The sequence below is a fragment of the Turicibacter sp. T129 genome, from assembly GCF_025594975.1.
Taxonomy (GTDB): Bacteria; Bacillota_I; Bacilli_A; order MOL361; family Turicibacteraceae; genus Turicibacter; species Turicibacter bilis.
Genome location: NZ_JAMQUU010000068.1, coordinates 1 through 40,607 on the forward strand (window position 1 = coordinate 1; position 40,607 = coordinate 40,607).

General features: G+C 35.1%; 35 protein-coding genes and 1 other annotated feature. Of the genes, 33 read left to right on the top strand and 2 right to left on the bottom strand.

The window, feature by feature from the left end; translation table 11 throughout:
* The first annotated feature begins 106 nt into the window (after window positions 1-106).
* The 7 genes from NEH75_RS10940 to NEH75_RS10970 all read left to right on the top strand — a co-directional run bounded on the left by NEH75_RS10940 (window position 107) and on the right by NEH75_RS10970 (window position 10,493).
* Complete coding sequence (locus NEH75_RS10940; protein WP_055276544.1) at window positions 107-943, top strand: hypothetical protein; 837 nt, start codon at window positions 107-109, stop codon at window positions 941-943.
* Window positions 943-1,980: an aspartate-semialdehyde dehydrogenase gene (locus NEH75_RS10945; protein WP_055304689.1), complete on the top strand. Its 1,038-nt coding sequence runs from the start codon at window positions 943-945 to the stop codon at window positions 1,978-1,980. The genes NEH75_RS10940 and NEH75_RS10945 overlap by 1 nt, the downstream gene beginning before the upstream one ends.
* Before the next feature lies 1 nt (window position 1,981).
* Window positions 1,982-3,019 carry an aspartate kinase gene (locus tag NEH75_RS10950; protein WP_055304691.1) on the top strand — a complete coding sequence of 346 codons (1,038 nt, stop codon included), beginning with the start codon at window positions 1,982-1,984 and terminating at the stop codon, window positions 3,017-3,019.
* Between the two features lie 18 nt (window positions 3,020-3,037).
* Window positions 3,038-3,919: a 4-hydroxy-tetrahydrodipicolinate synthase gene (dapA, locus tag NEH75_RS10955; RefSeq protein ID WP_055304692.1), complete on the top strand. Its 882-nt coding sequence runs from the start codon at window positions 3,038-3,040 to the stop codon at window positions 3,917-3,919.
* Window positions 3,920-4,742: 823 nt separating this feature from the next.
* Entirely contained in the window at window positions 4,743-6,461 is a 1,719-nt protein-coding gene (locus NEH75_RS10960; RefSeq protein WP_237252384.1) for a ribonuclease J, read from the top strand.
* A 127-nt stretch (window positions 6,462-6,588) separates the two neighbouring features.
* Window positions 6,589-8,868, top strand: coding sequence for an FtsK/SpoIIIE family DNA translocase (locus NEH75_RS10965; RefSeq protein ID WP_055276537.1), 2,280 nt, complete (start codon window positions 6,589-6,591; stop codon window positions 8,866-8,868).
* A 503-nt stretch (window positions 8,869-9,371) separates the two neighbouring features.
* A complete protein-coding gene (locus tag NEH75_RS10970; protein WP_055276535.1) occupies window positions 9,372-10,493 on the top strand; it encodes a BMP family protein in 1,122 nt (373 codons plus the stop codon).
* Window positions 10,494-11,152: 659 nt separating this feature from the next.
* Here NEH75_RS10970 and NEH75_RS10975 read toward each other — a convergent pair.
* Window positions 11,153-12,256 (bottom strand): BMP family protein, encoded by a 1,104-nt coding sequence (locus NEH75_RS10975; protein ID WP_262948880.1) that lies wholly within the window; start codon window positions 12,254-12,256, stop codon window positions 11,153-11,155.
* A 1,205-nt stretch (window positions 12,257-13,461) separates the two neighbouring features.
* On the opposite strand from NEH75_RS10975, the gene NEH75_RS10980 reads away from it, so the two are divergent.
* From NEH75_RS10980 to NEH75_RS11075, 20 genes are all read left to right on the top strand, one after another.
* Window positions 13,462-14,589 carry a BMP family protein gene (locus NEH75_RS10980; protein ID WP_262948881.1) on the top strand — a complete coding sequence of 376 codons (1,128 nt, stop codon included), beginning with the start codon at window positions 13,462-13,464 and terminating at the stop codon, window positions 14,587-14,589.
* A gap of 304 nt (window positions 14,590-14,893) precedes the next feature.
* Window positions 14,894-16,423, top strand: a complete 1,530-nt coding sequence (locus NEH75_RS10985; RefSeq protein WP_055276529.1) for an ABC transporter ATP-binding protein — start codon at window positions 14,894-14,896, stop codon at window positions 16,421-16,423.
* Window positions 16,423-17,520 (top strand): ABC transporter permease, encoded by a 1,098-nt coding sequence (locus tag NEH75_RS10990; protein WP_055276527.1) that lies wholly within the window; start codon window positions 16,423-16,425, stop codon window positions 17,518-17,520. Before NEH75_RS10985 ends, NEH75_RS10990 begins: the two co-directional genes overlap by 1 nt.
* Window positions 17,520-18,470: an ABC transporter permease gene (locus NEH75_RS10995; RefSeq protein WP_055243233.1), complete on the top strand. Its 951-nt coding sequence runs from the start codon at window positions 17,520-17,522 to the stop codon at window positions 18,468-18,470. The genes NEH75_RS10990 and NEH75_RS10995 overlap by 1 nt, the downstream gene beginning before the upstream one ends.
* 202 nt (window positions 18,471-18,672) lie before the next feature.
* On the top strand, window positions 18,673-19,806 hold the full coding sequence (gene mnmA, locus NEH75_RS11000) for a tRNA 2-thiouridine(34) synthase MnmA (protein WP_055276526.1): 1,134 nt from the start codon (window positions 18,673-18,675) through the stop codon (window positions 19,804-19,806).
* Between the two features lie 15 nt (window positions 19,807-19,821).
* Window positions 19,822-22,248, top strand: a complete 2,427-nt coding sequence (locus NEH75_RS11005; protein ID WP_055276524.1) for an ATP-dependent RecD-like DNA helicase — start codon at window positions 19,822-19,824, stop codon at window positions 22,246-22,248.
* A gap of 86 nt (window positions 22,249-22,334) precedes the next feature.
* Complete coding sequence (locus NEH75_RS11010) at window positions 22,335-22,502, top strand: hypothetical protein (RefSeq protein WP_172676250.1); 168 nt, start codon at window positions 22,335-22,337, stop codon at window positions 22,500-22,502.
* Between the two features lie 122 nt (window positions 22,503-22,624).
* Window positions 22,625-22,831, top strand: a binding site (T-box leader).
* A gap of 47 nt (window positions 22,832-22,878) precedes the next feature.
* Entirely contained in the window at window positions 22,879-25,500 is a 2,622-nt protein-coding gene (gene alaS, locus NEH75_RS11015; protein WP_055276522.1) for an alanine--tRNA ligase, read from the top strand.
* Between the two features lie 83 nt (window positions 25,501-25,583).
* Window positions 25,584-25,832, top strand: a complete 249-nt coding sequence (locus NEH75_RS11020; protein ID WP_411039971.1) for an IreB family regulatory phosphoprotein — start codon at window positions 25,584-25,586, stop codon at window positions 25,830-25,832.
* On the top strand, window positions 25,829-26,260 hold the full coding sequence (ruvX, locus tag NEH75_RS11025; RefSeq protein ID WP_055243228.1) for a Holliday junction resolvase RuvX: 432 nt from the start codon (window positions 25,829-25,831) through the stop codon (window positions 26,258-26,260). The genes NEH75_RS11020 and ruvX overlap by 4 nt, the downstream gene beginning before the upstream one ends.
* Before the next feature lie 22 nt (window positions 26,261-26,282).
* Window positions 26,283-26,579 carry a DUF1292 domain-containing protein gene (locus tag NEH75_RS11030; protein ID WP_055276518.1) on the top strand — a complete coding sequence of 99 codons (297 nt, stop codon included), beginning with the start codon at window positions 26,283-26,285 and terminating at the stop codon, window positions 26,577-26,579.
* Window positions 26,580-26,650: 71 nt separating this feature from the next.
* On the top strand, window positions 26,651-27,742 hold the full coding sequence (gene mltG, locus NEH75_RS11035) for an endolytic transglycosylase MltG (protein WP_055304711.1): 1,092 nt from the start codon (window positions 26,651-26,653) through the stop codon (window positions 27,740-27,742).
* A gap of 18 nt (window positions 27,743-27,760) precedes the next feature.
* The gene (locus NEH75_RS11040; protein WP_055304713.1) at window positions 27,761-28,411 is read left to right on the top strand and encodes an O-methyltransferase; all 651 of its coding nucleotides are present in this window, start codon (window positions 27,761-27,763) and stop codon (window positions 28,409-28,411) included.
* Between the two features lie 196 nt (window positions 28,412-28,607).
* Window positions 28,608-29,543 carry a peptidase U32 family protein gene (locus NEH75_RS11045; protein WP_055304715.1) on the top strand — a complete coding sequence of 312 codons (936 nt, stop codon included), beginning with the start codon at window positions 28,608-28,610 and terminating at the stop codon, window positions 29,541-29,543.
* Between the two features lie 21 nt (window positions 29,544-29,564).
* The gene (locus NEH75_RS11050; RefSeq protein ID WP_055243223.1) at window positions 29,565-30,830 is read left to right on the top strand and encodes a peptidase U32 family protein; all 1,266 of its coding nucleotides are present in this window, start codon (window positions 29,565-29,567) and stop codon (window positions 30,828-30,830) included.
* Between the two features lie 246 nt (window positions 30,831-31,076).
* Complete coding sequence (gene udk / locus NEH75_RS11055) at window positions 31,077-31,697, top strand: uridine kinase (protein WP_055243222.1); 621 nt, start codon at window positions 31,077-31,079, stop codon at window positions 31,695-31,697.
* Between the two features lie 256 nt (window positions 31,698-31,953).
* A complete protein-coding gene (gene greA / locus NEH75_RS11060; protein ID WP_055243221.1) occupies window positions 31,954-32,424 on the top strand; it encodes a transcription elongation factor GreA in 471 nt (156 codons plus the stop codon).
* A gap of 63 nt (window positions 32,425-32,487) precedes the next feature.
* The gene (mtnN, locus tag NEH75_RS11065; protein WP_055276510.1) at window positions 32,488-33,177 is read left to right on the top strand and encodes a 5'-methylthioadenosine/S-adenosylhomocysteine nucleosidase; all 690 of its coding nucleotides are present in this window, start codon (window positions 32,488-32,490) and stop codon (window positions 33,175-33,177) included.
* A 116-nt stretch (window positions 33,178-33,293) separates the two neighbouring features.
* Window positions 33,294-33,875 (top strand): nicotinate (nicotinamide) nucleotide adenylyltransferase, encoded by a 582-nt coding sequence (gene nadD, locus NEH75_RS11070; protein ID WP_055304717.1) that lies wholly within the window; start codon window positions 33,294-33,296, stop codon window positions 33,873-33,875.
* A 3-nt stretch (window positions 33,876-33,878) separates the two neighbouring features.
* Window positions 33,879-35,801, top strand: a complete 1,923-nt coding sequence (locus NEH75_RS11075) for an NAD(+) synthase (RefSeq protein WP_262948883.1) — start codon at window positions 33,879-33,881, stop codon at window positions 35,799-35,801.
* 40 nt (window positions 35,802-35,841) lie between these two features.
* Here NEH75_RS11075 and sigK read toward each other — a convergent pair whose 3' ends face one another.
* Entirely contained in the window at window positions 35,842-36,531 is a 690-nt protein-coding gene (gene sigK / locus NEH75_RS11080; protein WP_212724186.1) for an RNA polymerase sporulation sigma factor SigK, read from the bottom strand.
* Window positions 36,532-36,690: 159 nt separating this feature from the next.
* On the opposite strand from sigK, the gene NEH75_RS11085 reads away from it, so the two are divergent.
* The 6 genes from NEH75_RS11085 to NEH75_RS11110 all read left to right on the top strand — a co-directional run bounded on the left by NEH75_RS11085 (window position 36,691) and on the right by NEH75_RS11110 (window position 40,469).
* Window positions 36,691-37,215 (top strand): YqeG family HAD IIIA-type phosphatase, encoded by a 525-nt coding sequence (locus NEH75_RS11085; RefSeq protein WP_238581261.1) that lies wholly within the window; start codon window positions 36,691-36,693, stop codon window positions 37,213-37,215.
* A gap of 16 nt (window positions 37,216-37,231) precedes the next feature.
* Window positions 37,232-38,341, top strand: coding sequence for a ribosome biogenesis GTPase YqeH (gene yqeH, locus NEH75_RS11090; RefSeq protein WP_262948884.1), 1,110 nt, complete (start codon window positions 37,232-37,234; stop codon window positions 38,339-38,341).
* 184 nt (window positions 38,342-38,525) lie between these two features.
* A complete protein-coding gene (gene yhbY / locus NEH75_RS11095) occupies window positions 38,526-38,819 on the top strand; it encodes a ribosome assembly RNA-binding protein YhbY (RefSeq protein WP_055243214.1) in 294 nt (97 codons plus the stop codon).
* A 5-nt stretch (window positions 38,820-38,824) separates the two neighbouring features.
* On the top strand, window positions 38,825-39,385 hold the full coding sequence (gene yqeK, locus NEH75_RS11100) for a bis(5'-nucleosyl)-tetraphosphatase (symmetrical) YqeK (RefSeq protein ID WP_055276500.1): 561 nt from the start codon (window positions 38,825-38,827) through the stop codon (window positions 39,383-39,385).
* Between the two features lie 14 nt (window positions 39,386-39,399).
* Window positions 39,400-39,744 carry a ribosome silencing factor gene (gene rsfS, locus NEH75_RS11105; RefSeq protein ID WP_055243212.1) on the top strand — a complete coding sequence of 115 codons (345 nt, stop codon included), beginning with the start codon at window positions 39,400-39,402 and terminating at the stop codon, window positions 39,742-39,744.
* A complete protein-coding gene (locus NEH75_RS11110; protein WP_055243211.1) occupies window positions 39,744-40,469 on the top strand; it encodes a class I SAM-dependent DNA methyltransferase in 726 nt (241 codons plus the stop codon). The genes rsfS and NEH75_RS11110 overlap by 1 nt, the downstream gene beginning before the upstream one ends.
* Window positions 40,470-40,607 lie beyond the last annotated feature (138 nt).

The window sequence follows — 40,607 nt, forward strand, 5'->3', positions numbered from 1 at the left end:
TAATTATCTCCTACTCGATTGCCGATGTATCACATCGATATATGTCACCAGACCTTTCTCGTTTTCATAAAATACTACGTAAGTAGATAGGAGGTAGGTGGTTATTATGATATTGATCATAAACAATGATAAGCGGATGAATTATTTGTCTGAGTACATCCGTGATAGTGGGTTAGATCTTGTTCAGTATTATCGTGATTCAGTGAGCTTTGATTTTCATATTTTAAAGGAAACGCATTATTTTATTTTGCCTTTTGGTGGAATTAGTGAAAGTGGACAAATTGCAAATACTCATTTACGTTTAACAGAAGAAGTTTTATTAAGTTTACCAGAAGATTGTGTGATTTTTACGCCGATTCGATATCCTAAATTAATGGCATTGTTAAAGTCTGTTCCAAGAAAATGTGAAGTTATTTTTGATTATGATGAAGTCGCAATTTATAACTCTATTCCTACAGCGGAAGGAGTGATTTATAACATCATTAAAAATACAGATATTACAATTCATCAAGCAGAGATTTTAGTGATTGGATCAGGTCGAACTTCATTAACGATTGCAAGAGATTTAAAAGCGTTAGGTGCATATGTGAGTGTAACCTTCAGAAAGAAAAAAGATGAAGCCCGATTATTTGAAATGGGATTGCATCCGATTCATATTGACTTGATGGTTGAAGATTTACATCATTATGATGTGATTGTAAATACTGTACCTGCGATGGTACTTGATGAAAAAGCCTTGAACCATGTGAGAAAAGATTGTTACATCATGGATGTGAGTAGTAAACCAGGTGGTGTTGATTTTGACTATGCGAAACAATTAGGGATTCAATCAGAATTAGCCGGTTCATTACCTAGTATTGTCGCTCCAAAAACAGCTGCTTATTATTTGTTTCGCTTTGTGAGAGATTACATCGCCTTAAATGAAAAAAAGGGGAGATTGTGATGAATCAACATGGATATGCGGTCGCAATCGTTGGGGCAAGTGGTGAGGTTGGCAGAAGTATGATTGAAACACTAGAGCGTTATCCTATTCCAGTCTCTTCCTTACGTTTACTCGCCTCCAAACGATCGGCAGGAAAAACTCTCTTGTTTAAAAAGGAACCAATTGTAATTGAGGAGTTATCAGAAGATTCATTCGAAGGCATTGATTTAGCGTTTTTTAGTGCGGGTGGGAGTGTATCATTAAAGTATGCTCCAATTGCCGTGTCAAAAGGTGCAGTTGTCATTGATAATACGAGTGCTTTCCGTATGGATCCAACGATTCCATTAGTCGTTCCTGAAGTAAATGCTCATGTCTTATCCAAAAATACGCCATTAATTGCGAACCCAAATTGTTCAACTATTCAATTAGTGGTGGCACTTAAACCATTAATTGAAGCCTATGGGATTGAATCGGTTAATGTTTCAACATATCAAGCGATTTCAGGAGCGGGAGCTAAAGCCTTATATGAGTATGAGCAAGAATTAAGTGACGAGTCTTATGAGCCACAGATTTTACCTACGCGTTCAGATAAAATTTATTATCAAATTGCCCATAATGTCATTCCACAAATTGATGTCTTCTTGTCATCAGGTTATACGAAAGAAGAAATCAAAATGATCAATGAAACACAAAAAATATTAGATGATTATGAGCTAAAAGTGAATGCGACTTGTGTTCGAGTTCCTGTTCGGTATGGTCATAGTGTCTCAGTGACAGTTAAGTTGAAAAAACCAGTTAACGATCGAGAAGAAATTATTGAGGTATTTAAGCAAAGTCCTGATGTCATCTTACGTGATAATATTTTACATCAAGAATATCCAATGCCTTCGTATTTAGCTCATCAAGATGAGGTGTTTGTTGGACGTGTTCGAAAAGATTTATTTGAGGAAAATGTTGTTCATTTTTGGGTCGTTGCTGATAATATCTTAAAAGGAGCCGCCTTAAATAGTGTGCAAATTGCTTATTATATGCATCGTCATGGATTGTTAGGTGATTAAAATGGATATTGTAGTTATGAAATTTGGTGGAACCTCAGTACGGGATCAAGCAACAAGATTTCAAGCATTTAAGCATATTCGGCGTGAGGTAAGTGCAGGGTACAAAGTTGTAGTTGTTGTATCAGCAATGGGTAGAAGCGGGGAGCCATACGCCACTGATACGTTAAAGGAACTTGTGACTTATCATGTGTCTAAGCGTGAAAATGATCGTCTACTTTCATGTGGAGAAATTATTTCGAGTATTGTGATGTCTGACTTTTTACAACAACAAGGGTTAAACGTCACTTCTTTAGCTCCAGATGAAGTAGGGATTAAAACTGATAATAATTATAGTAATGCTAATATTATTACCATTGAAACGAGTAAAATAGTTTCTTTATTTAATGAATATGATGTGTTAGTTGCCCCGGGATTTTTAGGCACAACATTAGAAGGGCATATTACCACACTCGGACGAGGAGGGAGTGACACGTCAGCTGTTGCCTTAGGGGGTGCCTTAAAGGCGAGTTATGTTGATATTTACTCCGATGTTGAAGGGGTCATGACCGCTGATCCGAAATTAGTGAAAAATGCACGTGTCTTAGAGAAAATTAGTTATGATAATTTGATTGCGCTTGCTGCAAGAGGAGCAAAAGTTATTCATTTAAAAGCCGTCGAGTTAGCTAAAAAAAATCATGTCAATTTACGTTTGCGTTCCACAACGGCTGATCATATTGGAACTTATGTCGTTGATGAGGAGGTGAATACCTTAAGCTTGACGTATAAATCAGGATATACTCGTTATGAAATTTTAGGGCTAAATTGCCCCATTAATTGTGAGTTATTAATTAAACAAGGGGCGTATTGGTATGCACAAGTTCATGATGAAGAAGCAGTTGAACATTACTTGAAAGAAAACGAATTAGAATTCATTAAAAATGAAAATTATGTTCGTGTGAGCTGGATGAATCAACAAAGAACACCGGTTGAACTAACCTTCTACGTCGATGCTTTGAAGCTTGAGGATACATTAAACTTTTTACATTATAATTTAATTTAAGTAAAGGATGTGAGAGTTATGAAAAGTTTTGGTCCGGTTATTACGGCGATGGTAACCCCATTTGATGAATATAATCAACTAAACATTAGTAGTTTACGAAAGTTGATTATTCATTTATTAAAACACGGATCAACGAGTTTAGTGATTACGGGAACAACGGGAGAGGCGCCTACTTTAACAGCGATTGAGCGCTTAAGAATTTGGGAAACAGCAGTTGATTTTGCGGGTGGAACTGTTCCGATTATTACAGGTGTAGGAACGAATAATACAAAAACAACGATTCATAATGTGAAATTAGCTGAAGAAATTGGTGCAGATGCGGTGTTGGTGGTGACTCCTTATTATAATAAGCCGAATCAGGTTGGATTGATGACACATTTTAAAGAAATTGCTAATTCAACTGATTTGCCGATTCTTTTATATAACATCCCTTCACGGACGGGCGTTAGCTTAACGTTAGAAAGTATTTTAGAATTAGCAGAAATCAAAAATATTGTTGGGATTAAAGATTCTAGTGGAGATTTAAACTTATTAAAAGCGTTAAAAGAACAAGCCCCTGATCACTTCTGTCTCTATAGTGGGGATGATTCTAATTATTTGGAAACAATCAAACTAGGAGGCGATGGCGTAATCTCAGTTGCTTCACATGTTGCTGGCTTACAAATGAATCAAATTTATCAGCTTTATCAAAAAGGTAAAGTTGAAGAAGCTGAAGCTTTGAATGAGAAGTTAAAGCCTCTTTATAAAGGATTGTTCTGTACAACCAACCCAATTCCAATTAAGGCGATATTAAATCAACTTGGAATGGAGGTTGGAGGACTTCGACTTCCGCTAGTTGAGATGGATCAATTTGAAACTCTAGAACTTTTTAATGAACTTAGAGGACTATTAGATGAATAAACATGTAAAAAACATCTGTTCTGTTGAATGGCAGATGTTTTTTTTATATGATGAAAAGATTTAAAGCCCTATCATCAGAGGATATATTTTCTTGGCAAATGCCAGGGAAGCCAGTATCCAATCGATTGACAAACTAAAATTGAATCTAAATTTTAAAATACATCTCTGTTTTTATATAGACTTTATTTTCGATAGTTTGTCTAAAAAAAAGACGGTAACACTTGTCAGTTACTGACGTGATGTACTATAATGATTGTAGAAGATAAACATTTTCCTTTTTATACGAATGAAGGTTAGGTTCTCTATCTTTTTTAGTTAGTTAAAGAGAACAATCCTTAAGTTGATAATTAACACATATTGAATGGTATCTTTTCCTGATTAGTTTAAGCTTTAGTTTTGCAAAACGAGGAACGTTTTGATAGATTAGTCGTCATTGTTTTTTAGAAAGTGAACATTAAGGACGTATGTAATAATGCGTGACGTCGAATGATAAATAGGACAACATAAATTTTATGTTTATTGACACTAACTCATGCTCATTTATTTTTAAAATCAAATTTGTATCCGTATCATTTAATAAATAAAACGATCAATTTGGAATGAGAAATCAAAGTTTAATGAAGAGAAGAACCGTTCAAAAAAAGGAAACCTATAAACTCATGATAAAAAGTAAGGGGTATCTTACCTTTTATATCATTGATATGAAAATGACATAGTGAGTCAGATTGTGACTAATTAGGTTACAGTGAGAAACTTTTAAGTTAAAAAATTAAATTAAAGGAGGTGAATCGTTGTCAACTGACGTAACCAGTGAAACGAAATTTTGTTTCATATCATTGACAACGATAAGAATGTGGCATCAGTAGTAGAACAAAAAATTAAAGTATTTGCTTTAGGTGGACTCGATGAAAATGGGAAAAACTTATATGTAGTAGAAGTTAATGATAAAATCTTTATTTTAGATGCAGGGTTAAAATATCCAACGGAAGATTTATTAGGGGTTGATGCCGTCATCCCAGATTTCACTTATTTAAAAGAGAACGCTTCTCGCATTCAAGGGGTCTTTTTATCACATGGTCATGAAGATCATATTGGCGCTATTCCTCAATTATTGAGTATTATTAATGTTCCAGTCTATGGAACACGCTTAACGATGTCTTTAGTAGAAGATTCATTAACGGAGAATGGACTAGATTTTAAACAATATAAACTTTATAAAATCCGTGAAAATAATGAATTATTCTTTGGAGAGATTAAAGTAACCTTCTTTAAAACCACTCATAGTATTCCAGATTCAGTAGCGATTTGTATTCATACAACTGACGGAGTGATTGTCTATACTTCTGATTTTACGTTTGATCAAAGTGCAAAGGGTCGCTATCAAACAAATTATGCACGTATTTCAGAAATTTCAAAAGAAGGTGTTCTTTGCTTATTGTCAGAAAGTATCAATGCTGAAAAAGCTGGACATACAAGTACGGGAACCTCACTTCAGTATGAGTTAGATGAAGTTTTCTCTCGTGCGAGTGGGCGTATTATTTGTTCATTATACTCTTCAGATTTACACCGAATTCAGTTAGTCATTGACTTAGCTGTTCAATATAAACGTAAGATTGCCATTATTGGACGTAAAATGCAACGTATTGTCGATATTGCAGTAAAATTAGGATACTTACGTATTCCAAAATCAATGTTAATGAACTTATTATATATTGATGAGAAAAATGATAATAACTTATCAAATTTAGTCGTATTAGCGACAGGTAATCGTTATGAGCCATTTAATTCATTAATTCGTATGGCTAAACATCAAGACCGTTTAATTCATATCGAAAAAACAGATACAGTCATTATAGCGACACCGCCAATTCCAGGGAATGAGATTAAAGCGGCACGTACGATTGATATGTTATATCGCACAGGAGCACAAGTTTGTGTGATTAATAAAAATCTATTACCATCGTCACATGCAAGTAGTGAAGATTTGAAGTTAATGATGAATTTATTAAAACCACAGTACGTTATGCCGGTTATTGGGGAATATCGCAATTTAGTGGCTCATGCGAAAGTAGCAGAGCAAATGGGATATCATTCAGAGAACATTATTTTATTAGATAATGGTGATGTCGTTGAGTTCCAACAAGGGGAACTAGTGAACCATACAGAACATATTCAAATTGATCAAGTATTAGTGGACGGATTAGGTGTTGGTGACATTGGAAGTGTTGTCTTACGTGATCGTCAACTCATGGCAAATGACGGAATTATCGTTGTGATTGCTAACTTAAATAAAAATACAAAAGAAATTGTAGCGGGACCACAAATCGTAAGTAAAGGATTTGTTTACGAAAAAGGAAATGAAGAATTATATAAATTATTAGATGAATTAGTTCGTAACATTATTGGTCAATTCGTGACAGAACAGTATGTTAACTGGCAAGGATTACGTCAAGAGTTACGTGATAAAGTTGGAAAATTATTATTTAATAAAACGAAACGCAAACCTATTATCATTCCTATTGTTGAAGAGTTTAATTTATAATATTTAGAAAACTATCTCTCAGATCGAGAGGTAGTTTTTTTGTGAGAAGAAGTCAGAATAATAATGGAAAAAAATGAATTTTATGAGATAATAGTTACATTAACATTGAAATGATAGAGGTATGAATATGGCAAGCAAAAAGAAAGTTAAACATAAAAAACAAACTATTTTAAATGATTTATATTTAGAGTTGATCGGAATTGTCTTAGTGTTACTAGCTATTTTGATGCTTGGTCAGCTTGGGTTAATTGGAACATTTTTTAAGCAAGTCGGATTATTTGTCTTTGGAGAATTTTTTTGGCTCATTGCCATTGCGATGCTTGTAAATGGGGGGCGTATGATCGTTAAACGTCAAATTCCAACTTTCTTTAGCGCAAAGCAGATTGGTTGGTATTTAGTGTTTATTTCACTAATTGTTTTTAGTCATCTTCCGGTATACCGAGAGTTTAATGCTCATGATATTGCATTACTTGGAGGGATGTGGAATTACTATTTTTCGAACGATCTTTTAAATTCGTCATTTACAGTCGGAGGTGGGTTGATTGGAGCTGTGATTTATGGGGTATTAGTTCCATTAATTACGTCCATTGGTTTGTATGCTGTAGCTTTATTAGTCCTTTGTTATGGAACTTTACTCATCTGTAATTTAACTTTTAAAGACTTATACGAGGGAATCAAAGATTATCAGATGAAGCAGCGTCAAGAGCAGGCCTCTAAAAAGAAAAGTGTTAAAGCTAAAAAAATTCGTCAACGCCAGGAAGTTCAGGAAGAGGAACCTGATCATGCGACAGTCGTGACCTTACTTAATGAAACAGTAGATGAGGAAGCAATTGAAATTGAAGAAGTAGAAGAACTCATAGATGAAGGAAATGAATTTAAAATTAAAGAGTTTGATAAGCAGCCTCCGCATGAAGTGAGTGAGCCTGTCATTGAGATGGATTCACCTGTTTTAAATGATGAAAACTATATTTTGCCACCACTTGACTTATTGGTTGATTATCAACAAACGAATAATTCACAACGATTGCTTGTTAGTGCAAAGGCCCAAGCTAGAAAATTAGAGGATACGTTCAAAAACTTTGATGTCAAGGCAAAGGTACAGGAGGTTCATATTGGCCCTGCCGTCACAAGGTTTGAAATCTTACCGAATGTCGGAGTTAAGGTCAGTAAAATCTTAAACTTAACGGATGATATCGCCTTAGCTTTAGCTGCAAAAGGAATTCGAATTGAAGCTCCGATTCCAGGGAAATCAGCGATTGGAATTGAGGTGCCAAATCCAAAGCAAACGCTGGTTACTTTTAAAGAGATTGTTAAAGAAGTCCCTCAAAAACAACAAAAAGAAAAATTATTAATGGTATTAGGGCGAGATATTTCAGGGAAAACGGTCTATTCTCCATTAAATAAAATGCCGCACTTACTCGTTGCTGGGGCAACAGGTTCAGGAAAGTCGGTTTGTATTAATACGATTATTTGTAGTATTTTAATGCGTTCGACACCAAATGAGGTAAAAATGTTAATGATTGATCCGAAAAAGGTAGAGTTAAATGGTTATAATGGCATTCCCCATCTACTCGCACCGGTTGTAACGGATCCACGTCTAGCTTCATTAGCTTTGAAGAAAGTTGTTTCTGAGATGGAGTATCGTTATGAGTTGTTTAGTGAAAGTGGAACACGTAATATCGAAGGTTATAATGAGTATGTGAAGCAATATAATGAAACGCAAGAGAGTACTAAACCGTTGCTTCCATTTATTGTGGTTATTATTGATGAGTTAGCGGATTTAATGATGGTGGCTTCAAAAGAAGTGGAAGAATGTATTATGCGTTTAACACAGATGGCGCGTGCCGCAGGGATTCATTTAATTATTGCGACGCAACGCCCTTCAGTAGATGTTATTACAGGAGTTATTAAAGCAAATATTCCATCACGTATTGCATTTGGGGTTTCATCGGCTGTTGATTCACGTACGATTATTGATATGCCAGGAGCTGAGAAATTACTCGGTAAAGGGGATATGCTATTTTTACCGATGGGAGCATCAAATCCAACTCGTGTTCAAGGAGCATTTATCTCAGATGATGAAGTCGTTCGAATCGTTGAATTTATTAAATCACAAGTTGAACCTGAAGAGGTGAAGCAAGACTTCTTAGAAAATATTGAGCAGGTACAAAATGAAGGACAAATGATGGAGGACCCGTTGATGAGAGAAGTACTGGCTTATATTATTGAAACGAAGAAAGTTTCCGCTTCTTTATTGCAGCGTCGATTTAGAATCGGGTATAATCGTGCAGCACGTATTGTGGATGATTTAGAATCAAGTGGATTAATTGGACCAAGTGAAGGAAGCAAACCGCGAGAGGTCTTAATGACCGAAAGTCAGTATCATGAGATGGTAGCGAATTTATAAAGATATCGATACAAGCACCTTCCTATTAAAAATTAACTTGTTCTAGATTAATCGGCAGAGATGTAGTTAGTGATTAGAATCATTAGAAATTGGGTGTTCTAAAAATAAAAGAAGGTCGTTGTCATTACAACGACCTTCTTTTAGATTTAAAGGCCAAAAGAAGAGGCACACGTCATCCTCTACTAAAAGCAGTAAGAAGTCATGAAGAGAAATGAAAGATTTGAGTGAGTAGATAGCAGGAGATGATTTCACTTATGGAGAAGGTTAAGACTAGTTGATAGAATTGCTTTTGTTAGGTGAATTCTTTAATGAAAGTGGTTTTTATGCTTATTTAATAATAGAAAGTGAAAAAAAACTCATATCGTTTTAAAAAGTTCAAATAATAAAATTAGTCAATGAATGTAGTGTTTTTGTAAAAAAATGTAAATTTAATATATATGTTTACAAAACCACCTCTTTCTGATAGACTTATTCAAGGAAATTTTAGAACTAGGAGGACAACTATGAGAAAATTCACATCAATGTTAATCGTAACGATGGTTGCTATGATCGCTTTAGTAGCATGTAGTAGTGACAAGGGGGAATCAGGTTCGACAACTGGAACTGATAATGTAAACTTCAAAGTAGGAATGATGATCGACTCAGGAACAATTGATGATAAATCATTTAACCAAGGAACTTGGGAAGGAATTTTAGCTTATACAAAAGATCATAAAGGAGTTAAAGGGCAACACGTTCAGCCAAATGGTGAAACGACAGCTGATTATTTAAGTGCTGCAGATAACTTAATGATGGCTGGAAATAATGTAATTATTGCTCCAGGATTTAAGTTTGAAGAAGCCATCACTGAACTTCAAACAGCGAATCCAGAAGTTTCATTTGTGATTTTAGATGGAGAACCAGCGACAATGGCTGAGAATACAACAGCTATTTATTTCGCAGAACATGAAGCTGGATTCTTAGCAGGTGTGGCTGCAGCATTACAATCACAAACAGGAAAAGTTGGATTTATTGGTGGTATGAAAATTCCAGCTGTTGAACGTTTTGGATGGGGTTACTTAGCAGGTGTCGCTTATGCAAACGAGGCTTATGCAACAAATGTAGAAGTAGTTGACTATCAATATCAAGGAACATTCAATGATGTTCAAGGTGGTCAAATGATGGCTGGTGGAATGTATGATAAAGGAATTGATATCATCTTCTCGGCAGCAGCAGCAGTTGGAAATGGAGTTATCAATGAAGCGAAGGCACGTACTGAAGCTGGAGAAAAAGTTTACGTCATCGGAGTTGATGTGGATCAATACGATGAAGGATTAATGAATGATGGAAGTTCTGTTGTTTTAACATCTGCTATTAAACGTATTGACGTTGCCGTTTATGATGCATTAAAAGCTTACGGTGAAGGAAACTTCCCAGGTGGACAAATTATTACAATGGATGCAAAAACTAACGGAGTTGGGTTACCAGAAACTAACCCTAACTTAACAACAGATACACAAGCGAAAGTTGATGATACTTTAGCTCAAATTCAATCAGGTGCATTAGTTGTCCCAGTAACAGGCGAAGAATTAGATACATTCTTAGCTGAAGTTGGATACCAAGCAAATACAATCAACTATAAATAATAATCAAAACTAACTATCATATGATAGTTAGTTTTTTTGTTTAATTGAAGTTTGTTAATAACTATCATTAAGATAGGTTTGTATGTTTATGAGAATAGCCATGGGGTTAGTTATTTAAATTTGATTTTTTCGCGAAAAAAGATGGGACGTGAATGTTAGAAAAGTTGAATTTCAAAAGTGATTGGAGACATGTCCTCTGATGAGTAGGGCCCATTATTATCAAACATCCTATGATTTATATTTTGTGAGTAAGAATTAACAAGTATTTCTAATTTAAAAGGACAATTGGTTGGCTTGATATTAAATAGATCAAGCATTCATTAGTCATAAAAATTCAATAACTATTCTAGTGAAGAGAGGGGATTAAAAGATTTTAGTGAGGCATAGTTATTGAATGAGTTGTGATAAGAGGGAGAATTTCTTTAAAATTAATCGGAAATAATCTAATCTTTAAGAAAAGCTTTGTTCTAAAATCATTAGATTTAATAGAATTCAGCTTTTTAATCCAGGGCTTGTACAAAATCTAGTGATAATTTTTATTCATACAGATAAAAGGAATTTTGTATGAAATCTTTTGACAAGAGAACTATGATTGGGATTAGATTTCAATACAAAAAAGAGTCGTCTTAGTGTTAAAGACGACTCTTTTTAATTAATAATTAAAAGTTAATTTTTGCTCCTTGGTATCCCATCTCACTTAAGAAAGATTGTACATCAGCCTCGGTTGAAGGAATAACTAAGTTTCCAGCTTTAATGTTTGCTAATAATTCATTGACTGTTTCTTGTGTCTCAGTTGTTAAATTCGGGTTTGTTTCTGGTAAACCAACTCCATCAACTTCAGCAGTCATTGTGATCACTTCTCCACCTGTGAATGTTCCGTTGATGAATTCATCAACTTTAGTGTAAGAGGCATTATCCACTCGTTTAAGTGCAGATGTTAAGATGACTGATTCGTTAGTTTCTTGGTTGTAGATTCCATCTTCGTATTGATCCACATCGACACCGATGACGTAAACTTTGTCTCCAGCTTCAGTACGTGTTTTTGCTTCTGTAATAACACCACTACCTACACGTCCAGCAGCTGTGAAGATGATATCGATTCCTTTATCGTACATACTACCTGCTTGTGCTTGTCCACCAGCAACATCTGTAAATGTTCCATTATATAAATAGTCTACGACTTCAGCATTTGTTCCAAAGTGTTTATTAGCATAGGCTACACCAGCAACATAGCCATATCCGAATTTTTCAATAGATTCACTTTTCATTCCACCGATGAATCCAACTTTACCAGTTTTTGTTTCTAAGGCTGCTGTAATTCCTGCTAAGAATCCGGCTTCATGCTCAGCGAAATAAATAGCAATTGTATTTTCAGCCACCTCTTCTGGTTGTCCATCAATCATTACAAATTTAATGTCTGGGTATTGTTCTTGTAATTTTGTAATGGCTTCGTCAAATTTGAATCCTGGGGCAATGATCATTTGATTTCCAGCTGTAATTAAGTCATCAGCTGCTTGCATATAATCAGCTGTTGTTTCTCCAATTGGTTTAATGTATTGAGCTACGATTGTCCCGTTTTCTGATTCGTAACGTTTGATTCCTTCCCAAGTTGCTTGGTTGAATGATTTATCATCAATTGTTCCTGAATCCGTCATCATCCCAATTTTAATGTTGTCTCCTGCTGATTCAGTTGTTCCTCCACACGCTACTAAGCCTAAACTTGCAGCGATCGCAATAGTTAACATTGAAAATTTATTTTTCATCGTTGTATGGCCTCCTCATTTGTGATGAATTTTCATTCTAACAAAATAATTTTAGCTTGTAAATTATTTTTTTTTAATTTTTTCAAAAAACTCAGTTTTTGTCGAATTTATTACAAAAATAGGTTTTAATGGTATTTTTATGGTTTTTAATTCGTTGAAAGTGCTAGATAACTAAGAATAAAAATCTAATTCTGATTTATCGTGTCCTAACGATTTCACCGATTCTAAAGCAGAAATTTTATGAAGGGATCACAGTTTTTATTTAATAGAATCATCTTTTAAGCTATAACTTGTCAAATAATTAAAGCATTATGACTCAAATATTTTAGGGGAAAAAGTGATTGAATAAGCAGGAGGAATAAAAACATTTCTTGGGCACTTATCTTTCCTGAAAAAAATGAGTTGATTGTCATAATGGAGTGTAAATGAAAATGGGGGATTACATTAAATGATTAAATATTCATTGGAAGGTGTTATTGCCTCAATATGACTTACGATGCTAAGGGGTGGATCACAAACTATTTGAACAACAGAGGGCTTTCATCAAAAGAAATAAACAAACGTTTAAAAGTCTTAAATGACTTCTTAGGTGGGATTTCTTTCGGATAAAAAAGTTGTCGAAAAAAATAGCTATATTAGACCATCTTGTTGATGACGAATCGTTTGATATAAATGGTTATTGAATATCGTTTTTAAAGAGTCTATCTCTTTCAAGTAGAAAAAGAGTTGATAACAACAGTTTTGTTTAATAGAGCTCAAAAAATCAATGTAGACACTTAAAAAATGCTATTCAAAAAGTAGTTCTAGTATAGAGCTTATCATGTAAATCAAGTTCAAATAAATCAAGCTTTTTCTGACTATATTTGGGTGAAACACGAATGAAAAATATAAAAGTGTAGGAATGCTTGAATTTGAGTTTTTTAATCGACAAAAGTTGAAGATCAATTGAGTTGCAAATCAAAGGGAGTGATAGTACGAAACTACGATGGCGATTTTATATGAATGACGGTAAATCAAAGGAGATTAGGTCATCGTTAAAATTATAGTTTAGTTACTATAAGGTATAAAATGTAATTTAATACAGAAAAAAGCAATAAATGAGGAAAAAAATATGAAAAAAGTAAAAAAATGACGAATAAAGATTTACATAATTTATGAAATTTGTTACACTATTGCTGTATTGATTATGAGGAGGCCATATAAATATGAAAAAGAAATTTTCAATGTTAACGATTGCCTTAGCTGCAAGTTTAGGATTAGTAGCTTGTGGAACAGGTGAGGGTGACAAAGGAACAACAACAAACGGAGAAGCCAAAATTAAAGTCGGAATGATGACAGATTCAGGAACAATTGATGATAAGTCATTTAACCAAGGAACTTGGGAAGGGATTAAACGTTACGAATCAGAAAATGGAACGATTGAAGCGCAATATATTAAGCCAGGTGGAGAAGCAACTCAAGATTATTTAGAAGCTGCTAGTAACTTATTAACAGCAGGAAATGAAATGATTATTGCACCAGGATTTAAATTTAAAGAAGCGATTGGAAAATTACAAGGAGAAAATCCAGAAACAAAATTTGTGATTCTTGATGGAGAACCTGAAGGTGGAGTAGCTGAAAATTCAGTTGCAATTTACTTTGCTGAGCAAGAAGCTGGATTCTTAGCAGGAATTGCGGCAGCTCTTGAAACAAAAACAGGTAAAGTTGGATTCATCGGTGGAATGGTTATTCCAGCCGTGCAAAAATTCGGATACGGATTTGTAACAGGGGTTGCATATGCTAATGCAAATTTAGGAACAAATGTTGAAGTGGCAGACTATTTATATAATGGAACATTCAGTGATGTTTCAGGTGGACAAGCTCAAGCTGGTGGAATGTATGATAAAGGAATCGATATCATCTTCGTAGCAGCAGGTGGAGTTGGAAACGGTGTTATTGCAGAAGGTAAAGTACGTGCTGAAGCTGGAGATGATGTTTACGTCATTGGTGTAGACGTTGACCAATATGAAGATGGAATCATTTCTGATGGAAGTTCAGTTATTTTAACATCAGCGATTAAACGTATTGATAATGCAGCATATGATAAAATTGATGAATTAGTAAATGGAACATTTACTGGTGGGCAAGTAATCACAATGGATGCTAAAAATGATGGAGTAGGATTACCAGCTGAAAATCCAAACTTATCTGAAGCGACACAACAAGCAGCTGATGAAGCATTCGAATTAATTAAAAATGGAACAATTGTAGTTCCAACTGAATTAGATGAAGTGACAGCAATGTTAGAAGACTTAGGATTTGATGCAAGTCATCTTAATTTATCAGGAAACTAATCATTGATTAAAGAGGATAAAAGTACGCGGACTCATGTTCGTGTACTTTTTTTATGACAAAAGTAATGATTTTTGAAAGAATATTCAAAAATTACATAACTTTTTACAAATTTCGATATTTTTTGTTGATTATGGAGCTCGGAATATCCTATAATAGATAGGAATAGGCACTAGTTTGAAAAGTCGTCTATAGTTCTAAAAATTATTAAACTCTAACAGCAAAACGATTCGAAAATCCCGAAATTAAATGAAGAATCAAAAAGGTACAGAGGACATTACACTAATTGTAGAAAGGGGTAACGCTATGGAATACGTTATTGAGATGCTCAATATTACAAAAGAGTTTCCAGGGATTAAAGCCAACGATAATATTACGTTGCAAGTCGAGCCAGGAGAAATTCATGCCCTTTTAGGAGAAAATGGTGCTGGAAAGTCGACGTTAATGAGTGTATTATTCGGGCTTTATAAACCAGATGGTGGATGCATCAAGGTTCGCGGGAAAGAAGTGAAAATTACCGATCCGAACGTTGCAACGGAACTTGGAATTGGGATGGTGCACCAACACTTTAAATTAGTTCACAACTTTACTGTTACTGAAAATATCATTTTAGGAAGTGAACCCAAACTATTTGGAGGTCGCGTTGATATTAAAAAGGCCGCAAAACGCGTCGCTGAATTATCAGATCGTTACAACCTGCACGTTGATCCATATGCGAAAATTGAGGATATCTCAGTTGGGATGCAGCAACGTGTTGAAATCTTAAAAATGTTATATCGTGATGCTGAAATTTTAATTTTCGATGAGCCAACAGCTGTTTTAACACCTCAAGAAATTGAGCATTTAATGCAAATCATGAAGCAATTAACAGCTGAAGGAAAATCAATCATTATTATCACCCATAAATTAAAAGAAATTAAAGCTGTTGCTAAACATTGTACGATTATCCGTAAAGGTAAGGGAATTGGAACGGTTGTCGTTGATGAAGTATCAGAACAAGATTTAGCTGATTTAATGGTTGGACGTAAAGTTACATTTAAATTAGACAAAGAAGAAGCTAAAGTAGGGGCTCCAATTCTTGAAGTTGAAAATTTATGTGTGAAAAATGCTCGCGGTGTTGAGGCGCTTAAGAATTTATCATTAACATTGCGTGAAGGTGAAATCTTAGGGGTTGCTGGAATTGAAGGAAATGGGCAAACCGAATTAATTGAAGCTATTACAGGATTAAAACCAGCAGATAGCGGAGTAGTTAAATTAAATGGTAAAGATATTAGTAAAATGTCAGTTCGTCAGCGTACAGAAGCAGGAATCGGTCATATTCCAGAAGATCGTCATAAACATGGATTAGTCTTAGAGTATTCATTAGAAGATAACTTCATTTTACAAACATACTATCAACAACCATTCAGTAAAGGTGGAGTTTTAAACCGTAAGGCGATTCGTGAGCAATCAGAAACATTAATCGAACGTTTTGATGTTCGCAGTGGTCAAGGAAGTATCACTACAACACGTAGTATGTCTGGTGGTAATCAACAAAAGGCGATTATCGGTCGTGAAGTTGTTCGTTCACCAAAATTATTAATTGCTGCTCAACCAACACGTGGACTTGATGTTGGTGCGATTGAATATGTTCATCGTGAATTAATTGCAGAACGCGATAAAGGTCGTGGAGTCTTATTAATTTCCTTAGAATTAGATGAGATTTTAAATGTTTCAGACCGTATTGCTGTTATTTATGAAGGAGAGATTGTTGGAATCCTTGAAACAGCTAAAACGAATGAACAAGAAATTGGATTGTTAATGGCTGGTGCCGGTCGCGAAAGAGGTGAGCAGTAATGAAGAAATTTAAGTTTAATTTATCAGATGATGCTGTTCAAAAGAAATTATCACCTTTTGCTTCAGTAGTTCTTGGATTTATGGTTGGATTTGTTGTTTTATTCCTATTAGGATATAATCCAGTTGAAGGATTCACTTATTTATTCCAAGGTGGATTTAAAGGGATTTTATCAGGAAACTTTAAACAATTTGGTAATGGGTTATTACAAATGACACCATTGGTTTTAACAGGTCTTTCTGTAGCATTTGCCTTTAGAACAGGCTTATTTAATATCGGGGTCACAGGTCAAATGTTAGTCGGTGGATTTATGGCGGTCTATTTAGGGGCAACTCTTGATTTACCACGTTTTATTCACTTACCGGTCGCGGTGATTGGTGCGATGATTGCTGGTGGGGTTTGGGCGATTGTTCCAGGTCTTTTAAAAGCAAAGTTTAAAATTCATGAGGTTGTTACTTCAATCATGATGAACTATATTGCGCTTTGGGGTGTACAATACGCGGTTAAAGTATTAATTCCTGGTAAGTATTCAACTGAGTCAGCGACTATTTTAGAAACGGCGTCATTAAAAACAGAATGGATGACTTCATTCTTTAGTGGGTCAGCGGTTAACTTAGGGTTAATTCTTGCCATTATTGCATGTTTTGTTGTTTGGTTTATTTTAGAGAAAACAACATTTGGTTATGAACTAAAAGCTGTTGGATATAATCAAGATGCCGCTCAATATGCAGGGATGAAAGTAACACGTAATATTATTCTTTCAATGATTATTGCCGGTGTATTAGCAGGTCTTGCAGGAGCAACATTCTATGTAGGATATACGAACCATATTAAGGTTGGGGTTTTACCAGCACAAGGTTTTGATGGAATTGCCGTTGCATTACTTGGTTTAAATACACCAATCGGAGTGTTCTTATCAGCAGCGTTATTTGGATTTATGAAGGTTGGGGGAGCATTCATGCAAGCCATGTCAAATATCCCAAGTGAATTAATTGATATTATTATTTCAACAATTATTTACTTCTCAGCAATTGCTTTATTAATCCAAAGCTTCTTTAAAAAAGTAGCTCCTAAGAAAAAAGATGGAGGTGCGAAATAATGTGGGATTTTATTGTTTCAATGATGCCTTATGCCTTAGCCTTCACAGCACCTATGTTAGTGACGGCATTAGGCGGTTTATTTAGTGAGCGTAGTGGGGTTGTCAACATTGGTCTTGAAGGATTAATGATTGTCGGAAGCTTTACAACAGCCTTATTTATTAATCAATTTTATGCTGGAAATGATTCGATTATTTGGATCGGGATTTTATTAGGAGGTGTGGCCGGTTGTGCCTTCTCATTACTTCATGCCTATGCAAGTATTAATTTAAAGGCCGATCAAGTTATTTCAGGAACAGCGATTAACTTATTAGCACCTGCTGTAACAATCTTCTTAGCTCGTACGTTAACAGGATCACAAAATATTAGTATCGTTAAAGGTGTTTCTCGCTTTGATGCCCCAGTTTTATCTAATATTCCTGTCATTGGGCCATTATTCTTTAGTAAAATGTATTTAACAACATTCATCGTTTTAGGATTAGTTATCTTAACATGGTATATTGTTTTTAAAACATCATTTGGTTTACGTTTACGTGCTTGTGGGGAGCATCCTCAAGCAGCTGATTCAATGGGAATCAATGTTTATAAAATGCGTTACATTGGTGTATTAGCTTCAGGATTCTTAGCCGGTCTTGGAGGAGCAATTATTATTGTTACGACATCGAATGAGTTTAATGGATCAGTAGCCGGTCTTGGATTCTTAGCATTAGCCGCTTTAATCTTCGGTAAATGGAATCCATGGTCAGTTTTATTTGCTTCATTCTTCTTCGGATTTATGAAGACATTAGGACAATTAGCTTTAATTAACGATACATTAAAATCACTTGAAATTCCAATGGAATTCTATAATGCGTTACCATATGTGATGACACTTGTTGCCTTAATGATCTTTAGTCGCAACATTGTTGGACCAAAAGCTGCGGGTGAGCCATACGATAAAGGAAAACGTTAAAAAAAGAAAAGACAGTTTAAACTGTCTTTTTTTTGATTAAAAGTGGTCGAAAATCGTCAAGCATTGCTTATCCAGTCGTTTTTGCTTATAATAAAGAATAGAACATCATGTCCATGCACGATACTATAGTAAACTTGCTTGAAAATGATGCCGTCTGTTAGACGATAAAGATATATATATAAGAATATTGGAGGTTCAATAAATGAGTTTAAATAAAGGAAAAAAAGTCATCGTTGGGATGTCAGGTGGTGTGGACTCTTCAGTCGCTGCTTACTTATTAAAAGAACAAGGCTACGATGTAGAGGGTGTGTTCATGCGAAATTGGGATAGCGCTGCTAACTCAGATATTCTAGGAAATCCAACCGTGAATGATGATGTTTGTCCACAAGAAGTGGATTATATGGATGCCAAAGCTGTTGCTGATCAATTAGGAATCAAACTTCATCGTGTGGATTTTGTTCAAGAATATTGGGATCGTGTGTTTATGTATTTCTTAGATGAATATAAAGCAGGACGTACACCAAATCCAGATATTATGTGTAATAAAGAAGTTAAATTTAAAGCCTTCTTAGATTATGCCATGAATTTAGGGTGTGACTACATTGCTATGGGGCATTATGCGCGTGTTGAACATGGGGAAGAAGTGAAAATGTTACGTGGCGTAGATAATAATAAGGATCAAACTTATTTCTTAAGTCAGTTGACACAAGCCCAATTAAGCAAAACATTATTCCCGGTTGGTGAATTACAAAAATCAGAAGTTCGTGAAATTGCAGAGAAGATGGAATTAGCAACTGCGAAAAAGAAAGATTCAACAGGGGTTTGCTTCATTGGAGAGCGTAACTTTACGCAATTCTTACAAAACTACTTACCAGCACAACCAGGAAAAATGCAAACGTTAGATGGTGAAGTCATGGGTGAGCATATCGGATTAATGTATTATACGATTGGTCAACGTAAAGGTCTTGGAATTGGTGGAAAAGGTGATGCATGGTTCGTGATTGGGAAAAACTTAAAAGAAAACATTTTATATGTTGGTCAAGGGTTTGATCACGAGTATGTGTATGCTGATGAAGCGCATGTATCAAATGTAAACTGGATTCCAAGTGAGAAATTTACTGGAACATTTACTTGTACAGCGAAATTCCGTTACCGACAACCAGATGTTAATGTTGAATTAGAGTGGATGGATGATGAGACATTAAAGGTTCGTATGTCAGATCCAGTTCGCGCGGTTACACCAGGGCAAGCAGCTGTCTTTTATTTAGGTGACGTTTGCTTAGGTGGCGGACGTATCGAAGCAGCCTTTAAAGATGGAGAACGTCGCATGTATTAAGAGAGGATGAATTTAATGGGAGAAGCCAACTATATTCAAGGGATATTTTTAGATTCTATATTTTTTAATGAGGACAATGGCTTCTCTATTGGAACTGTTTTAGTGACTGAGTACCAATGCAACGAAGAACAACTAAAATTGGCATATAAATCCGTGGATGAGAAAGTGATTGATACGTTAGGGTTAAATGATAAAGAAGAACATCATAAAATTACAGTATCAGGTTATTTTCCTAAATTAGTGTCTCATAAAACGTATCGTTTTAATGGAAGTTTGACGCAACATCCAAAATACGGGTGGCAATTTCAAGCGACGTCATATGACAGTGTCACGGTTCGTGGGAAATCGTCACTTGTTCATTATTTGAGTAGCGATATCTTTGAGGGAATTGGACAAAAAACAGCTGAAAAGATTGTAGAGACATTAGGAGAAAATGCGATTGATGTCATTTTAAGAAATCGTCAAGCGTTAGATGAGGTGCCGAAACTTTCTAAGAAGTTAGCCGATAAATTATATGCAACGTTAGTTGATCAACAAGGGACGGAACAAATTTTAGCACCACTTTACGGTTACGATTTAAGCCCTCGATTAGTCATGAAGATTTTTAAAAAATATCAGTATCAGGCCCTTGAGATTATTCAAGAGAATCCTTATCGTTTAATTGATGATATTGAGGGAATCGGTTTTATTAAAGCTGATGAACTGGCAAAACGATTAGGGGTTGCAAGTGATGACCCAAGACGCATTCGTGCAGCTTTACTTTATGTCATCGATCAAATTGCGATTCAAAAAGGTCATACGTATGTGTATCATAAACAGCTTCTTCAAAGTGCTCTACAATATTTAAATCAAAAGTCGAATCAATTATTGGACTTAGCTCAAATTGAAGGTCAAATCCAAGCGTTAATTCAAAAGAAAAAGATCTATATTGAAGGAGATTTTCTATTTATTCCGCTTCTTGTGAATAGTGAAAAGGGCATTGCTGAATCAATCATGAGGCTTCAAACCGAAGTTCAAGCAGAAGATGAGCAAGTCTTAAATACGATTAGCGAATTAAAGGACGAAATGGCGATCACTTATTCTCCTGAGCAAGAAGAGGCTATTAAAATGGCGTTAAAACAGCCAGTTAGTATCATTACAGGTGGACCAGGAACAGGTAAAACGACCGTTGTTCAAGGGATTTTAAAAGCTTACGGCTTACTTCATCACCTTTCACTTGATCCCACTAAATATGCTACTTCTGAAAAGCCATTTCCAATTGCTTTAGCTGCCCCCACTGGGCGTGCTGCCAAACGAATGACAGAAACGACAGGACTTAAGGCCTCAACCATCCATCGTTTACTTGGTTATGGCGTAGATGGTGTTTTTCAGCATGATGAGTTTTCTCAGCTTGACTATGACTTAATTATCATTGATGAAAGTTCAATGCTTGATACCCTACTTGCTTTTCAGCTTTTTCAAAGTATCAAAACTGGTGCACAAGTTATTTTAGTTGGTGATGATAATCAGTTACCGTCGGTTGGGCCGGGACAGGTATTGAAAGATTTAATTGAAAGTGGGGCTATTCCCCTAACGAGATTATTAACCGTTCATCGTCAGGCACAAGACTCATCCATTATTTCCTTAGCTCATGCGGTGAAAAATAATCATCTTCCAGATGATTTACGAGTGAAAAAGCCTGACCGTTTATATGTTGAAGCGACACACCAACAGATTCCTGTTTATTTAAAGCAAATTGTTGAAAATGCCATTTCCAAAGGGTATACGGCTAATGAGGTTCAGATTCTAGTTCCGATGTATCGAGGTGATTGTGGGATTGATAGTTTAAATGTCATGTTACAAGAAATTTTCAATCCACCTGATGAACAAAATAAGCGTGAGATGACGTTTGGTCAACGTATTTTTCGAATTGGTGATAAAGTCTTACAGTTAGCCAATCAACCAGAAACGGGAGTGATGAATGGTGATGTAGGAGAAGTCATTGGTATTTCTTATAAAAATGAAAATGATGATAAAGAAGAAAAGCTGATTGCTTGTTTTGATACGAAAGAAGTGACCTATAAAAAAGGTGATCTTCAAAACTTAACACACGCTTACTGTGTCTCAGTTCATAAATCACAAGGATCAGAATATCCCATTGTAATTTTACCAATGACGCATGCTTATCATGTCATGCTTCAAAAAAAGCTCATTTATACAGCAATTACGCGTGCTAAAAGATCATTGATTGTCATTGGTGAATATTTAGCCTTTGATAAAGGAGTTAAAAATGAAGGCGAAGAACGTCAAACGACATTAAGACTTCGTTTTGATCTTCAGAAGGAACAAGTGCCAAAAGAAAATCCATTTGCTGATTACTTTAAAGAGCACCATATTCCATTTGATTATTTGGATGAAGAACAATTGGAAGGGATAACGCCATACGACTTTATGGAGGAATAGTTATTTGCTAATTTTGTCGGAATTCGGACATAAAAAAAGTGAAATCACCCAAACTAAGACTATCATGTTGAAGTGAGGTGAACTACATGAAGAAGATGGTATTATTCTTATTCTTTGCTGTTACGTTAGTGGCAACATTTATGTATTATGATGATCCACGCTATTATCGAAGACAATTTCAGCGACAAATGAGAAAATGTCGCCGACAAATGGATTGTTGGCAAGATTGTATTCATGATATGATGCCATTTTAAGAAAAAACTCTCTCCTGGTGGGAGAGTTTTTCTTCATTTTAGTCAGATTTCACGTAATTATTTGGTGAAATCCAAAAAAAAGCTTGAAACCCTGAGATAAAATCGATAAAATAGAGTCGAATAACAAAATGTTGATAGAAGAAAGTAGAGATTTGCAGTTTCACAGAGAGGGATTTCTAGGCTGAGATAAATCCTAACGAAAAATACTCGAAAGCTACTTCTGGAGTGTAGGTAAAACCTATCGGTTGGCGCCGTTATTGCCTTCGAGTGTTATTTTTTCAAACGAAAAAATAAAATTAAGGTGGTACCGCGTTCAAATCGTCCTTATTTCGTAAGGGCTTTTTTTATACTCATTTTTCAAAAGAGGTGACAAAATATGAAATACATGACAGGTTCAGAAATTCGATCAATGTATTTAAATTTCTTTAAATCAAAAGGACATATGATCGAACCAGGTGCACCATTAGTACCAGTAAACGATCCAACGTTATTATGGATTAACAGTGGGGTTGCTGCTTTAAAGAAATATTTTGATGGGCGTGAAATTCCAAACAATCCACGTATTACAAATGCTCAAAAATCAATTCGTACGAATGACATTGAAAATGTAGGAAAGACGGCTCGTCACCATACGTTCTTCGAAATGTTAGGAAACTTCTCAATCGGAGATTACTTCCGTGAAGAAGCTGTTACTTGGGGTTGGGAATTATTAACATCACCAGAATGGTTTGGATTCGATAAAGATTTATTATACGTAACGATTTATCCAAACGACCAAGAAACATACGATTTATGGATTAAATTAGGGGTTAAACCTGATCACATTGTTAAATTAGAATATAACTTCTGGGAAATTGGAGAAGGACCATGTGGACCAAACACGGAAATCTTCTTTGATCGTGGAACAAAATACGACCCAGAAAATATCGGAATTCGTTTATTAGAAGAAGATATTGAAAATGATCGTTATATCGAAATTTGGAACATCGTATTCTCTCAATTTAACTCTAAAGAAGGATTAGAACGTAGTGAATATCCATTACTTCCAAATCAAAACATAGATACTGGGATGGGTCTAGAACGTATGGCTTGTGTCCTACAAGGAGTAGAAACAAACTTCGATACAGACTTATTCATGCCAATTATTAAAAAGACTGAAGAAATTTCTGGAGTGAAGTATACAGAAGAAACAGGAGTTGCCTTCAAAGTCATCGCTGACCACGTACGTACTGTTACATTTGCTGTTGCAGATGGAGCTTTATTATCAAATGAAGGTCGTGGATACGTCTTACGTCGTTTATTACGTCGTGCCGTTCGTTACGGTAAAAACTTAGGAATTGACCGTGCATTTATGTATGAATTAGTTCCAGTTGTAGCAGACATCATGAAAGATTATTATCCATACGTTTGCGATAAAGTTGAATTAGTTCAAAAAGTTATCAAGTCAGAAGAAGATCGTTTCCGTCAAACATTAGCTGATGGTGAAAAAATCTTAACTGAATTAATGACTAAGAGTGAAACAAAAACAATCAATGGTAAAGATGCCTTCATGTTATACGATACCTATGGATTCCCATATGAGTTAACATTAGAATATGCTGAAGAATCAGGATTTACAGTGGATAAAGCTGGATTTGATGCGGAAATGGAAGCTCAACGTGAACGTGCTCGTAATGCTCGTGAAGATGTCGCAAGTATGCAATCACAAAATGAAGCATTAATGAACTTCAAGGAAGAATCAACATTTGTTGGATATACGCAATTGTCAACAACAGGAAAAGTCATCTTATTATTAAAAGATGGTGAAGTGGTTGATTCATTAACGGGTCAAGGACAAGTTATCTTAGATATCACACCATTCTACGCTGAAAGCGGAGGACAAGTAGCAGATACAGGATTAATGACAACAACAAACGCAACGGTAGAAGTTTTAGATGTGATTAAAGCTCCTAATGGTCAACATTTACATACAGTTAATGTTAATGGAACATTATCGTTAAATGATGCAGTAACGTCACAAGTGACTGTCGATGCACGTTTAGCTTTAACGAAAAACCATACAGCGACTCACCTTTTACATCAAGCATTAAAAGATGTTATTGGAGAGCATGCGAACCAAGCAGGATCATTAGTATCAGCTGACCGTTTACGTTTTGACTTTACAAATATGCAAGGATTAACGCCTGAAGAGTTACAACGCATTGAAACCATTGTCAATGAAAAAATCTGGGCATCACTTCCTGTTGAAGTGTTCGAAAAATCAATCGAAGAAGCAAAAACAATGGGAGCTATGGCATTATTCAGTGAAAAATACGGAGATACAGTTCGCGTAGTTAAAGCTGGAGAATACAGTATTGAGTTATGTGGGGGATGCCATGTTTCAAACACATCAGAAATCGGATTATTCAAAATTATTTCTGAATCAGGAATCGGAGCTGGAACACGTCGTATTGAAGCTGTAACAGGTCAAGCAGCCTTTGAATATATGAATACATTCATTAACCGATTTGCAGCTGTTGCTGAAACATTAAAAACAAAACCAGCCTTACTTGAAGAACGTGTAGAGGGTGTGTTAGACGAATTAAAAGAAGCACATCGCGAAAATGAATCATTAAAATCTAAATTATCGCATTTAAAAATGAAGGAAATTGTCAATAATACACATGAAGTGAATGGATTCACTGTCTTAACAGCTAGCTTAGTTGATGTGGATATGAATCATTTACGTCAAATGATTGATGAATTCAAACAACAATTAACGTCAGCAGTTATCGTTTTAGCGAGTGCAGTAGACGGTAAAGTAGCCATCTCTTGTGGTGTAACAAATGATTACGTGAAACAAGGGGTACATGCTGGTAAGATTGTTAAAGAAGTTGCAAGTATTTGTGGCGGAGGCGGAGGCGGACGTCCAGATATGGCCCAAGCCGGAGCAAAAGACGCTAGCAAAATTAATGAAGCTCTTCAAAATGTTGATGAATGGTTAAAAAATAATTTATAATTCTTTTCATCCCTTTAACAATATTGTAAAATAAAGTTAATGACTATTTATGGGTGGTGAATTGCATGATCTCAAATCATACTATGATGCTAGACGAGGCCCTACAAGATAAATTAAATCAAAATGAAACAGTTGAATTAATTTTAACGGATGTCTTCGAAGCATTAGAAACAAAAGGATATAACCCAATTAATCAAGTCGTTGGATACTTGATTTCAGGAGACCCAGCATATATTTCAAGCTATCAAGGGGCACGCAATAAAATCCAACAAATTGAACGTGATGAAATTATTGAAGTTTTATTAGAAAAGTTTATTGAGTCGAAAAAATGAAAACACTCGGATTAGATTTAGGAACACGTACATTAGGTATCGCAATCAGTGATGCATTAGGAATGATGGCTCATGGAGTCGAAACGTTCCGTTTTGAAGAGAATCATTATAAAAAAGCAATTCAACACGTTCAACAACTAGTCAAAACACAGCACGTTTCAAAAATTGTTTTAGGATTGCCAAAAAACATGAATGGATCAATTGGAGAACGCGGTCAAGTGACGCAAGATTTCGCTAAGAAATTAGAAGAAGCGACAAATGTTAAGGTCATTCTGTGGGATGAACGTTTAACCACGATGCAAGTGGAACGCGTTTTAATCCAAGCAGATGTTAGCCGTAATAAACGTAAAAAAGTCGTTGATAAAATGGCAGCAACGATTATTTTGCAAAGTTATTTAGATTCAAGCCAAGCACGTTCATTCGTGTAAACTACAGTAAGAGGTGTTAACTATGTTAGATGAAAATCAATTAACAGTAATCGATGAAAACGGAAATGAATTATTATGTGAGATCTTATTCACATTTGATTCAGATGATTATAATAAATCATATGTTGTTTATTACCCAGCGGGTGCTGAACATGAAGACGAAGATGGAAATGTGGATTTACACGTTTCTGCTTACGTTCCAAGCAATAACAATGAAGGTGGAGAATTACTTCCAGTTGAAACAGATGCTGAGTGGGATATGATCGAAGAAGTGATCAATACATTCTTAGCAGATGAAGAAGCTGAAGGTGAAGAATAATTCATAAACAACAGTGCAAGGGCGGACCTACGGGTTCGTTTTTGCACTGTTTATTTTAGAGGTGAAGATAGATGAGGAAAATTGCAAGTCTTATCATGGGACTAATCCTACTTATCGTAATAGCAGTAGGAGGGTATGGATATTATTTATATGATTCAACCTTAAAACCCGTTGATTCACAGGATGAAACGGTAATGAATTATAAAATTGAACCTGGAACAACGACTAAGAGAGTGAATCAACAATTAGCTGAACTTGGTTTAATTAAACATCCTAAAATGGCAGATTTAATTGTCCGCCTAAACGATTGGTCTCATATTCAAGCCGGAGAATATGCCTTATCCCCATCGTTAACATTAGAAGAAATGTATCAAAAGTTTGAAACGGGAGATGTCATGGAACCTGATATGGTTAAAGTGACAATTCCAGAAGGTTATGATTTAGAATACATTGCAGCCGTGATGTCACCCTTAGTAGGATTGACAGCTGAGGATTTATTAATGGAATGGAAAAATCCTAGTTATGTAAGAACTTTAATTGATGAGTATTGGTTTTTAACGGAGGATGTTTTACAGGAAGGCATTAAATATCCACTAGAAGGGTATATTTACCCGATTACCTATGCCTTTGTTGATGATATTTATACGGTAGATGAATTAACGCATGAGTTATTAAATCTTACTGAGCGTAAGTTAAATCCATTGCGTGATTTATTTGAGAAAAGTTCATTAAGTATTCATCAAGTCATGGCATTAGCGTCTGTTGTGGAAGGAGAGACTCAACGTACAGAAGAAATGCCAACTGTCGCTGGGGTTTTCTTTAATCGTATCAATTCAGGCATGTATTTACAAAGTGATATGACCGTGTTATATGCATTAGGTGATCATTCTGTTCGTGTAACAGAAGCAATGACACGTGTTGATTCTCCATATAATACCTACGTGACGCAAGGGATTCCAATTGGGCCTGTAAGTAGTCCAACACTCGATGCCATTGAGGCAGTTTTACAGCCCGAAGAGCATAAATATCTTTACTTTATTGCTGATATGTTTAACTGTGTCGATGGAAAAACACATTTCTTTGAAACATATGAGGAACATATGGCGTTCTATCGTGCGAACTTGCTTCCATCTTATGAAGCAGGAGCGAGCGTTTGTAAGTAACAATAAGGTGGTAAACAAATGAATGAACAATTATTAGAGTTAATGGGTCGTTTTAAAACGATTATTCATGATGATCTCTCATTAGAAATGAAACAATATGCACAAGACTTTGATGTGCCTATTATTCAAGATCAAGGACTTGAGTTAATGCTTCAATTATTACGCATTAAACAACCGCAATCCATTTTAGAAATTGGGACAGCCATTGGGTATTCTTCCTTAATGATGGCCAGACATTTACCAAATACTCACATCGTGAGTATCGAGCGTGATCCAAAGCGTTATAATGAAGCCATCGCTTATCACGAACGATCAACCATTAAAGAGCAGGTAACGTTAATTGAGGCCGATGCCCTTGAGATTGCCAATGAAGAGTTACCGATTCAAAAATATGATGTCATTTTCATTGATGCAGCGAAAGCTCAATATCAAAAATTCTTTGAAAAATATGAGCCGTTATTAAAAGAAGATGGTATGATTATCAGTGATAACTTAATCTTCCATGGACATATTTTTGATAATAATCAAAAACAAAGCCGCAACTTAAAACAATTAGTTCGTAAAATTAATCGTTATAATGATTGGTTGGCTAACCATCCAAACTATGACACGTTATTACTTCCAATTGGAGATGGCGTGGCGATTAGTTTAAAGAAAAAAGTTAAATAAACAGGACACCATCGCTAAGACTTTAGCGGTGGTTTTTGATTGAAAATGATCCATTTTATAAAAAAATTGAATTTTGTATAAACTAAGAGAGAAGTACCGAGCGATTATTTTTAACAATTTAGGTCAAAATAAGTGCAAATATTTTTTAAGTAGTTTATAATTTTATATTGTCATTATTATAAAGTGAGTTGATAAAATGAAAAAACCCGAATTAGTTGTTACTCCTCATGATTTACATGAGATTGAACCATTAATTGAAGCAGGTGCCGATGCCTTTATTATCGGTGAAGAAAAGTTCGGTTTACGATTAGCTGGTCATTTTAACAGAGATGAACTACGTCAAGCCGTTGAGTTAATTAAAAAACATAATAAAAAAGTATATGTAGCCATTAATGCGATTATGCCTAATGGATTACTAGACGATTTAAAAACATATATTGATGAAATTAAATCATTACCGATTGATGCCCTTCGTTTCTCTGATCCAGGAGCTTACATGATCGCAAAACAAGTTGCACCAGACATGACTTTACATTGGAGTAGTGAGACGCTTGGAACGAACTATTTCACAGTGAATTACTGGTATGATCGTGGTGTTTTACGTACGGTATTAGCGCCAGAAATCATGAAAGAACCTGTGATTGAAACAAAAGAACAGGCGAAAGGTGAAGTGGAAATTTTAGTCCATGGTGCAATTTGTATGTTCCAATCACGTCGCAATTTAGTAGGAAACTATTTAAAATTCCAAGGACAAGTTGTTGAAAAAATCCAATCTCGTGAAGAAGGATTACTCTTATTTGATTCTGAACGTCAATTATATTACCCAGTTTTTGAAGACCAACAAGGAACACATATCTTTAATGGAAGTGATGTGTGTATGATTGATGATTTGGCAGATTTCATTGATGCAGGCGTGGATAGCCTTCGTATTGATGGAATCTTAAAATCAAGCGACTATTTAATCAATGCGACGAAAGCTTATCGTTTTGCGATTGATTTATGCATTGAGGACCGTGCAAAATATAACCAAGTTGGACGTGCCTTATATAAAAAAATGGAAGAAATTCAACCGAAGCACCGTTTGTTAGATCGTGGATTCTTCTATAAACCATCAATTTATAAAAATAAGTAGGATAGGAAGGAGTGCTGGGTCATGGCAAGAAAACCAGTATCAGCAATCGTTGATGGAAAACGCATCATCGTAAAAAAACCAGAATTATTAGCCCCAGCAGGTTCACTTGAAAAATTAAAGATTGCGGTTATGTATGGTGCCGATGCAGTCTTTATCGGTGGACGTGAGTTTGGTTTACGCTCAAATGCACAAAACTTCTCTTTAGACGAGATTCGTGAAGGAGTAGAGTTTGCTAAAGAGTATGGTTCAAAAATTTATATTACAACAAACATTATCGCCCATAATGAAAACATGGAAGGCCTTGAAGAATACTTAACAGCCTTAGGTGAAATTGGAGTCGCTGGGATTATTGTAGCGGACCCATTAATCATTGAAACATGTAAACGTTGTGCCCCAAATGTTGAGGTGCATTTAAGTACACAACAATCGACAATGAACTATATGGCAGTTAAGTTTTGGGAACAACAAGGATTACATCGTGTTGTATTAGCTCGTGAAACAACAAAAGAAGAAATTAAAGAAATCATGGAGAAAACAGATGTTGAGATTGAGGCGTTTGTTCATGGTGCCATGTGTATTGCCTACTCAGGACGTTGTACGTTATCAAATCATATGACGGCGCGTGATTCAAATCGTGGAGGATGCTGCCAATCGTGTCGTTGGGAATATGATTTAGTGAAACAAGATCAAGATGAAACAAAAGCTTTATTTGGTGAAGATGATATTAAATTTGCGATGAGTCCAAAAGACTTAAACTTATTACAATCAGTTCCTGAAATGATTGAGTTAGGAATCGATAGTTTAAAAGTTGAGGGACGTATGAAATCGATTCATTACGTGGCAACTGTTGTTAGCACGTATCGTAAATTAATTGATTTATATTGTGAAGATCCAGATAACTTTGTCTTCAATGAAAATCTTTTAGTGGAATTATCAAAATGTGCGAACCGTGAAACAGCGCCAGCATTCTTTGAAGGAATTCCATCACATGAGGAGCAAATGTTTAATAATCGTGACGAGCATCCAACTCAAGAATTTATTGGGTTAGTCTTAGATTATAACGAGGACACACAGGAAGTGACGTTACAGCAACGTAACCATTTCCGTAAAGGTGAAGTGGTTGAATTCTTTGGACCAAAAATTGAGACTCAAATCATGACGATTGATGAATTGTTTGATGAGCGTGGACAAGAATTAGAAGTCGCTCGTCATCCGAAACAGGTTTTAAAGTTCAAAGTTCCATTTAAGTTATATCCAAATGATATGATGCGTAAGCACGTGAAATAGTAAAAAACCATAGCGAAATTTCGCTATGGTTTTTTAATGAAGTTTGAGGAAAGTGGCATGATAAAAGAGAGGCTTTTTTCTTATTGAAATGTTGTTGAATTTTGTAGAAAGATAGTGTATACTACGTATTTGGAAATCGAACCAGCTAGGCTGGAAGACGATAAAGAAGTTTGAATCCCCATGCTTTGATCATGGAATCATCCCGACATCTTTTTGAAAATATTGCTAAAAATGAGGTAGAGAAATATGAACAAACCATTAATTATCGGTGTTGCTGGTGGAACAGCCTCTGGAAAATCGAGTGTGTCTCGTATTTTATATGATGCATTCTCAGATCGCACGATTACGTTATTACGACAAGATGATTATTACAACGATCAAAGTCATATGACTATGGAAGAACGCGTGAAAACAAACTATGATCATCCGTTATCAATGGATAATGAATTATTAGTGAAACACTTAAAGAAATTAATGTTAGGTTATTCAATTGAGAAGCCAGTTTATGATTACACACAACATACAAGAAGTGAAGAAACAGAAAAAATTGAACCAACTAAAATTATTATTGTTGAAGGATTATTCGTCTTAGAAGATGTGAAAATCCGTGAATTATTAGATATTAAAATTTTCGTTGAAAGTGATGATGATATTCGCTTCATTCGCCGTTTACTTCGCGATACAACAGAGCGTGGTCGTACGATTGATTCAGTCATCTCTCAATATATTGAATCAGTAAAGCCAATGCATGAGGAGTTTGTTGAACCAACGAAAAAATATGCAGATATCATTGTTCCGGATGGAAAAACAAATACCGTTGCTCTGGATTTATTAATTACAAAAATTAATAGTATTTTAAACGCGTAATCAATCTAAATATAGGACTTGAAGTAAGGCTTGCTGCCTTACTTTTTATCTCTTTAGCGTTTTTAATTTTGATAATTTTTAAAAAATAGAATAAGTTATCCTAAAAATGGAATACTAAAAGAAGATGTACTGAATTAGGAACCATTCACTTTTAGTGGATTAATGGCATAATGTTTACTAAACGATTAAGTTCATGTATAATATATAGTTGAAATTATCAATCTTATTGGTTTCAATTGATTCGGAGGAATTTTTAATGAAAGAAAAACAACAACATTTAACCCTAGAAGGGATTAAAAAGTTTCAAGATGAATTAGATCACTTAACGCAAGTGCGTATGGAAGAAATTAAAGTTAAGTTACAAGAAGCTCGCGCACAAGGGGACCTTTCTGAAAATGCTGAATATGATGCAGCACGTGAAGAACAAGCAATGGTTTATGAGCGCATTCAAGAATTACAATACATTTTAAAAAATGCTGTTGTTATTGAATCAGATGAAGGAAGTGACGTTATTACCATCGGTTCAACTGTAACTTACCGTGATGATGAAACAAATGAAGAATTAACTTATAAAATCGTAGGTAGTGCAGAGGCAAACCCATTTGACTCAAAAATCTCAAACGAATCTCCAATTGCTCAAGCTTTAATGGGGAAACGTCAGGGTGAGACTGCAATGGTCTCTACACCAAAAGGTGTTGTAACAGTTGCTATTGTAAATGTTCAATAATTTTGAGCTGCCCACAAGCAGCTCTTTTTTCAAATTAATTAATTAAAAAAGGTGGTCTGAATCATGACAGTTGCAATTATTGGCGCAATGGAGGAAGAAGTAACATTATTACGTGAAGCAATGGAAGTTGAAGAAGTTAAAACAATTGCTCACGTTGAATTTACAAAAGGAAAGTTAAATGGAAAAGATGTCGTTTTATTAAAAAGTGGAATTGGTAAAGTAAATGTTGCCATTGCAACGACATTATTATTTGAACACTATGCGATTGATTGTGTGATTAATACAGGATCAGCCGGTGGATTACACCCAGAAGCAAATATTGGAGATGTGGTCGTATCGAACGGAACATTATATCATGATGTTGATGTGACTGGATTTAATTATGCCTATGGGCAAGTACCAGGAATGCCTGCGATTTATGAACCAAATGCTGATTTAATGAGAAAAACAGAAGAAGTGTTAACGAAAGCAAATAAAACATACTGGTTAGGACAAATTGGAACGGGAGACTCATTTATCAATCGACCAGATCAAATGGAATTAATTAAAAAGAACTGTCCTTCGGTTGTTGCAATCGAAATGGAAGCAGCTGCAGTAGCACAAGTATGTCATCATTATGAGAAACCATTTATTATTGTACGTGCGTTATCAGACATTGCAGGAAAAGAATCACATATTTCATTTAATGAATTTTTAGCGGTTGCAGCAAAAGAATCTTCAGAAATGGTCACTGAATTAGTGTCTATGATTTAAGGTCATAAATAAACAATTGCAAATCATTTGCGATTGTTTTCTTTTTATCTATTTTAGATTAAATGATAGACTCATAGCTCATACTACAAATGAAAAGGAAATGGAGTGATTTTGGCATGATTGTTATCTTTGGTGGTTCCTTTAATCCTCCAACGATTGCGCATTATCAAATCGCAAACCATATTTTAAAACAAATTGATTGTGATAAGTTTTATTTTTTACCAGTTGGTGATCGCTATCCTAAAAAAGGATTAATTTCTTCAGTTCATCGTGTAGCCATGTTAAAATTAGTTTGTGAGCATTTAACGAATACCTTTGTTTCAACCATAGAAGTTGAGGCAAAGAAAGTTCTAACGACCTTTGAGACGTTAACGCTTGTGAAGAGTCAATATCCTAATGAAGAGATTGCGTTTGTCATTGGAGCTGATAATTTAGAAGATTTACCGAATTGGGTTCAATATGAACAACTCATTCAAAACTATAAATTAATTGTCTTTCGACGTGATGACATTGACGTTGATGAAATTATCCATCGACAATTTAAAACATTTGAGCACCAATTTATTCTTTTAGATTCATTTGAGAAAATGAATGTTTCATCAACGGAGTATCGAGAAAATCTTGATCGCTCTGATTTAGTATTAAATTGTGTGGATCAATATGTTCAACAACATCAATTATATGGAAGAGGTGAATAATCCATGTTTCATAATGGATTTTTAAAAGTTGCGACATCATCACCAAAAGTTTCAGTCGGAGATCCGATTGCAAATGTAGAAGTGATGTTAAAGTCATTAAAAGTGGCTCAAGATCATCAGGCAGGCGTTCTTGTTTTTCCTGAATTATCGATTTGTGGTTATACGTGTGGTGATTTATTATTCCAAACGTATTTATTACAAGATGTTAAAAAAGCCATTGAAATTTTATTAGAGCGTAATCCATTTGATGGAGTCTTTACGGTTGGTGCACCGATTGCGATTCATCGTAATTTATATAACTGTGCAATCGTGATTCAAAAAGATAAAATTTTAGGAATTATTCCAAAATATTATCTTCCAAATGATATGGAGTTTTATGAAGAGCGTTGGTTTACACGCGGATATGAAATTGTAAAGCATTATGAGGAGATTGAGTTCTTAGGACGTAAAGTTCCATTTGGAGATTTAATTTTCGATAACTATACGTATGATCTTTCATTTGGAGTTGAGATTTGCCAAGATTTATGGGTCCCTTCTTCTCCAAGTCAACGTTTAGCATTAAATGGTGCAGATATTATTTTAAATTTATCAACAAGTAATGAAGTTTACCAAAAAAGCCGTATGCGTCGTGATTTAGTGCGCATTCAAAGTTCAAAATTAGTAGCGGGATATATTTACTGTTCATCAGGTGTTTATGAATCAACGACTGATGGCGTATTTGGTGGACATAGCTTAATTTCACAAAATGGGACGTTATTAGCGGAGTCTGATATGTTCTCTCGTGAAGAATTGAATGTCATGTTTGCCGATTTAGATATTTCTAAAATTCAATTTGATCGTCGTCGTTCTTCTGCTTTTAGACAAAGTGCAGAAGATAATATGGATTTTTTACAACATGTTTCATTCGATTTAGTAGAAAATCAAAACTATACGTTTGAACAGCCACTTGATCCCACGCCATTTGTTCCAAAGTCAGAGGAAAAAGAAGCGTTTGAAGAAATGATGAACATTCAAATGGCAGGATTAGCTAAACGTATTGAGCACACGGGTGCACAAACGATTTTAATTGGGGTGTCAGGAGGATTAGATTCAACTTTAGCGTTATTATTAGCGGCTAAAACATTCGACTTAATCAATATGCCACGCAAAAATATTATAGCTTATACGATTCGTGGATTTGGAACATCTAATCGTACGAATACTAATGCAAATAACTTAATGAAAACTTTAGGTGTGACACATCATGATATTGATTTGCGTGAATCGGTTTTAGCACATTTTGAAACCATTGGACATGATCCAAATGTAGTCGATGTGACCTATGAAAATGCCCAAGCGCGTGAACGTACGAATATTTTAATGAACTTAGCTAATAAAATGAATGGACTTGTTCTTGGAACAGGAAATATGTCTGAGTTAGCGCTTGGATGGTGTACGTACAACGGCGATCAAATGTCAATGTATGCGATAAATGCGGGAATTCCAAAAACACTCGTTAAGTTTATGGTCAAACAATTTATGTTATGTGAGTCACAAGCTTTAACAGCAAATGATGAAGATGCAAAATTGTTACAGTATACGCTAGGTGATGTTTTAGATACCCCAATTTCACCAGAGTTAATTAATACGGAACAACATACTGAAGAAATCATTGGTAAATATGAAATTCATGATTTTATCTTATATCATATGTTAAACAACGGGGATACCGAAGATCGTATTTATGCTTTAATGAAAGAGGCGTTTAAAGGGGAGTTCGAAGAAGAGAAATTATTAGAATATTTACAAATTTTCTATCGTCGTTTCTACTCACAACAATTTAAACGTTCAGCGATGCCAGATGGACCAAAAGTGTTAGACATTTCACTTTCACCACGTACAGATTGGCGTATGCCATCAGATGCGAATTATCGACGTCGCGTATAAGGTAAAGTAAAAAAGGGGATAGAGGTCCCCTTTTTGTCTGTTAGCTTTTAATAAACTCTCGATATAGTTTCATTAAAGCACGTTTTTCGATTCGAGAGACATAACTACGAGAAATATTATATGACTTTGCAATTTCTTGTTGTGTTTCTTCTTCGTGATTTCCAAGTCCAAATCGTCGAATAATAATATCACGTTCCCGTTCAGTAAGCGCATCAAGGTTTTTATCAATTTTTTCAATCGCAAGTTGTTGGATAATCACATCATTTATATCTTTCTCTTCATCTTTCACGACATCAATAAGGCAAATCTCATTTCCCTCTTTATCAAATCCAATGGGATCATATAAAGAGACATCATTTCTCATTTTTTTAGTAGAGCGAAATAACATCAAAATTTCATTATCGATGCATCGAGCGGCATAGGTTGCTAATTTAGTGCCTTTATCTGGAGAAAATGAATCAATCGCTTTAATCAGTCCAATGGTTCCGATTGAGATTAAATCTTCCTTATCATCGCTTTGATTTTGATATTTTTTGACGATGTGTGCGACGAGTCGTAAATTATGTTCAATTAACTTCTCACGAGCTCCTTTATCTCCTTGTGCCATTTGATTGAGGTAATATTCTTCTTCTTCAGGAGTTAGGGGATCTGGAAAGGCTTGATTATTAATGGCACCAACGAGTGGAATCAGATTAGAGAAGAGTGAGGCGATAAATTGAAATAAAAACATAGGTTAAAATCCTCCCTCATAAATCGACTTAGTAGATTATATGCGCAACTTCGTGTCGATAGACTTAAAACTATAGTGAATTTATGATAAAATGAAATGAATACGTAGAAAAATGAAGTTCATTGATGAACATCACTTTAAAGTTGGAAAGGGGAGATTGTGTTGATCCATCATTTCGTAGCTGATGAATATGTTAAAAATGTTTTTCAAATTGATTTAGAAAAATTAAAAACTAACGGAAAACGTGTGATTTTAACTGATCTAGACAATACGTTAGTGGGTGCAGCGGTAAAGGCGCCTACACCAGAAGTCATCGAATTTTTAAATCGCGCAAAAGAATTAGGATTTGAAGTCATTATCGTTTCAAATAATAATAAAGAGCGTGTCTCCTATTTTTCGAAAGATTTATCGATTAAAGCGGCTCATCATAAAGCATTAAAGCCATTGAAGTTAAAATTACGTAAAATTTTAAAACAGTATCATCGTTCTGAAGTCATCATGATTGGCGATCAATTAATGACGGATGTGTTAGTCGCTAAACGTTTAGGCTTATATACGATTTTAGTGGAACCAATTCATCTACATTCAGATGAAAATTCAACAAAATTTAATCGTCGTTTAGAGCGCTTTGTCGTGAAACAATTAAAAAAACGTCAATTACCGACTCCACCATACTTAGATTAATATAGAGGAGGCCCTCATGGAACAATTAAAATGTATTGGTTGTGGAGCAACCATTCAAACAGAAAATCCAAAAGAAATTGGATATACGCCAAAATCAAGCGTTGAGAAAATGGAAAATCAAATTATTTATTGCCAACGCTGCTTTAAATTAAAACATTATAATGAAGTACAAGATGTGTCATTAACAAGTGACGATTTCTTAAAAATTTTACAACGTGTCGGAGAAACAGATGCTTTAGTTATTAATATTGTTGATATTTTTGATTTCTCAGGAAGTATGGTCGCTGGAATCTCACGACATATCAATGGAAATGACATCTTATTAGTTGGAAATAAGGTTGATTTATTACCGAAATCGGTCAATAAAACGAAATTAAATCACTGGATGCGCCGTTCATTAAAAGAAATGGGGTTAAAACCATTAGATGTTGCTTTAGTAAGTGCAGCTAAAGGTTTAGGAATCGATGAATTAATGGAAATGATTGAAAAATATCGTAAGGGTCGTGACGTTTATATTGTTGGATGTACGAATGTTGGAAAATCGACATTAGTTAACCGTATTATTAAACGTTTCACGGAGGAGCGTGAAGATATTATCACAACGTCTCATTTCCCTGGAACAACGTTAGATATTATTGAGATTCCATTAGATGATTTTACCTCAATCATTGATACACCAGGAATTATTAATGAGCATCAGTTAGCGCATTATGTGACACCAAAAGTATTAAAAGAAATTACACCGAAAAAAGAAATCAAAGCAGGAGTTTACCAATTAAATCCTGAGCAAACATTATATATTGGTGGATTAGCTCGCATGGACTTTGTCAAGGGAGAACGTACATCATTTATTACGCATTTCTCGAATGCTTTACATATTCACCGTACGAAGTTAGAAAAGGCCGATCAATTATGGAAAACACAAGCAGGTCAAGTGTTAAAGCCAATCGTTGAAGAAAATGGTCAACCGATGGTTATGGAAAAACATGTGTACCGTATTGGAAAAGAAAAAACAGATGTTGTGATTTCAGGATTAGGTTGGATTACCTTAGTCGGAACAGGACAAGAAATTACGGTTCATGCACCAAAAGGTGTGGGTGTTTTAGTTCGTCCATCATTAATTTAAGTGGTGTCACTTGTGGTAAACTTGACAAAAGTTATCAAATATGACACAATTCAGGTTCGATGACATCTTAATGTCTTGGACCTAATCAATCAATGAAGATCAACTGGTCAACTAAAGGAACGATCAACAACTGCTCTCAACAAGAAGAGCTTAAATATGAAAACCAGTTAGAGGTGGAGCAATTATGTTAACAGGTAAACAAAAAAGTTATTTAAAAGGATTAGCACATACGATGCAACCGATTATTCAAGTTGGAAAAAATGGGGTTAATGATGCGTTAATCAAAACGGTTTATGATGCATTAGAAGCGCGCGAATTAATTAAAGTTTCAATTTTACAAAACTGCTTTGAAGAACCGAAAGCGATTGCAGCAGAAATTGCTGAAGTCATTAATGCTGAGGTGATTCAAGTCATTGGGAAAACAATTGTTTTCTACAAAGAATCAAGCAAGAAAAAACAAATCGTTTTACCGAAATAGTGAAGATGAATTTAGAAACGTTAAAATCACAAGTTAAAGACCAGTTGCCGAGCAAGCGTTATGATCATACGCTAGGTGTTGTCGCTACAAGTGAGCAACTAGCGAAGCGTTATAATACCTCAGTTGAATCGGCACAAATCGCCGCTTTATTGCATGATATTGCAAAGTATTTACCTAATGACCTTTTAAAAGAAAAATTAGAGTCTGCGAAGGAGACCGATTATCTCAACTATAGCCCATTAGTGTGGCATGCACCAGTGGGTGCGATTGTCGCAAAAGAAACGTATCAAATTAAAGATTCGGATATTTTAAATGCAATTAAATATCATACAACCGGTAAAGCAGCTATGACGACTCTTGAAAAAATTGTGTTTTTAGCCGATTATATTGAACCGAATCGTACGCAACCAGGAGTTGAAGAGATTCGTGAGCTGGCAACGAAAGATTTAGACGTTGCTGTTGCACAAACACTTGCTAATACTGTTGCTTATTTAAGTAGCAAAGGGAAGGGCGATATTCATCCGGATACGTTAGCCGCGTATGAATACTACCGTCAATATTTATAATGGAGTTGATTTATTTGGAAAACTTAGCAAAATTCGTAAAATCTTTAGATGAAAAACACGCAGAAGATATCGTGGTTTTAGATATGCAAAATCATTCACCAATCTATGATTACATGATTATCACAACAGCTAAAAATGACCGTTTAGCTCAAGGGATCATTCGTGAATTAAAAGATTTAGAAGGAACAACAGATTTAACATTAAAACATATTGAAGGAGCACACCATGCGGAGTGGGTTTTAGCTGACTTTGGAACAATCGTTGTTCATGTCTTTACACCAGAAACTCGTTTAGAGTATAACTTAGAAAAATTATGGGCTGACGTTCCTCGTGTGAATATCGAAGGGATGTTAGTCTAATGGCATACGAAGCATTTTCATATTATTATGATATTTTAATGCAAGATGTTCCTTATCATAAATGGATTGCGAAAACAAAGCAATACTTACCGATTGGAAGTTCAATCTTAGATGTAGGATGTGGAACAGGGACAATTTCAATTCTTTTAGCAAAAGAAGGATATAACGTCACTGGAATCGACCTATCAGAAGATATGTTATCACTTGCTTATGAAAAAACATTATCAGAAGGCTTAGGCATTCATTATGTTCAACAAGATATGTGCCGTTTAGAAGGATTTAGTGGATTTGATGGAGCAGTTATTTACGTCGATTCATTAAATTACTTAAAAAAAGATACAGAAGTGTTTCAAACATTTAGACATCTTTATGAAAGTTTAAAAGAAGGTGGCATTTTAATCTTTGATGTTCACTCATTATTTAAAGTGACTGAAATCTTCCAAGATTACTTATATGCTGATACAAATCCAGATTTAACGTATATCTGGCATGTTTGTGAAGGGAAATATCCATATAGCATTGAACACGAATTAACATTCTTTAAACGAGAAGGTGAACGTTATGAACGTTTCGAAGAAACACACTATCAACGTACCTTTGCAATTGAAGAGTACAAACAATGGCTCGAAGATATCGGATTCAAAATCTTAGAAATCTCAGCTGATTTCTTAGATGAAGCCCCAACAGAAGAATCAGAACGCATCGTCTTCGTGGCTCAAAAATAGATAGTAATATCAATTATACTAAAGTATGCTGTTAATAAGTATTAGATTTAAACAATAATAAAAAAGCATCTTATATCCTTATCATAAAAGATTAAGCGATATGGGGTGCTTTTTTTGTTGGCTCTTTGTCAACTGGTG

What these genes read in the sequence shown, in the direction of transcription:
- NEH75_RS10940 (WP_055276544.1), top strand. Translation starts at nt 107, where the DNA reads ATGATATTGATCATAAACAATGATAAGCGGATGAATTATTTGTCTGAG.
- NEH75_RS10945 (WP_055304689.1), top strand. Translation starts at nt 943, where the DNA reads ATGAATCAACATGGATATGCGGTCGCAATCGTTGGGGCAAGTGGTGAG.
- NEH75_RS10950 (WP_055304691.1), top strand. Translation starts at nt 1,982, where the DNA reads ATGGATATTGTAGTTATGAAATTTGGTGGAACCTCAGTACGGGATCAA.
- dapA (WP_055304692.1), top strand. Translation starts at nt 3,038, where the DNA reads ATGAAAAGTTTTGGTCCGGTTATTACGGCGATGGTAACCCCATTTGAT.
- NEH75_RS10965 (WP_055276537.1), top strand. Translation starts at nt 6,589, where the DNA reads ATGGCAAGCAAAAAGAAAGTTAAACATAAAAAACAAACTATTTTAAAT.
- NEH75_RS10970 (WP_055276535.1), top strand. Translation starts at nt 9,372, where the DNA reads ATGAGAAAATTCACATCAATGTTAATCGTAACGATGGTTGCTATGATC.
- NEH75_RS10975 (WP_262948880.1), bottom strand. Translation starts at nt 12,256, where the DNA reads ATGAAAAATAAATTTTCAATGTTAACTATTGCGATCGCTGCAAGTTTA.
- NEH75_RS10980 (WP_262948881.1), top strand. Translation starts at nt 13,462, where the DNA reads ATGAAAAAGAAATTTTCAATGTTAACGATTGCCTTAGCTGCAAGTTTA.
- NEH75_RS10985 (WP_055276529.1), top strand. Translation starts at nt 14,894, where the DNA reads ATGGAATACGTTATTGAGATGCTCAATATTACAAAAGAGTTTCCAGGG.
- NEH75_RS10990 (WP_055276527.1), top strand. Translation starts at nt 16,423, where the DNA reads ATGAAGAAATTTAAGTTTAATTTATCAGATGATGCTGTTCAAAAGAAA.
- NEH75_RS10995 (WP_055243233.1), top strand. Translation starts at nt 17,520, where the DNA reads ATGTGGGATTTTATTGTTTCAATGATGCCTTATGCCTTAGCCTTCACA.
- mnmA (WP_055276526.1), top strand. Translation starts at nt 18,673, where the DNA reads ATGAGTTTAAATAAAGGAAAAAAAGTCATCGTTGGGATGTCAGGTGGT.
- NEH75_RS11005 (WP_055276524.1), top strand. Translation starts at nt 19,822, where the DNA reads ATGGGAGAAGCCAACTATATTCAAGGGATATTTTTAGATTCTATATTT.
- NEH75_RS11010 (WP_172676250.1), top strand. Translation starts at nt 22,335, where the DNA reads ATGAAGAAGATGGTATTATTCTTATTCTTTGCTGTTACGTTAGTGGCA.
- alaS (WP_055276522.1), top strand. Translation starts at nt 22,879, where the DNA reads ATGAAATACATGACAGGTTCAGAAATTCGATCAATGTATTTAAATTTC.
- NEH75_RS11020 (WP_411039971.1), top strand. Translation starts at nt 25,584, where the DNA reads ATGATGCTAGACGAGGCCCTACAAGATAAATTAAATCAAAATGAAACA.
- ruvX (WP_055243228.1), top strand. Translation starts at nt 25,829, where the DNA reads ATGAAAACACTCGGATTAGATTTAGGAACACGTACATTAGGTATCGCA.
- NEH75_RS11030 (WP_055276518.1), top strand. Translation starts at nt 26,283, where the DNA reads ATGTTAGATGAAAATCAATTAACAGTAATCGATGAAAACGGAAATGAA.
- mltG (WP_055304711.1), top strand. Translation starts at nt 26,651, where the DNA reads ATGAGGAAAATTGCAAGTCTTATCATGGGACTAATCCTACTTATCGTA.
- NEH75_RS11040 (WP_055304713.1), top strand. Translation starts at nt 27,761, where the DNA reads ATGAATGAACAATTATTAGAGTTAATGGGTCGTTTTAAAACGATTATT.
- NEH75_RS11045 (WP_055304715.1), top strand. Translation starts at nt 28,608, where the DNA reads ATGAAAAAACCCGAATTAGTTGTTACTCCTCATGATTTACATGAGATT.
- NEH75_RS11050 (WP_055243223.1), top strand. Translation starts at nt 29,565, where the DNA reads ATGGCAAGAAAACCAGTATCAGCAATCGTTGATGGAAAACGCATCATC.
- udk (WP_055243222.1), top strand. Translation starts at nt 31,077, where the DNA reads ATGAACAAACCATTAATTATCGGTGTTGCTGGTGGAACAGCCTCTGGA.
- greA (WP_055243221.1), top strand. Translation starts at nt 31,954, where the DNA reads ATGAAAGAAAAACAACAACATTTAACCCTAGAAGGGATTAAAAAGTTT.
- mtnN (WP_055276510.1), top strand. Translation starts at nt 32,488, where the DNA reads ATGACAGTTGCAATTATTGGCGCAATGGAGGAAGAAGTAACATTATTA.
- nadD (WP_055304717.1), top strand. Translation starts at nt 33,294, where the DNA reads ATGATTGTTATCTTTGGTGGTTCCTTTAATCCTCCAACGATTGCGCAT.
- NEH75_RS11075 (WP_262948883.1), top strand. Translation starts at nt 33,879, where the DNA reads ATGTTTCATAATGGATTTTTAAAAGTTGCGACATCATCACCAAAAGTT.
- sigK (WP_212724186.1), bottom strand. Translation starts at nt 36,531, where the DNA reads ATGTTTTTATTTCAATTTATCGCCTCACTCTTCTCTAATCTGATTCCA.
- yqeH (WP_262948884.1), top strand. Translation starts at nt 37,232, where the DNA reads ATGGAACAATTAAAATGTATTGGTTGTGGAGCAACCATTCAAACAGAA.
- yhbY (WP_055243214.1), top strand. Translation starts at nt 38,526, where the DNA reads ATGTTAACAGGTAAACAAAAAAGTTATTTAAAAGGATTAGCACATACG.
- yqeK (WP_055276500.1), top strand. Translation starts at nt 38,825, where the DNA reads ATGAATTTAGAAACGTTAAAATCACAAGTTAAAGACCAGTTGCCGAGC.
- NEH75_RS11110 (WP_055243211.1), top strand. Translation starts at nt 39,744, where the DNA reads ATGGCATACGAAGCATTTTCATATTATTATGATATTTTAATGCAAGAT.